The 57,671-nt window shown below is 55.6% G+C and carries 43 protein-coding genes (1 of these 43 running past the window's edge); 18 read left to right on the plus strand and 25 right to left on the minus strand.

Annotated elements, in window-relative coordinates; all coding sequences use genetic code 11:
• The 5 genes from ACFE7X_RS04255 to ACFE7X_RS04275 all read right to left on the minus strand — a co-directional run.
• Nucleotides 1-586, minus strand: a 586-nt coding sequence (locus ACFE7X_RS04255; protein ID WP_375434419.1) for a hypothetical protein, incomplete at its 3' end; no start/stop codon positions are given.
• 172 nt (nt 587-758) lie between these two features.
• Complete coding sequence (lpxB, locus tag ACFE7X_RS04260; protein WP_375434420.1) at nt 759-1,868, minus strand: lipid-A-disaccharide synthase; 1,110 nt, start codon at nt 1,866-1,868, stop codon at nt 759-761.
• Nucleotides 1,869-1,969: 101 nt separating this feature from the next.
• Nucleotides 1,970-2,386, minus strand: coding sequence for a 6-pyruvoyl tetrahydropterin synthase family protein (locus ACFE7X_RS04265; protein WP_375434421.1), 417 nt, complete (start codon nt 2,384-2,386; stop codon nt 1,970-1,972).
• A 166-nt stretch (nt 2,387-2,552) separates the two neighbouring features.
• The gene (locus ACFE7X_RS04270; protein ID WP_375434422.1) at nt 2,553-3,551 is read right to left on the minus strand and encodes a FecCD family ABC transporter permease; all 999 of its coding nucleotides are present in this window, start codon (nt 3,549-3,551) and stop codon (nt 2,553-2,555) included.
• 53 nt (nt 3,552-3,604) lie between these two features.
• Nucleotides 3,605-4,537 carry an ABC transporter substrate-binding protein gene (locus tag ACFE7X_RS04275; protein WP_375434423.1) on the minus strand — a complete coding sequence of 311 codons (933 nt, stop codon included), beginning with the start codon at nt 4,535-4,537 and terminating at the stop codon, nt 3,605-3,607.
• A 184-nt stretch (nt 4,538-4,721) separates the two neighbouring features.
• Between ACFE7X_RS04275 and rfaD the strand changes: the two genes are divergently transcribed.
• Both rfaD and ACFE7X_RS04285 read left to right on the plus strand, forming a co-directional pair.
• Nucleotides 4,722-5,690, plus strand: a complete 969-nt coding sequence (gene rfaD / locus ACFE7X_RS04280; protein ID WP_375434424.1) for an ADP-glyceromanno-heptose 6-epimerase — start codon at nt 4,722-4,724, stop codon at nt 5,688-5,690.
• Between the two features lie 232 nt (nt 5,691-5,922).
• Entirely contained in the window at nt 5,923-7,311 is a 1,389-nt protein-coding gene (locus ACFE7X_RS04285; protein WP_375434425.1) for an FAD/NAD(P)-binding protein, read from the plus strand.
• A 101-nt stretch (nt 7,312-7,412) separates the two neighbouring features.
• On the opposite strand, the gene ACFE7X_RS04290 is transcribed toward ACFE7X_RS04285, so the two are convergent.
• The 5 genes from ACFE7X_RS04290 to ACFE7X_RS04310 form a co-directional block, all read right to left on the minus strand.
• Complete coding sequence (locus ACFE7X_RS04290; RefSeq protein ID WP_375434426.1) at nt 7,413-7,694, minus strand: hypothetical protein; 282 nt, start codon at nt 7,692-7,694, stop codon at nt 7,413-7,415.
• A gap of 121 nt (nt 7,695-7,815) precedes the next feature.
• Entirely contained in the window at nt 7,816-8,820 is a 1,005-nt protein-coding gene (locus ACFE7X_RS04295) for a zinc-binding dehydrogenase (protein WP_375434427.1), read from the minus strand.
• A gap of 51 nt (nt 8,821-8,871) precedes the next feature.
• Nucleotides 8,872-9,276: a thiol-disulfide oxidoreductase DCC family protein gene (locus tag ACFE7X_RS04300; RefSeq protein ID WP_375434428.1), complete on the minus strand. Its 405-nt coding sequence runs from the start codon at nt 9,274-9,276 to the stop codon at nt 8,872-8,874.
• A gap of 333 nt (nt 9,277-9,609) precedes the next feature.
• Nucleotides 9,610-10,035, minus strand: coding sequence for a hypothetical protein (locus tag ACFE7X_RS04305; RefSeq protein ID WP_375434429.1), 426 nt, complete (start codon nt 10,033-10,035; stop codon nt 9,610-9,612).
• The gene (locus tag ACFE7X_RS04310) at nt 10,020-10,268 is read right to left on the minus strand and encodes a hypothetical protein (RefSeq protein ID WP_375434430.1); all 249 of its coding nucleotides are present in this window, start codon (nt 10,266-10,268) and stop codon (nt 10,020-10,022) included. The genes ACFE7X_RS04305 and ACFE7X_RS04310 overlap by 16 nt, the downstream gene beginning before the upstream one ends.
• 226 nt (nt 10,269-10,494) lie before the next feature.
• Here ACFE7X_RS04310 and ACFE7X_RS04315 point away from each other — a divergent pair, with 226 nt between their 5' ends.
• Nucleotides 10,495-10,917 (plus strand): hypothetical protein, encoded by a 423-nt coding sequence (locus tag ACFE7X_RS04315; RefSeq protein WP_375434431.1) that lies wholly within the window; start codon nt 10,495-10,497, stop codon nt 10,915-10,917.
• Nucleotides 10,918-11,229: 312 nt separating this feature from the next.
• Here ACFE7X_RS04315 and ACFE7X_RS04320 read toward each other — a convergent pair whose 3' ends face one another.
• Nucleotides 11,230-11,856: a hypothetical protein gene (locus ACFE7X_RS04320; protein WP_375434432.1), complete on the minus strand. Its 627-nt coding sequence runs from the start codon at nt 11,854-11,856 to the stop codon at nt 11,230-11,232.
• Between the two features lie 131 nt (nt 11,857-11,987).
• Between ACFE7X_RS04320 and ACFE7X_RS04325 the strand changes: the two genes are divergently transcribed.
• Together ACFE7X_RS04325 and ACFE7X_RS04330 are read left to right on the plus strand one after the other, a co-directional pair.
• Nucleotides 11,988-13,550 carry an HTTM domain-containing protein gene (locus tag ACFE7X_RS04325; protein WP_375434433.1) on the plus strand — a complete coding sequence of 521 codons (1,563 nt, stop codon included), beginning with the start codon at nt 11,988-11,990 and terminating at the stop codon, nt 13,548-13,550.
• 106 nt (nt 13,551-13,656) lie between these two features.
• The gene (locus tag ACFE7X_RS04330) at nt 13,657-14,691 is read left to right on the plus strand and encodes an MBL fold metallo-hydrolase (RefSeq protein WP_375434434.1); all 1,035 of its coding nucleotides are present in this window, start codon (nt 13,657-13,659) and stop codon (nt 14,689-14,691) included.
• Between the two features lie 94 nt (nt 14,692-14,785).
• Here the strand turns inward: ACFE7X_RS04330 and ACFE7X_RS04335 are convergent, their stop codons facing one another.
• A complete protein-coding gene (locus tag ACFE7X_RS04335; RefSeq protein WP_375434435.1) occupies nt 14,786-15,523 on the minus strand; it encodes a diphthine--ammonia ligase in 738 nt (245 codons plus the stop codon).
• Between the two features lie 151 nt (nt 15,524-15,674).
• Here ACFE7X_RS04335 and ACFE7X_RS04340 point away from each other — a divergent pair, with 151 nt between their 5' ends.
• Nucleotides 15,675-15,995 carry a hypothetical protein gene (locus tag ACFE7X_RS04340; protein WP_375434436.1) on the plus strand — a complete coding sequence of 107 codons (321 nt, stop codon included), beginning with the start codon at nt 15,675-15,677 and terminating at the stop codon, nt 15,993-15,995.
• A 75-nt stretch (nt 15,996-16,070) separates the two neighbouring features.
• Here ACFE7X_RS04340 and ACFE7X_RS04345 read toward each other — a convergent pair whose 3' ends face one another.
• The gene (locus ACFE7X_RS04345) at nt 16,071-16,574 is read right to left on the minus strand and encodes a DUF4126 family protein (protein WP_375434437.1); all 504 of its coding nucleotides are present in this window, start codon (nt 16,572-16,574) and stop codon (nt 16,071-16,073) included.
• A gap of 400 nt (nt 16,575-16,974) precedes the next feature.
• On the opposite strand from ACFE7X_RS04345, the gene ACFE7X_RS04350 reads away from it, so the two are divergent.
• The 3 genes from ACFE7X_RS04350 (at nt 16,975) to ACFE7X_RS04360 (ending at nt 22,705) form a co-directional block, all read left to right on the plus strand.
• A complete protein-coding gene (locus ACFE7X_RS04350) occupies nt 16,975-20,184 on the plus strand; it encodes a carboxypeptidase regulatory-like domain-containing protein (RefSeq protein WP_375434438.1) in 3,210 nt (1,069 codons plus the stop codon).
• Nucleotides 20,185-20,717: 533 nt separating this feature from the next.
• On the plus strand, nt 20,718-22,172 hold the full coding sequence (locus ACFE7X_RS04355) for a hypothetical protein (protein ID WP_375434439.1): 1,455 nt from the start codon (nt 20,718-20,720) through the stop codon (nt 22,170-22,172).
• Nucleotides 22,173-22,186: 14 nt separating this feature from the next.
• Nucleotides 22,187-22,705 (plus strand): hypothetical protein, encoded by a 519-nt coding sequence (locus ACFE7X_RS04360; protein ID WP_375434440.1) that lies wholly within the window; start codon nt 22,187-22,189, stop codon nt 22,703-22,705.
• 22 nt (nt 22,706-22,727) lie between these two features.
• On the opposite strand, the gene ACFE7X_RS04365 is transcribed toward ACFE7X_RS04360, so the two are convergent.
• Nucleotides 22,728-23,372 (minus strand): flavin reductase family protein, encoded by a 645-nt coding sequence (locus ACFE7X_RS04365; protein ID WP_375434441.1) that lies wholly within the window; start codon nt 23,370-23,372, stop codon nt 22,728-22,730.
• A gap of 271 nt (nt 23,373-23,643) precedes the next feature.
• Between ACFE7X_RS04365 and ACFE7X_RS04370 the strand changes: the two genes are divergently transcribed.
• The gene (locus ACFE7X_RS04370) at nt 23,644-24,510 is read left to right on the plus strand and encodes an aldo/keto reductase (RefSeq protein ID WP_375434442.1); all 867 of its coding nucleotides are present in this window, start codon (nt 23,644-23,646) and stop codon (nt 24,508-24,510) included.
• Nucleotides 24,511-24,708: 198 nt separating this feature from the next.
• On the opposite strand, the gene ACFE7X_RS04375 is transcribed toward ACFE7X_RS04370, so the two are convergent.
• Nucleotides 24,709-26,559 (minus strand): DUF885 family protein, encoded by a 1,851-nt coding sequence (locus ACFE7X_RS04375; RefSeq protein ID WP_375434443.1) that lies wholly within the window; start codon nt 26,557-26,559, stop codon nt 24,709-24,711.
• Nucleotides 26,560-26,728: 169 nt separating this feature from the next.
• Complete coding sequence (locus ACFE7X_RS04380) at nt 26,729-27,958, minus strand: hypothetical protein (RefSeq protein WP_375434444.1); 1,230 nt, start codon at nt 27,956-27,958, stop codon at nt 26,729-26,731.
• 537 nt (nt 27,959-28,495) lie between these two features.
• Here ACFE7X_RS04380 and ACFE7X_RS04385 point away from each other — a divergent pair.
• A complete protein-coding gene (locus ACFE7X_RS04385) occupies nt 28,496-29,212 on the plus strand; it encodes a 3-ketoacyl-ACP reductase (protein ID WP_375434445.1) in 717 nt (238 codons plus the stop codon).
• A 79-nt stretch (nt 29,213-29,291) separates the two neighbouring features.
• On the opposite strand, the gene ACFE7X_RS04390 is transcribed toward ACFE7X_RS04385, so the two are convergent.
• The gene (locus tag ACFE7X_RS04390) at nt 29,292-30,584 is read right to left on the minus strand and encodes a carboxypeptidase-like regulatory domain-containing protein (protein ID WP_375434446.1); all 1,293 of its coding nucleotides are present in this window, start codon (nt 30,582-30,584) and stop codon (nt 29,292-29,294) included.
• 272 nt (nt 30,585-30,856) lie between these two features.
• On the opposite strand from ACFE7X_RS04390, the gene ACFE7X_RS04395 reads away from it, so the two are divergent.
• On the plus strand, nt 30,857-31,603 hold the full coding sequence (locus ACFE7X_RS04395; protein ID WP_375434447.1) for a superoxide dismutase: 747 nt from the start codon (nt 30,857-30,859) through the stop codon (nt 31,601-31,603).
• Nucleotides 31,604-32,028: 425 nt separating this feature from the next.
• Nucleotides 32,029-33,042, plus strand: a complete 1,014-nt coding sequence (locus tag ACFE7X_RS04400; protein ID WP_375434448.1) for an alkaline phosphatase D family protein — start codon at nt 32,029-32,031, stop codon at nt 33,040-33,042.
• A gap of 145 nt (nt 33,043-33,187) precedes the next feature.
• On the opposite strand, the gene ACFE7X_RS04405 is transcribed toward ACFE7X_RS04400, so the two are convergent.
• Both ACFE7X_RS04405 and ACFE7X_RS04410 read right to left on the minus strand, forming a co-directional pair.
• A complete protein-coding gene (locus ACFE7X_RS04405) occupies nt 33,188-34,906 on the minus strand; it encodes a cellulase family glycosylhydrolase (protein ID WP_375434449.1) in 1,719 nt (572 codons plus the stop codon).
• 778 nt (nt 34,907-35,684) lie between these two features.
• Nucleotides 35,685-36,620: a hypothetical protein gene (locus tag ACFE7X_RS04410; protein WP_375434450.1), complete on the minus strand. Its 936-nt coding sequence runs from the start codon at nt 36,618-36,620 to the stop codon at nt 35,685-35,687.
• A 286-nt stretch (nt 36,621-36,906) separates the two neighbouring features.
• On the opposite strand from ACFE7X_RS04410, the gene ACFE7X_RS04415 reads away from it, so the two are divergent.
• Nucleotides 36,907-40,092 (plus strand): glycoside hydrolase family 3 N-terminal domain-containing protein, encoded by a 3,186-nt coding sequence (locus ACFE7X_RS04415; RefSeq protein WP_375434451.1) that lies wholly within the window; start codon nt 36,907-36,909, stop codon nt 40,090-40,092.
• Nucleotides 40,093-40,198: 106 nt separating this feature from the next.
• On the opposite strand, the gene ACFE7X_RS04420 is transcribed toward ACFE7X_RS04415, so the two are convergent.
• A complete protein-coding gene (locus tag ACFE7X_RS04420) occupies nt 40,199-40,639 on the minus strand; it encodes a hypothetical protein (protein WP_375434452.1) in 441 nt (146 codons plus the stop codon).
• Nucleotides 40,640-40,972: 333 nt separating this feature from the next.
• Here ACFE7X_RS04420 and ACFE7X_RS04425 point away from each other — a divergent pair, with 333 nt between their 5' ends.
• Nucleotides 40,973-42,598 carry a 3-(methylthio)propionyl-CoA ligase gene (locus tag ACFE7X_RS04425; protein WP_375434453.1) on the plus strand — a complete coding sequence of 542 codons (1,626 nt, stop codon included), beginning with the start codon at nt 40,973-40,975 and terminating at the stop codon, nt 42,596-42,598.
• Nucleotides 42,599-42,704: 106 nt separating this feature from the next.
• Here ACFE7X_RS04425 and ACFE7X_RS04430 read toward each other — a convergent pair whose 3' ends face one another.
• The 5 genes from ACFE7X_RS04430 to nagB form a co-directional block, all read right to left on the minus strand.
• Complete coding sequence (locus tag ACFE7X_RS04430) at nt 42,705-43,250, minus strand: DUF2059 domain-containing protein (protein WP_375434454.1); 546 nt, start codon at nt 43,248-43,250, stop codon at nt 42,705-42,707.
• A gap of 54 nt (nt 43,251-43,304) precedes the next feature.
• The gene (locus tag ACFE7X_RS04435; protein ID WP_375434455.1) at nt 43,305-44,474 is read right to left on the minus strand and encodes an acyltransferase family protein; all 1,170 of its coding nucleotides are present in this window, start codon (nt 44,472-44,474) and stop codon (nt 43,305-43,307) included.
• A 148-nt stretch (nt 44,475-44,622) separates the two neighbouring features.
• Nucleotides 44,623-45,951 (minus strand): RagB/SusD family nutrient uptake outer membrane protein, encoded by a 1,329-nt coding sequence (locus tag ACFE7X_RS04440; protein ID WP_375434456.1) that lies wholly within the window; start codon nt 45,949-45,951, stop codon nt 44,623-44,625.
• Between the two features lie 33 nt (nt 45,952-45,984).
• Nucleotides 45,985-49,212, minus strand: coding sequence for a SusC/RagA family TonB-linked outer membrane protein (locus ACFE7X_RS04445; RefSeq protein WP_375434457.1), 3,228 nt, complete (start codon nt 49,210-49,212; stop codon nt 45,985-45,987).
• Nucleotides 49,213-49,617: 405 nt separating this feature from the next.
• The gene (gene nagB, locus ACFE7X_RS04450; RefSeq protein ID WP_375434458.1) at nt 49,618-51,531 is read right to left on the minus strand and encodes a glucosamine-6-phosphate deaminase; all 1,914 of its coding nucleotides are present in this window, start codon (nt 51,529-51,531) and stop codon (nt 49,618-49,620) included.
• A 354-nt stretch (nt 51,532-51,885) separates the two neighbouring features.
• On the opposite strand from nagB, the gene ACFE7X_RS04455 reads away from it, so the two are divergent.
• From ACFE7X_RS04455 to ACFE7X_RS04465, 3 genes are all read left to right on the plus strand, one after another.
• The gene (locus tag ACFE7X_RS04455) at nt 51,886-55,029 is read left to right on the plus strand and encodes a SusC/RagA family TonB-linked outer membrane protein (protein WP_375434459.1); all 3,144 of its coding nucleotides are present in this window, start codon (nt 51,886-51,888) and stop codon (nt 55,027-55,029) included.
• Between the two features lie 148 nt (nt 55,030-55,177).
• Nucleotides 55,178-56,770, plus strand: a complete 1,593-nt coding sequence (locus ACFE7X_RS04460) for a SusD/RagB family nutrient-binding outer membrane lipoprotein (protein WP_375434460.1) — start codon at nt 55,178-55,180, stop codon at nt 56,768-56,770.
• Nucleotides 56,771-56,816: 46 nt separating this feature from the next.
• A protein-coding gene (locus ACFE7X_RS04465; protein ID WP_375434461.1) for a hypothetical protein crosses the window boundary here: on the plus strand, nt 56,817-57,671 show its 5' portion. 405 nt of this gene lie beyond the right edge of the window; 855 of the gene's 1,260 nt are visible here — the first part of the coding sequence; it begins with the start codon at nt 56,817-56,819; its stop codon lies beyond the right edge, outside the window.

The following is a 57,671-nucleotide window of genomic DNA, read 5'->3' on the forward strand; positions in this document are numbered from 1 at the left end:
ACAGTTGCTCAAATCTGGAATGAAAGATTAAATTTTGAAAATGAAGGAATTTCTTTTCACGGCTCATCTTGATATTCAGTGGCGGTGCATAGCCACAGAAGCCTATGACGGGCTTAATGCTTTTTTTGCGAAGTCTTGGTTTGCCATCATTATACTTTTCTAGAAAATCCTCGAAAAAATGCGGCCATGAATGAATGTTCTTGGCTTGGGTTGATTTACTTATCGCGCTGTTAAATAGGATAGCGTTTTTGGCTGGTATATTGATGTGAAGCACATCATGCCCAACAAAAATTAATATTTTCTTGTTTTGGCTTTCTACCTTCTGAATAAATGGAGCTATTTTCTTTTCAAATCCTGCCTGATCAAATAAAACGTCGTAGAAAATTGGCAGCAAGCAGGCATCACACTCCTCTATACTTGTCAATTCAATAAGGTCTTTACCGACTCGCTGATACTCATCAAATCGGCCTTGACGAACCGCTCCAGATTCATCTTCTTTATTAAAAGTCCCGACAAAGGGAATAAGCAATTCAATTGGATGCCCTTTGTCTAAAAGACTTAAATCTGTGTGGAGCTTAAGTTTCATATTTACCTTTTCAGAGGTTTTGATTTCAGGTCTTAAATTTCAGGCTATACTAGGCTAATGCCTAAAGAGAATACCAGTTAGCCACAGCATTTGGATACATTATAAGCATATATATCTTATACTTATTCATATAAAGTGCAGAGCATTCTTCTTATTCACGCGGGAGCTTTACTTATTTCTGTAAATAGCCAATCATCAACTTCGCCGCTTTTTCGGCTGCTCGTTGTTGGCCCAGCTTCTCTCGGATTTCAGCATAATCCGCCTTTTGCTGGGTTATAAACTCTTCGTCGGTCAGAATTTTACGAAGTTCCTTCACGAGGTTGCGTGAGTTAAATTCGCTCTGGATGAGTTCTTTTACCACTTCTCTATCGGCTATCAAATTGACCAGCGAGATATAAGGTACCTTAATAACTGCCTTACCAATGGCGTAGGAAACGGCGCTGGTACGGTAGCAAACCACTTGGGGCACGCCGAACAGGGCCGTTTCGAGGGTGGCAGTGCCACTAGTGACGAGAGCAGCGGTGGCGTGGGCTAGCAGGTCGTAGGTTTCGTTGAAGAGGATGCGGACGTTGTTGCGCTCGAAGTGGGCGTAGTAGTTGCGGTCGAGGTTGTCGACGCCGGCCACGATGAACTGGTAGTCGAGGAAAGGCGGTAGGATAGCCACCATTTCGTAGAGCATCTCCTCTATCTCTTGCTTGCGCGAACCAGGCAACACGGCCACGATCTTGCGATTCGGATCGAGATGGTTGCGTTGGTAGAAGTCGTTGCTTTTTTGGTGTTCGGCTACGGCATCAGCAGTGGGGTTACCGATATAGTCGACGTCGTAGCCGAAGCGCTGGTAGAATTCCTGCTCGAAGGGCAGGATGACAAACATCCGATCAACGATTTTTTTGACGGTGTGAACCCGACCTTGATTCCAAGCCCAAATTTTAGGCGAGATATAATAAAACACCTTGATGCCGTGCTCCTTGGCAAACTGCGCCACTCGCAAATTGAAACCGGCGTAATCAATCAGAATTAGAACATCAGGCTGATAGTCTACCAGGTCGCGCTGACATTCTTTCAGGTAACCACGAAACTTAAGGATGCTGGTGGCCGCTTCCCAGAAGCCCATAATGGCCATTTCCTGGTAGTGGTGCACGAGCGTGCCTCCTTCGGCCTTCATCATGTCGCCTCCCCAACCCCGAAATGCTGCCTCGGGGTCTTGCTGGCGTAAATTTCGCATTAGGTTGGCGGCGTGGAAGTCGCCGGACCGTTCGCCAGCTATCAGGTAATACTTCATTAGTTAATTCTGAATTATGAACTATGAATTCAGAATTATGGCTTGAGCTGAGCCGATAACGCAGAACAATTCATAATTCAGAATTCATAATTCAGAATTGGTTATTCGCCTAAGTATTCCACGAAGTTGCGGGGGGTTTCGTAGAGTTTGATGCTGTGCAGGCGAGCGGTGGACATTCGCTCGATTTCGGGTTGTAGTATCTTCCAGAATGCAATGGCCAAGTTTTCGGTGCTGGCCATTTGGTCTTGCATAAAGGGCACGTCGAGGTTGAGGTTTTTGTGGTCAACCTGGTCGATAATGTGGGTCCGAATGAGCGTGCTGAGTTGTTTGAGGTCGATAACGAAGCCGGTGTCCGGGTCGGGTTTCCCCTTCACGGTCACGATAAGATCGAAATTATGGCCGTGCCAATTGGTGTTGGCACAGGGGCCGAACACCTCACGGTTCCGCTCCTCGCTCCACTTCGGATTGTAGAGCTTGTGGGCCGCATTGAAGTGTTCTTGCCGACTGATGTAAATCATTTCTTGGTGTGCTGATTTTTGGTGTGTTGATACGCTGATCAAGCAACTGATCCGCCTTTATTACCTGTCCGGTCAGTGCGAAGGAGTATGAACTGATCAGCTTAGCTGGCATAACCGATGACGAGGCCGTACTGATCAGCACCTCCACACATCAGAAATTAGCCTATCAACCCTTATTTCGCAGCAAATATACGAAGAACGGTACGCCGAACAGGGCCGTGACCAACCCTACAGGTAAGCCCGCCGGCGGATAAAGCAGCCGGGCCAATAGGTCGCAGGCCAGTAGGAAGTTGCCGCCGAGCAGCACGCAGAACAGCGGATTGACTGGCCCGGTGACGCCCAACAGCCACCGGGTGAGGTGCGGCACAACCAGCCCCACAAAGCCTACTGGTCCGCACAGGGCAACTACGCAGCCAGTCAGAACGGAAGCTGTAAGCAGTAGCAGCCAGCGGGTGCGGGTCACATTAACGCCAAGCCCCTGAGCCCTCTCCTCCCCTAGCAGCAAGATATTGAGGTCTTTTTGTAGGAAGACAAACAGCCCCAAGGCTGCCACCAAAGCTATGGCTGGATAAGGCAATACGCTCCAACCGGCCCGCTCGAAGCTACCCGCGGCCCAAAACGTAATGCTGCGTAGCTTCTCCTGCGTGGCCGACAAAAACGTGAATACCCCGCCAATAGCGGTTGTGAGTGATCCTATGGCCACCCCTGCCAGTAGCAACTGAGCTGGAATAATTTGTCCGCGCCGTGTGCCGACAGCCACTACTACCAACGTAGTGCCCAGCGCGCCGCCAAGGGCAAATAAGGGTGGCAAGTAGAAACCGCCCAGGGTAAGGTTTGGCAAGAAAGAAAAACAAAAAATGGCTCCCAACGAAGCTCCCGAAGCCGTTCCGAGCAGGTAAGGATCGGCCAACGGGTTGTTGACCATAGCCTGCATAAGGTACCCACTAAACGCCAAGCCACCCCCAGCCAGCAACGCTAGCAGGATGCGAGGCAGCCGAAGTTCTACGAGCACCAAATGGCTGGGGTCTTGTGCGTTGTAGTGCGTGAGGGCGCGGCCAATGAGTGCGTAATCGGTATCGTAGCTACCTACGCGCATGCCCAGAACGACCAGCACAAGCATCAGGAGCAGGCTGGCTAGAATCCAGGGCAAGGCAGGTCTATTCATTGAAAAATAATAGCTGATTTCGTAATGGACTGGTTTGCAGCGGCAAACGAAAATTAGTGGCTGGTTACAATTCGCTGTAGTTCGCGGACTGACTCCACCACTCGAGGACCAGGACGTTCCATTAAGTTGCCAGTGATACCATAGACGCGGCGCGTTTTATAGGCATTGATGCGCTTTAATTCGGGGTAGTTTTTGAAGAAGGTGCTGTCCAACTTACCAAAGCTCCCGCCGATGAGTACATCGGGGTTCAGCTTTAAAATGTACTCCCGAGTGAGAGCCGGATAAGGCTGCGCAAACTTTTCGGTTACCGCATTCTGGCCGCCGGCAATTCGCAGTTTGTCGGTAAACAGGGTGTTCTGGCCGTACACATAGATGGGGTCTTGCCACGTAATGGCAAGTACACGCGGGCGTTGCTGGTTAGCGGGCGCTGCTTGAGTTACGGCCGTTAGTGCTGCTTGCAGCGAATCGGTAAGACGGCGGGCTTGGGGCTGCCGGTGCAGGATGCGGCCTAGGTCGCGCATGCCGCGGAACACGTCGGGAAGGGTCTGGAAGCGCTGGTAGTAAACCGGGATACCGAAGGTGGCAAGCCGGGCCGCATCGTCGAGCGAGGTGATACCTTCCACGGTAAATACGATGTCGGGGTGCAGGGCCACTAGCTTTTCCATGTCCAGCGGGTAGCTATTAACGACGGGTTTGCGCAAGACGGCCGCTGGATAATCGCAGCTCTGGGTGCGGGCAATGATAGTGGCCGTGTCGGCTACGGCGTACAACATTTCGGTGGCGGAGGGGGCCAAGGCCATAATGCGGCGCGGACGAGCCAGTACGGTAAGTTGGCGGCCTAAATCGTCGCGGAGTTGCTGCGTTTGTGGCTGGGTGGTAGCTGCCTCTGAGGCGGTAGTGGAACTGGAACGGTCGGGCTGACAGGCCAGCGGCAGCAAAAGCAACGGCAGCAACTTCAGAAGTTGACGCAAAGAAAAGTGAAGCATGGCCGCAAAGGTAAGAGCCAGACAATGCCGCAACAGGAAGTTGTTGCCGCCAGAATGCGTAGCATAGTGCAATACCTTCTTGCCTAGGTAAAGGTCCTAATACCGAGCGTATTCTGCTGGTCGAAGCGTTGCTTGGGGAGGCAGTCAATAAAATTGATGATACTTTTGATGAAAACTCTGCCCTATGATAGTTGTCACCGGAGCGGCTGGCTTCATTGCTAGCTGCCTTGTCACTCGCCTCAACGCCGCCAACTTCAACGACATCGTGGTGGTCGACAATTTTGCTGTCGAGCAGAAGCTCGCCAACCTCAAAGGCAAGCATTTGCGCGAATACGTGGACCGCACCGAGTTCTTCGATTGGCTGGATACCAACCACGAGCAGGTGGAGTTTATCTTCCACCTCGGCGCCCGCACCGATACCACCGAGCAAGACCGCGCCGTGCTGGACTTGCTAAACCTGAATTACTCCAAGCAGATGTGGCAGGCGTGTTGCCGCTACCAGTTGCCGCTGGTATATGCTTCATCAGCGGCCACTTACGGCTCGGGCACCCTCGGCTACTCCGACCAAGACGACGCGCTACTGCCTCTCTACCGCCCCCTCAACCCGTACGGCGACTCTAAAAACGAGTTTGACAACTGGGCGGTCAACCAGCCAGAAAAGCCTTTCTTCTGGGCCGGGCTGAAGTTTTTCAACGTCTATGGCCCTAATGAGTACCATAAGGGCCGGATGGCGTCGGTGATTATGCACGCCTTCCAACAAATCCAGAAGAATGGCTCGATGATACTCTTTCGGTCGCACAACCCCGCCTATACCGACGGCGGCCAGATGCGCGACTTCGTGTATGTGAAAGACGTGGTGGAAGTATGCTACTTTTTGATGCACCACCGCCAACAGTCGGGCATCTACAACCTGGGCACCGGCGAAGCGCGCACCTTCATGGATCTGGCACTAAATACCTTCGCCGCTTTGGGCCGTACTGCTGACATTCAGTTCCGCGACACTCCCGAGGATATTCGCGACAAGTATCAGTACTTCACCCAGGCCGATATGAGCAAGCTGCGCAACATTGGCTACGACCGGTCCTTCACCTCGCTCGAAGACGGTATTCAAGACTACGTGCGCAATTATTTAGTGCCGGGTGTTTACCTCTAAGCCGAGCGGCAGTTGCGGAAGTTGAGCTTACCTGATGAGTCGCGCAAACTCCCGGCCGGGCTGCTGGTTTCCTGTAGACTCTACAGCTCTTGAAGGCTTTCGTATACTTGCTGAGTGCTTGTCTGCTATGTTCACAGCAATAGAGGCAACCTAGCAATTCTTCTTTGTGGGTCGATAGGAAGGAGTACCTGATAGATCCTCGCACCCTTTCCGCACTCCTAATTACTTTGTCTTGCAGCAACGCACCATTACAATTTTAGGCGGCGGGTTCTCGGGCTCGATGGTAGCAATACAACTGGCACACTTAAGTCAACCGTTAGCCGGTACCGTTCATGTGGTGGAACCGCGCCCAGTACTAGGGCCGGGGTTGGCTTACTTGGACCGCCGCCCCGAACATCTACTTAACGTCCGGGCTCCCAACATAAGCGCCTTCCCCGACCAACCCAGCCATTTTGTTGATTGGCTGCATGCAACAAGAAGGCCTGTTTGTGAAAACAACTTCTGCCCCCGCCAGACATATGGGCGCTATCTACAGGATTTAACAGCAAGTATACTAGCTCGCCCCGCCGCCAACGGTCTTCGGTTTGTGTGGCACCAGCAGGCCGCGGTTGGGGTGGAGGTAGCGCCCAACCAACGAGCGGCTACAGTACGCCTTGCGGATGGCACCGAAATTCAAAGCGACATAGTAGTGCTGGCCCTCGGCAATTTTCCGCCGCCGGCAGTAGCAGGCTCCAGTTCTTGCATTTCCCACCCTGGCTTTCACAACAATCCGTGGGCTGAAGGCGCTCTGCGCACTATCAAGCCCGACGACGAGGTAGTACTTATCGGCTCGGGGCTGACGGCGGTAGACGTGGTACTAGGGCTGCGCGCCGATGGGCACCGGGCTCCGATTACGGCAGTATCGCGCAACAAGCGTTGGCCTGTTAGCAACGAATGGTATGGGGTGCCTTATCCTAGCTTCTACGAAACCAAGCTTCGAGGCCTGTACACGGTGGGGGAAGTGGTAGCAGCGGTCCGCCAACAGGTTCGGCAAGCTGCCGAGCAGGGCATTCCCTGGCGGCCGGTTTTCGACTCGCTGCGGCCTCACTTGGGCGCTATCTGGGCGGCTTGGCCGCTGGTGGAGCAGGCTCGTTTCATGCGGCATCTGGCTTCGTTGTGGTCGGTATTGCGGCACCGCAGCCCACCCCAGAATGATGCCGCACTGCATGCGCTAATGGCTGGCGGCCAACTGCGCATGCAAAGCGGACGAGTGCGGGGCATTGAACTGGCAGATGACACACTACGCGTCCAGATCGAACGCCAAGGTGCTAGCACTTACCTCACAGCTCAGCACGTAATCAATTGCACGGGGCCCCTGCTAGACTATACCCGTATCCCAGACCCAGTGGTTGTTAAGCTGCGGGAAGCCGGACATTTGCAGCCAGACCCGCTGCGGCTGGGCATCCTGACTGATAGCCATGGCGCATTACTAAACGCCACCGGAGAGGCATCAGCTTTGCTTTTCACCTTGGGCCCGAGTCGCCGCCCAGCCTATTTCGAGTCGACGGCGGTGCCAGAGCTGCGCCAACAGGCAGTGGCGTTGGCACAGGAGCTAGGCTGCCGCTGGAATATCAGTCAATAAGTGGTTAGGCACTTTCTTGTTGGTAGATATAAAAACAAAAAGACCGGTCTCATGAGCCCGGTCTTTTTGTTTTTAAGACTAGTTGTAAAACGAAGCTGAAACTAAGCGGCCAGTTCGTCATCCTCAGGATAGAGCGGGAAGACCGGTGTTTCGGGCACGGCGGGTAGCGTAGGTATAAGCGAAGGCGCAACGGTGTGCGTTGCGTTGTTGCGGCGCAGGGCGCGCATCAAAAGGTATCTGTATTTCTCTGCATCAGCGAGGGCCGCTTCTACGGCGCGAAGTGCGTCGTTGTAAGCTACTACAGGTACCAATTCAGCGGATTCGCCCGTGGGATACGTCAGGTCAAAAACCGGGCATTGCAGGTATTCAGCAGGCGTTTTCATAAGGGCAAGTTACTTGAAGGCGGGAGTGAAATTCTATATGGTTACAACAGATTGAGTGTTGTTTTCATTCCTTTAGCAGTCACTATTTTGCTGTTTAAATCTGTTGTTTATATGTTGATAATCAACCTGTTATATTCAAAACTATTTTACCGAATTGTAGACTTTCTTCCATGCGGCGCAGGGCCGCTTCCCCCTCAGCTAGCGGCAAGGTTTGGTCTATTACCGGCACTAGTTGGTGGTGCTCGAAAAACTGAACCATGTCGGTGAAATCTTGCTCGGTGCCCATGGTTGAGCCGAGCAAGGAAAGCTGCTTCCAGAACACTTTACGCACGGCCAGAGCCGGTACATCACCGTTGGTAGCGCCATAGAATACAATACGGGCCCCAGGAACAGCGGCATCGAGCAGGTCGCCGAAGCCGGGGCCGCCGGCGCTGTCCACCAGCACATCGAAGCCGCCGCCAGCTTGCTTGCTGAGGATGGCGGGCCACTTCTCGGTTTTGTAGTTGATACCTCCTTTGGCACCCAGCGCTACCGCTTTTTCAATTTTCTCTTCCGAACCCGAAGTCACCCAAACCTCGGCGCCGGCCGCCACTGCCATTTGCAGCGCCAGCAGCGCCACGCCCCCTCCTATTCCATTGACAAGCACCCGTTCGCCGGCCTGCAACGCCGCCCGCGTAAACACCGCCCGATAGGCCGTAACGCCCCCTAACGGCAGTGCGGCCGCTTGCTCGAAAGACAAGTGCGCGGGCTTAGGCTGCACGTAGCGGGCAGGTACGCACACGTATTCGGCAAAGGTGCCATCCTGCGGCAGCCCTAGGATAGCAAAATCACGGCCTTGCGCGGCCGGATTCTCGCCCCAGTTGTGGCCAGGATTAATGAGCACGGCTTGATTGCGCAAACTCTGATCAACCCCCTCGCCCAGTTCCGTCACGGTACCCGCCCCATCAGCCCCCAGAGTAATAGGAAACTTGAGGCCAGCGTACTGCCCTTTCTGAATCCAGACGTCGCGGTGGTTGAGGGCGGCGGCGTGCAGTTTCACTTGGACCTGGCCGGGGCCTGGTTGGGGCGTGGGCACTTCGCGCAATTGAACTGCTTGATTGATACCATCGAGGACGAGAGCTTGCATGAATTAAAAACTGAATGAGGGATTTGCTGCTGTGGTGTCAGAAAACTACGACTATAAAAAGCGCTGCTTGAGAGCCGGCGTCGGCAACATACAGGCGTCGCGGTGGCCGAACCATTGGTAGCGGTGCCGAGCTACAAAACGATAAACCCAATCGCGCATCGGGCGGGGCACAACGATGGCAGCATATAGCCACGACCACAGCCCGCTTAGCTGCCGCAAGATGCGCAACGCCGCTGTAGAGTGGGTATATACTTGGCCTTTCTCGATAAGTATCACGGTTTCGGGCTCCACTACCGGGGGCAGGCCATGTGTGGCCAGCAATTTTCGCCCGGCCTCCGATTGCAAGGACGTGAAGTGGAAACGCCCCGCGGGGTCGTGGTTGATAACGAACTGCACAAAACCGTTGCAGAGGTTGCAAACGCCGTCGAATAGGATAACGGCAGAATGAGAAGCCATAGAAGTGAAATGTATTGTAGGCGAAAAGCTCACCGAAAGCTAACACTAGCTGCTAGCAACAATACGTATACTACAACAAGCTGTTCGACTTCTATAAACCCCAAACAAAGCAGGCAATTTCAATAGTATAAGCAGGTCATCATATAGTAAAATACTTATATAATTTAAACCATTATTTTATACAAATAATTGACAAATAGGCCTATTACGTGTTTTTTTCGGATAACTATAATATGAAAAATCGGTATTAATACACCTCGAAAACTGCTATTGATTTTGTGCCTGTTCGTATAGCAGAAGAAAGTTTTCCTGCCACCTTAACATTTTTCTGCGCTACGAAAAAAACTGGTTACTGGCCATTCCGGCCGCCATCTTGAGCTTATCGTTGAGTATCACCTCCTGCGATGACGACGACGGAACAACAACTCCTTCCACCACCTCAGGAACTACTTCTGGTACCACTTCCGGCACTACCTCGGGTACTACTTCAGGCACCACCACTTCGGGTGCTACTACATCAGGCACCTTCCGGCACAACGGCCGGTACCACTGCACGACTACAAGTGGTACTACGACCGGCACCACTACGTCGGGTACTACTACCGGCACCACAACGAGCGGCACTATTACAAGTGGCACAACCGCTTCGGGCACTACGGCCGGCTCAACTACCGGAACTACTTCTGGAACCACTAGCGGTACTACCACTTCGAGCACTACAGGCGGCTCAACGACCGATGGTACTACAACCGGCGGCACGACAAGAGCGGCACAACGACTGGTGGTTCTACCACTAGCGGCACTACAGCAGGCTCAACTACCGGAACTACCTCGGGCACTACGGCTGGGTCAACTACAGGTACTACTAGCGGAACTACCACTTCTGGCACTACCTCGGGTACTACTAGCGGCACAACGACTAGCACTACCTCGGGTTCAACTGGGGGCTCGACTACCAGTACTACTTCAGGCACGACCTCCGGTTCGACCACTGGCGGGACTACTTCAGGTTCTACTAGCGGTTCAACAACTGGGGGCACCACCTCAGGAACCACTTCAGGTTCAACAACCAGCTCAACAACTGGGGGCACTACCTCGGGTGGGAGCACCACCTAACGGATCGGTCTTCGGCCGCAAAGATGGTTCTTAATTGGACCTTCTTTGCGGCCGATTCGTAGAAGGGTGCTGTTCACATCTTTCCACCTTCTTTTTTACGTTATGCATAGACCACGCTTCAACTTTCTGGCCGCAGCCCTCTTCGGCGCGGCCCTTACTTTCAGCTCTTGCGGCGGCAATGGTAGTGCTTCCGAATCAAGCACCGGCTCGGGTGACGTAGCCACCGATTCCGATGCCAACGGCAGTTCCGATATCAATGGCACCTCCAATACGGCAATGGACTCGATGAGCACGGGCGACGTGTCTAAGGGCAATGACGCAGCCGCTGGTGGCGAGGCAGCCGGGGCCGGTAGTGGCGGCTCGACCTCCGGTACAACGGGCAGCACCACCAACGGCGGCACCATGAGCAACGGCCCCGTTTCGACGGGCACAGGTGCAGGCAGTACCAGTGGCACAACAGGAGCGGCGGGCGGATCAGGCGGCACTACCTCGGGTACCAGTGGTAGTTCAACGACTGGTCAGTAGCTCAAAGCGGAAATCTGGGGCACTGTAAGCACGCTAACACAACTCTATCCGTATAAACCCGTAGACAGGAGAGCAAAGCTGTAGCTCAGCAGGTATTTATCCCGGTTTTCGTCTACAAGAAAATTCAGTATTAATTCAAGCTGCATTTTTTGACCCCGACGAGTCGAATAGCCGTAGAACAGCCCATTGCCACCCCTCACCCGTTTGATTCCACATCCACCTTGTTTTTTTCACTATGAAAAAGTCTTCATTTTTCCTTTCCGCCGCCTTCGTTGCCGCATTAGTAGCTTCTTCCAGCGTATCTGCATTAGCTCAAACCACTACTAGCGGCAGCACTTCGGGCTCTACCACTAGCTCAACTTCCGGAACAACCGCCGGCCGGACCACCACCGGTTCTACCACAACTGGCACCACTTCCGGCTCGATGACAGCCGGTAGCACTAGTGGCTCCATGACGTCAGGTACTACATCAGGCACCACTAGCGGCTCATCGACCATGGGCACGACTGCCGGTACCACTTCGGGCTCGATGACGTCGGGCACTACTTCGGGTTCGATGACGACGTCGGGCACCACGGCTGGCACCACTACCACGGGCACAACCTCCGGTACCACTACGGGCACTACGGCTGGCAGCACTTCCGGCTCCATGACTTCAGGCAGCACGTCGGGCTCGATGACGTCGGGCACTACTTCCGGTTCGGGCTCAATGACGTCGGGCACTACTTCCGGTTCGGGCTCGATGACCTCGGGTACTACTTCCGGCCGCAGCACCAGCGGTGCAACTACTTCGGGTCGTAGCACCAGTGGTTCATCTACTTCGGGCCGTACCACCAACGGCACCAGATCCGGCAGCAAAAATACGGGTCGTAGCACCAGCGGCAGCACGTCGGGTTCTACCACGGGAGGCACTACTTCAGGCTCTACCAGCGGCAGCACTACCCGCTAAGGGAAATGCCGGCTTGTCTTTTTTAGTCGGCCAAAAAGGCGGAAAGGCTGATCATCCGAAATGGTGGTTGCCTTTCCGCCTTTTTTTGCCTGTTCGTTTCTGAGTTGCGTTGTGTTACCCTATGCTTCAACTGCTTACTGTTCTTCGTCGTCCTTTCGTTTTCGATTTACGAGCTTTGGCTTTGTTGCGGGTAGCCGTAGCGGCCGTGCTCTTGCTTGACTTAGGCATTCGGAGTACAGATTTGGAGGCACTCTACTCCAATATGGGAGTGCTTCCGCTGCAAGTGCTGTTCGAGCACAACTGGAATCCTTATGAATTTTCGCTGCACAGTAGCAGCGGCTTATGGCAGATACAAGCCATTCTGTTTCTGCTAGGGGCCGTTGCTGCCGCCGCTATGCTGCTCGGCTACAAAACCCGGTTGGCTACGGCCGTATCGTGGGTGTTGCTGGTGTCGTTGCAAAACCGTAACCCTCTTATCTCGCAGGGTGGCGACGATTTGCTGCGGATGCTGTTGTTTTGGGGCTTTTTTTTACCCTGGGGCCGTGTCTACTCGCTGGATGCGCGCAAGCGGCCCGCCCCCACTCAGCTAACCTACTTCAGCGCTGCCACTATTGCTTACGTAGTGCAACTGGCGCTGGTGTACTGGTGCACGGCCCTGCTTAAAACGGGTGCCGAATGGAGCCGTGAGGGTACCGCCATCTACTACGCTCTCAGTCTCGACCAAGTGTTGATGCCGGGCGGAAAGCTCATATACCCGTATCCAGACTTGCTGAAGGCTCTGACTTTCAGCACGTATTACCTGGAAAAGTTTCTACCGTTCGTACTGTTTCTGCCGTTCTGGGTGCCGTTCTGGCGCATACTATTTGTGGTGGTAATGTTCGGATTCCACATCGGCATCAGTCTGACGCTGTTTGTGGGTCTGTTTTTCCTGATCAACATGGCCTCGGTGCTTGGCTTGCTGCCGTCTGTAGCCATGGCGTGGCTGGAACGCCGCTTGGTGCCGGCCACTCAACAACTGGGGCCGCGCGTAGCGGCACGGCTGGCGCCTTTGCAAAGCCGCTTGGCTATCTGGCGCCCCATCAGAGTGCAAGTTGCGTCTTCATTGGAGCTTTCGGAGGGCTTGCGCCGCTTGCTGCGCGCCATGCGCAATGGCCTCGTAACCGGTATTCTGGTGTATGTGTGCTGGTGGAACTTCGACAACATTGTGGACCCGCGCTGGACCATGAGCGAAGGGTTTCGGTGGCTGGGCTACCTCGTGCGCGTCGATCAGCATTGGGGCATGTTTGCGCCTACCGTGTTCAAGGACGACGGGTGGTACATACTGGATGCGACTACCACGGATGGCCGGCATCTGGACCTGAACCGCAAGGGCGCCCCAACTACGTATGCCAAGCCGGAATCAGTGATGCGACTTTTCAAAAACGACCGGTGGCGCAAATACTCGGAAAACTACCTGTTCGTCTCGAACACGTATATGCGCCCCTACTACTGCAACTACCTGCTGCGAATCTGGAGCGAAAACCCATCTAACCCGCCCCTACGTCACCTCGACGTTATCTATATGAAGGAAGTATCGTTGCCCGACTACAAGGTGGCTACGCCCAAACGCGAAGTGCTCTGCGGCTGCGACGCCGAAGTAGCGCCGCCCGCAGCGCCGAACACCGCAGCGGTAAGTCCGGACTAGACAACCGGTTTGGCTTCGGCCGACGAGCAGGATACGTTACACTAGATGCCGCTAGCCCGTATAGTCTTTTCTCTGCTGCTTATTTTCCAACCTTACCTAAAAAGCTATGTCCAACAAAGCCAACCGCGCCAACACCCCCGCGCTGCAACACGTTACAGCGGGCCTGTGGGGCCTGCGCGACGTATTCGCGAACCTGTACTTTGTGCGCGACTCCGATCTTCCCACCGACTCGTGGGTGCTTATTGATGCTGGGCTTCCGGGTTCGGGCGAAAAGATACAGCGCTCCGCCGAGGCTCTCTTCGGGCAAAACAACCCACCAGCTGCTATTTTACTTACGCATGGCCATTTCGACCACATAGGCGCCCTGGGGCATCTGCTTGCGGTTTGGCCTAATGCACCGGTGTATGCGCACCCATTGGAATTGCCTTACCTCACGGGCCGCTCCTCCTATCCGCCACCCGACCCAACGGTAGGGGGCGGGGCCATGTCGGCCATGTCGTTTTTGTATCCCAAAAAGCCTATCGACTTAGGTGCCCGCGTGCAGGCACTGCCCCTCGACGGCACGATTCCTCAGCTGCCCGGTTGGCGCTGGCTGCATACACCTGGCCATTCGCCTGGGCACGTCTCGTTTTTCCGGTCGCATGACCACGTTTTGGTGGCCGGCGATGCCTTCGTGACAGTGGCAGCCGAGTCGGGCCTTGCCACCTGGACGCAACGGCAGGAAGTAAACGGTCCGCCCGCCTACTTCACCCCCGATTGGCAGCATGCCCGCCACTCCGTGGCTTTGCTCGCTGGCTTGGCGCCTTCCTTGGCCGCCACCGGCCACGGCATTCCGATAGAGGGCGAAGAACTGCGCCAGCAGCTAGCCGACTTGGTCGAACATTTCGACGAGAAAGCCGTGCCGGCCCGCGGCCGGTACGTGGGTCATCCGGCCCTGGCCAACGAGGACGGGGTGGTATCGGTGCCACCGCCTGCTCCCACCAACTTGCCGGTGTGGCTGGTTGGTGCGGGTTTAGCCGTGGCCGGCGGTATCTGGTTGTCGCGCAACAGCCACAAGATTTCCGGCTACAAGTCTCGCTCCAAAAAAGAAGAAGCCCACTCGTCATCCACTGTTTACCGAGGCTATAGCAGTAACTACTAAGCACTGTGCCCCGTTCTTTCCACTCGGAGGGAACGGGGCACAGTCTTTTTTACAGATAGCGCAAGCAAGTAGGCCGTTGGTTGCCTGACGGCCCTTAAACAGCTAGCAGGTCGCAGTACCAGAAGCCAGCGGCGTAAGGGTCAGGCGCGGTGGAATCGGGCTGATGGCAGTTGGTTTGGTCGGCGGCGGGAGACTGGTAGGTGCGCCGTACTTTTTCGCCGTACGCAAAGGATATAGGCGTCGCGAAGTAAGGGGCGTTGAAGACAAAGCTGTGGTACTCGCCGTTTTCGCCGCAGGCGTCTACTCCCGGCGGCAGGTCGCGCAGGAAATCCGCATCCAGCAAGCGCCCGCAGAAGCTTTCATCGAGAAATTTATCGTTGACGCACACAATTACCGCCTGGAAACCGAGGTCGAGGTATTCGCGCAGCAAGTCGGCGCTGGAGCGTTGCCAGAGCGGAAATACCGCCTGCATTCCTACGCGGGCCAACTGCTGCTCGCGGTACTGACGCAGGTCTTCAAGGAAAATATCACCGAAAATAGCGTGTTGAATACCTTGCTGGCGCAGCGGCTCCAGCGTGGTTTGCATGATGCGCTCGTAGTCTTCTATGCCCGGCATTTCGGGCAGTTCCAGCTTGGTAAGCGGCAGGCCGATGCGCTGCGCCTGTTGCGCCAGCAGCTCCAGACGCACGCCGTGCATGGAAACTCGTTGGTAATGCGCGTTTACGCTGGTAAGCAAATCGGTGACGCGCAGTTGCGGGTCGCTGAGGGCATGGTAGAGGGCGAGGGCTGAATCTTTGCCCCCGCTCCAGTTCATTACGGCTGGGGCAGGCATGCGGTAAAGGTAGAACCGCCGGGGCATTACGCCAACCACACCGCAACCGCAGCGCCGTGTGGTACGTTGGCTGAAGCAGCGGGCCCTGCTCCGGCAGTTATTTCTTGCGCGCGTACTTCCCTGTTTTCTTTACCATCCAACCCAGTATACAATGACACGACTTCCCCACCTACTAGCATTTCTGGCGATAGCAGCACTTTCGGCCTGCGACGCACAAAACTCGCCGGGCAAAGACCCAGCCCGCGAACAAGACTTCAGCACAATGCCGCCGGCCACTGCCAACGAAACCGACCGCGACAGTATTTCTTCGCAAGAGCGGGTCGAGAAACCTATTGGCAAAGGCTCAGCGGCTGATCAAGCGGCTTCCGGTTCGGGCAGCATGCAGCAAGCCCCCGGCGACCGGAGTTCCCCCACGAGCACCATTCCTACGTCGTCGGAAGAACAAAAAGGCAACGCCCGGAAAGCCGAATAACCGTAGCTCAACGCAAAAAGCCCCACTGATTTCATATCAGCGGGGCTTTTTGCGTTGAAGTGCCAAGGGCACAGGCTACAAAGCCCGGCCGCTGGGCGAACCTAGCGCAGTACCTTTCGAGAGGGCTAGCCCCGCACCAATTACCAGTATATCCTCGAACCCACCTACCACGGAAACCGGCAACCCGGATTTGGCAGCAGATTTTTTGCGCAGGAAAAGGCTGCCGTACGTAGCAGCTATTGCCACCGTGCCCCCTAGCAGAGCGCCCTTGACTACGCTGCCGTGGTTTACTTTGTAGAGCGTGGCGCCTACCAGCGCCCCCGATAGCGCCCGGCCGGCCAATACGGGCGGGGAGGTACGGTCGGGAGCTGCGGGCAATTTATCCCCTACCATTTCGCCGGCCGCCATAAACCGGAGGGCAGAGGCAATCCATGGTTTTTGCAGCAAACCCAAGGGCGACTTAGCCAGGGCCCGCGGATGAAACTTACTTAAGTTGTTGCTTAGCAGTGCCGGGGCCGTTATGCTCCGAAAACCGGCTAGCGTGCCCAAGCCAACCGTTTGCCAAAAGTGCTTCTGCATGATAGTAAAGAAGTCAGTGGAAGAAAAGCTCTTCCTTAAACGGCAAACCAGCAGCAGCGACCAGACAACGCTGTATTTCTTTTCCACTTGAAAATGGAATTCGGGCAGCTCCAAGCATTCCGCCACCTGGACTTGGCATTAGGCTGTGTTATCTTAAAGTAGGTAGACGTAGTCGCCCACGAAGCTCGGCCCTATCAAGTATGCAGTGTGCTACTAAGGCATTTTCTTGACTTAAAGATTTAATTATCATTATACTAGCATTAAATATGCAACTATTTCGATGTTTCCAAATCATTACCAAAATGTTATGCAAGCATCATTAATAACTCGGCAATATACTTTTACAGCCAGACTCAGGAGAGACGCTTCTGAAAACAACAAGCTCTTTTACCACCACACTATGAAAAACATTCTACACTTGTTTCTGCTGCTAAGCTTTGTGCTTTTCGCTGGCAGCTATGTTGGGCGGGCGCAAGGCGTAACCACCTCTGCCATGAAGGGCTTAGTGCTCGACAGCAAGGGCCAGCCGCTGCCAGGGGCCACCGTGGTGGCTACGCACCTGCCCACGGGCACCAAATACGGCACCGCCACCCGCGACAACGGCCAGTACGACCTACTCAACATGCGCGTCGGGGGGCCTTACGAGTTGGTGGTTTCGTTTATTGGGTCCCAGACGTACACCGACACGGGCATTCAGTTGGCACTAGGCAAAACGTTTGAAACCAAGGTTACGCTAACGGAGGGCACCCAAACCCTCGACGAAGTGGTGGTGAAAGGCAACCGCGACGGCCAGATCAACAAGGACCGCACCGGGGCATCCACCAATATCAGCAGCGCCGCCATCCGGACGCTGCCCACTATCAGCCGCTCGCAGGAAGACTTTACGCGCCTCACGCCCCAAAGCAGCGGCCTGAGTTTCGGCGGGCGCAACACGCTCTACAACAATTTCTCGCTCGACGGCTCCATTTTCAACAACTCGTTTGGGTTGGACGCGCCCACGCCGGGCGGACAAACCAACTCGCAGCCTGTGTCCTTGGATGCCATTGAGCAGTTGGAAGTTAGCTTGGCGCCCTACGATGTGCGCCAAGGCGGTTTCACGGGGGCGGGCGTAAATGCGGTAACCAAGAGCGGCACCAACGACTTCAAGGGCACCGTATACACTTATCTGCGTAACGAGAGCCTGATTGGCGAGAAGGTAGGCGACGTGAGAATTTCAAATCCCAACCTGAAGTTCAATCAAACGGGGTTTGCGCTGGGTGGCCCGATCCTTAAAAACAAGCTGTTCTTTTTCACCAACGCTGAAATCACGCGGCGCGACGACCCCGCCCTCAGCTTCCGCCCCGCTTCCAGCACCACGGAAGCCCAAGCTGCTCTCAACGGTTCGGCCAACGGCATAAGCCGGGTACTGGAAAGCGACCTGATTGCCATTCGGCAGCGCCTGATCGACACGTACGGCTATGACCCGGGCCGCTACCAAGACTACACCTACCGCACCTCCAGCGACAAGTTTTTGGTGAAGTTTGATTGGAACATCGACGCCAAAAACACCTTCTCGCTGCGCTACAACTATCTAAAGAGCTACCGCGAGCAAGGACCGCACCCCATTGCCATTGCGCCTTCCAGCAGGGTGCAGGGCGTGAACACGCTGCAATACGAAAACTCCGGCTACACCATCAACAACGACTTGAACTCGGTGGTAGGCGAATTAAATTCGCGCTTCGGCGAGAAGTTCAGCAACAAGGCCCAGCTCAGTTTCTCCGCCTTCCGCGACTACCGCGAACTACCGAATGCGCCGTTGTTTCCAATGATTGACATCACCCGCAACGGTACCACCTACGTAACGGTGGGCACCGAGCAGTTTTCGGCCGAGAACCGGCTGGATCAGAACATCACGCAGTTTACGGACAACCTAAGCTACTTTGCCGGGGCCCACGTGCTAACGGCCGGCGTGACGTACGAGCAGTTCAATTTCGTGAACGACTTCAATCTAGCCCGCTACGGCTACCCATTTTTCGGGGGGCTGGATGTGGACCGCTTCTTCCAGGTAACGGACCGCACCAACCCGGCTTTTGTGGACCTGAACGCTGTGGCGGCCGCTGGTGGCCGAAACCGAGTGAAGTCGGTGGACGTGAAGGTGGCGCAACTCGGCCTCTACGCTCAAGACGAGTGGAACGTAACGCCAGCCTTCAAGCTGACACTCGGGGTGCGCGCCGATATGCCCATCTACAACACCGACGTAGCGCAGAACGAACAAATACGAAATGCTCCGCTGCGCAATTCGGAAGGACAGCTCACGCAGGTTGACGTAACGGAATTTCCGAAGAACACGCCGTTGTTTTCGCCGCGGCTTGGGTTCAACTATGCCATTGAGGGCGACCTTACCACCCAGCTTCGGGGCGGCACGGGCATCTTCACGGGGCGTATTCCATTCGTCTGGATCAGCAACCAAGCTTCCAACTCACAGTTCGACCCCGGCTACACGTTCCAAATCAACGGCACGGCCCGCGACTTCCGGTTTCCGCAGGTGTGGCGTTCCAATCTGGCTGTCGATCAGCAGCTACCCGGCGGCATTGTAGCCACGTTGGAAGCCATTTATTCCAAAGACCGGAACGCCGCCATTCCCCGCAACTACAACTTCGTGACGCCCACCGAGCAGCTTACCGGAGCCGACGACCGTGAGATTTATCCGGCCGCTGGTCCGCGCATTGCGCCGGGCTTTACGGGGCCGGATGGGCAGTTCAGCTTTCTTGATGCGGGCGTAATTGTGCTGGAAAACACCAATAAGGGCTACCAGTACAACCTCACGGGCCAATTGAAAAAGGATTTCGCCAACGGCCTTTACGTGCAAGCGGCCTATACCTATTCGCGGGCCAAGGACGTGACATCGAACCCCGGCGAAATTGCGGGCGACGCGTTTCAGCGCAACCCCGTTATTGGCAACGCTAACACGCCGCAACTGGCTTTCAGCGACTTTGGCTTGCAGCACCGCGTGATTGGGGCGGCCGGCAAGCGCTTCGCCTACGCCAACAACCGGCTGGCTACCACGCTCAGCTTCTTTTTCGAGGCCGCGCAGGGCAACCGCTTTTCCTACACCTACGCCGGCGACCTGAACCGCGACGGTATTCCCGGCAACGACCTCCTGTTCGTGCCTGCCACCCGCGACCAAATCAACCTAACGGATATCCGCGACGCGCAAGGCAACGTGCTGACGACGGCCGCCCAGCAGTGGGAGCAGCTGAATGCCTACATCAGCCAAGACGATTACCTCTCCGACCGCCGGGGCCAGTACACGGCGCGCAACGGGGCCATCAGCCCGTGGTATACGCAGCTGGATGCCAAGTTGCTCCAGGACTTCTCGGTGGAAGCGGGCGGCCGGAAACACACCTTCCAACTTAGCTTTGATATTCAGAATTTAGGCAACCTGATCAGCTCCGACTGGGGCGTGCGGCGCGTGTACGCCAACAACCGCTTTATTGAAGTAAGCTACCCAACCGCCACCACGAATACGCCAACCTATCAATTTCGGGGCGGCAACCAAACCTTCATCAACAACACCGACCTGAATAGCCGCTGGCGTGGCCAAATAGGCTTGCGCTACATTTTCGACTAAAGGTTGCCGATTCCTTCAACAGTCAGCCCCCGGAGCAGAGTGCTTCGGGGGCTTTTTGGTGATTGCAAAGCTCACTTAATGAAAGTACCACTCGATAGGTATGCGTGCTTCGGTTACCAGCGAGCAAAAAAGCTGGCATGCGGATGCCTCACGGCAAGCTGAATTATTTAATAATGCCGAGTCTACTGCTCAACGCGAAGTACAATTCACTCAAGCGAGATAAATGACAACCCTGGTATGGAATCGGTGGTGGTTTACCGATGCCAAAACGGGTTCAAGTTCTAAATAGAGGTTTTAGCTGCACTACGCTTGTCTGCTTTCCAACCTAGGGCTCACAGAGAATAGGTGTTGGATATGAACAATATAAAAAAACATGCAATCCTTTCTATATTCTATTGATTATCAATGTATTAAAATATTTTAATGGTACAAGATTATGTTTAGCGTGCCAATAAATTGATTTAATAGTTCAAGCTTGCCCTCCAGCTCCGTCCTACTAAATCTCTTATTCTCAACAAATTCCCCAAATACGCATGCATAAACTTAAACTCGTTTCAACTGCTATACTAAGCGAGCCAGTGCGCCGCTACATCGGTTTGGCTTTGGTGGTCAGCCTGGGGCTGACTGGCCTATTTTCCTGCGCCAAACTAGATGACGAGCCCATTGCGCCCAGCGCCGTAGGCACCGCCGACTCAGGCGTAGAGGAAGAAGGCTTCAGCCCAGTTCAACGAAATCGTCCGATACTGCCGGCCTCGGCTCCCGCTGAAGAAGCTACTTTCATCGACCCAACTGTCATTATCACGAATGCCCGAGCTATTTCACTCGGCAAACAAATTTACATCGGTCCATTTGCCAGCCTGATAGCCAGCGACTATCACAACGATGACCGTAGCGCGGGCACTCCCGTCACGCCGGTTGGTTTGCGTGGCAACGACGAGGAGGACATCAAAATTCGAATCGGCAAGGAAACCAACTTGCAAGACAACGTTACCGTCATTGCTGAAGCCGAGCACTCCAGTGCTGAGCACGCTAAAATAGCCCTGCTGGGAATTGAAGGGGTAGAGATTGGGGAACGGGTTATTTTGGCGCACGGCTCAACAGTGAAAGGACCCGCTCAAATCGGTATTCAAGGCACTGATATTCCGTCGGACCCCGACGACGACCAAGAGGTGTTTCTTAGCTTCGGCTGCGAAATTGACGGTGCCATTCTCGAGACGAACACGGGTGTATCGGCCTTGGCTCGGGTAGGTCCGGGTGTGCGCCTTCGGAGCGGCTTTATCGTACTGCCCGGCAAAAATGTAACCACCCAGGCCGAAGCCGATGATCCGGCGCTGGGCAAGGTACGCCTGATTGTGGAGGCCGATGTGCTCTTCAACGAAGGGGTGCTCGAAGTCAATATTGCGCTTGCCCGCGAGTACACCCGCTTGGCTCGCGAGAGGGCTTCTAATGTGTATGGCATCAACGTCGACCCCGGCAATACCCCGTTCAACCCAACCCGTGATGTGCCCGAAATAGGTGGGCGCGCCATTCGGTTGCCCGTTTTTCATAATCGCATCATTGGGGAAGTTAAGCTTGAAAACACGCTTCCCGAGCTGATCCGGGTGATAGGCTACCGGAATTCCATCCGCGCTGATGAAGGTGACCCCTTCACCATCGGGCGGATTGCCCGCATGGAAAACAACGTTATTTTTCATGCTCTCGAAGAAACACCTATCCAGGCCGGCGACAACATTCGCTACGGCGAGCGGGCTATTGTGCACGGCGGCGGCCGGCGCCCCCTACTTGGCGGCGGCGACAATGAGCCTACTATCCTGGAAGACAACGTGCAACTAAAAAGCCAAGCGGTGGTGTTTCGCTCGCTTATTGGCCGGGGAAGCATTATCGGCCGCAAATCGGCTGTTGTTAATACCGATGTTGCCCCCAACACCGTTATTCCCGACCGAGTAATTTACGTCAACAATGCGCTGTTTGGCCCCGTTGAATGGTAAGTGGTACTAGCGGAATGCCTGTTTGGCAGCATGCCTCTCGAACTCTGAAAGTCTGGCTCCGCGCGCGGAGCCAGACTTTTTTTGGGGCGCTACTGGGCGCGAGCTTGCTGGTGAGCTGCCACGACAACGAAACTACTGCAAGAGTAGTCACTCCTCGCCCGCCAGTTACGGGCTTACACACCACTTTACTTGACACTATAACGAACCTGCCAACCGGGCAGATTGCGTGGTCCACTTACTGGCAATTGTGCTGGGTTCCCTCTCCTGGTGCCCAAGCCTATGAGTTGCAGACCTCTACCGCCGAGGGAACCTCCCTGAAACTACGCCGCCTGACAAAGCCTTGCTACCGCCTGCAACTCGCGGCTGGCCGAAATGCCAGAAGCCAGGGACTACTGAACCGCAAGCAGTTACTCGACCTGCAAGCCGGCCAACTCTCGTTTAGAGTGCGGGCTGTGTTTGGCCCGGCATCGTTTAGCGAGTGGTCGGCACCAACCTTGCTGCAAGCTGATACGGATCCTGCCGCAAGCCAGTAAGCAGTGTTTTTTGATCTCGCTCTCAGCTCTTGAGTGGCGGCTTCATCTGCGGCCCTTGTCCGGGCCGGGCATAGGCAAATGCCCCCACCGTCGAAGCCCGATAGTAGGTATCGAGCCCGGACACGCACACGTCGTCGACGGCGGGCAAATCGAGAGTGCCGTCGGGGAGCAGCACGTTCTCGGGGAGGTAAATGTGCTCGACGGTACCCACCATCAGCACCGTACCGTTATGAATCGGTAGTTCTTCCTTTAGTTGCAGACCGATACTAATTTTGCTTTCGGCCACGTAGGGCGCGGGAAAGTCGTCGCGGAATTCGGGCGTGAAGTGGCATTGGTCGAATTCCGACTGGTCGGCGGGAAAGTCGGCGGAGGTATAGTGGGCCTGCGCTACGAAGCCGGCGTGTACGTGGTTGATGGTGAAGCAGCCGGTGGTTTTCAGGTTCTGGTAGGTGTGGCGCGGCACCGTAGTAGGCCGCGTGACAATGCCAAGCACTGCCGGCGCCGACCCTAAGTGAATAACTGAACTGAAAATAGCTAAGTTGGTGAAGCCCTCCGCATCGGCGGTACCAATCAGGTTGGTAGGCTTGTAGCCGGGCAGGGCGTTGATAAGATTAAGGCGATACACCTTCTCGAAAGCTTGAAGGTCGGCGGGGGTGATGTGGCGCATACGGAAGATGGAATAATAAGCCGGTGCAAGGCTGAAAGTACCAAACGCTACTTGCTAACACGCAAAACGCCACCGGCTACGAGTGGTGTCCTATCTTATACAACAAACTGAACCGGCAGTTGCTGCCGGCCACAAAAGCAAACTCGAAATAGAACGACTATACAAGCCCACCAACCGGTCCAGGTCGACGGATTTCGCGCTTTATCGTCACCCAATGGTTGGAAACTGCGTTAGTAGATCTTACGCATTTCACTCAACCTCGACCTTAAAAATGGCTAACGCAACTAAAACTTCTTTTGAAGCCACGTACACTTTAGGCGGCGACCTAACAGTGAACCGCATGGGCTACGGCGCCATGCGCATTACCGGCGACGGTATCTGGGGGCCGCCCCAGGATCATGACGAATCTATTCGGGTGCTGCAACGGGCCGTGGAACTGGGCGTCAACTTCATTGATACGGCCGACAGCTACGGTCCTAATGTATCGGAGGAGCTGATTGCGGAAGCCTTACATCCTTACCCGGCCGGCCTGCTGATTGCAACCAAAGGCGGCTTGCTGCGCACCGGACCCAACCAGTGGCCCATCGATGCTAGTCCCAGCCACCTGCGCGAAGCGCTGGAAGGCAGCTTGAAACGGCTGAAGCTCGACCAAATCGACTTGTATCAGTTGCATCGCATCGATCCGGAGGTGCCGTTCGAGCAGACGCTGGAATTCTTGCAGCAAGTGCAGGAAGAAGGTTTGGTGAAGCACATTGGGTTGTCGGAAGTTACTGTCGAACAAATTCAAAAGGCCCAGGAGTACGTGCCAATCGTGTCGGTGCAGAACATGTACAGCGTTGATAACCGCAAGTGGGAAACCGAGCTAGATTACACCGAGCAGAATGGTATTGCCTTCATTCCGTGGTACCCGCTCAGCGGCGGCAATGCCCAAGCGCTGGACAAGCTCACCCAGATCGGCCAGAAATACAACGCCACCAAACAGCAAGTGGCACTGAGCTGGCTGTTGCACCGCGCGCCCAACATTCTGCTCATTCCTGGCACCTCGAAGGTGAAGCACCTGGAAGAGAACATGCAAGCTGCCTCTATCTCGCTTTCCCCGGAAGACATGGCGGAATTGGAATCGCTCAACCCGGCGTAAGCTTGCTGTCATTCGACGAAAGCAAGGAAACTGGCGTTTCGGTTACCGTTAATTTTCGGATTCCTCGCTTTGCTCGGAATGACAATTAAGCCTTACTCGATTTGCCAAACCCAATTTGGGTAAGAAGCTCTCACGGAAACGGGGACACTTGCTTGGCTAGCCAAGCAAGTGTCCCCGTTTCCGTAAACCTGCCGTTTATTACTTCTGCCCGAATGCCCAGGTATCCATCTTGCGCTCCAGCACGGAAAGCGGCATCACGCCATCCTTCAGCAGTTCATCGTGAAAGTCGGAAAGACGGAAGTGCTCTTTGTTTTGGCCGGCATACTGTTCCCGCAGCACATTCTTCTTAACACCTAGTTGCTTCTGATATTTTTCGCGCAGTTCCCGAATTTTCAGAGCCCCAATCTTGTAGCTCAGCGCCTGGCCCGGAATGGCCATGTACCGCTCTATTTCGGCGGTAGCGCCTTCCTCACTGATGGCCTCGTTGTCCATCATGTAGGCAATGGCCTGCTCGCGGGTCATGTTCTTGGTGTGCATAGCCACATCAACCACCAGGCGTACGGCGCGGTGCATTTCGTCGCCGAGGGCGCCCATGTACTGGTAAGGATCGGTGTAGAGGCCAAGTTCTTTGCCGAGGCTTTCGGTATAGAGCGCCCAGCCTTCGCCCATGGCTCCGTACCAGGCAAAGCGCCGGAACTTGGGCAGGTTCTCGTTTTCCTGTTGCAGCGAAATCTGGTAGTGGTGGCCCGGAATAGCCTCGTGCAAGAACAGCGACTCCATACCCGACGTGGTGTTGAACGTTTTGGCATCAACAATTGGGATGTAGAAGATGCCCGGCCGCGAGCCGTCGGGGCTGCCCTGGTTGTACTCGGCCGAAGCTGAGGCCGCACGGAACGCTTCCGTCTGCCGGATTTCAAACGGCGTTTTGGGCGTGCGCCCAAACATTTTGGGCAGGTTGGGCGTGATTTTGGCCTGAATAGCCCGGAAAGCGTTCAGCACGTCTTCCGGCGTCTGGTAAGGCATCAGCTTAGGATCAGTTTTCAGCGAGGCGAAGAAGGCTTTTAGGTCGCCTTTAAAGTTGACTTGCGCTTTCACCTTCTCCATTTCGGTGCGGATGCGCTTCACTTCGGCCAAGCCCGTTTGGTAGATTTCCTCTGGCGTTTTGTCGGTGGTGGTCCAACTCTTCACGTAGTAGCGGTAGATTTCCGGCCCGCCGGGCACGGCCGAAATGCCGGTCGTAGGCCGGGCTTTCGGCAGATACTCTTTCTCAAGGAAATCACCAAGCTTTTGGTAAGTCGGCACCAGTTCCTCCATAATAGCCTTCTTGTACTCGGCCGTGATGCGCTGCCGGTCTTCCAGTGCTACTTCCTTCGGAAACCGATTGACGGGGCCGTAGAACAGGCTTTTGGCAGGGTCCGTCACCACCAAGTCGCGCATCTGCGGAATCATCTTCTGCACCAGCGTTTTGGGTAGTACTACCCCGGCCTTCAGGCCCTGCCGGAAATTAGCAATGGCCGAATCGCCCCACACCGAGAACCCGCGTACGCGGCCCAGCCAGTTGTCGTAGTCTTTGGCGGTTTTGAAGGGCTGCACGCCCTCGCCCGAGCCGTATTGGCCCATGGTAATCGGCAGGCCCCAAAACTGCTGAAACGGCAGCATCCACAAGTTCAGCTTCAGGCCTTGGAGCTTGGTTTCCAAGTCGTACTGAAAGATGTCGTAGCTGATTTTATCGTTTTCGGACAGCTTCTCCCGGTCGAATTTCTTGAGGGCGTCGAGGTACTTCTGGTAGAACGTCTGGATCTGCTGCCGAAAGGCGCGGGTCTGGTCGTTGGGCAGTTGGTCGTTGTAGCGGTTGTCGCCTTGCGTGGTAGCGTCGAGCGGAAACAGGCGAGCCTGCTCTTCCCAATAGCCGGCAAAAAGATCGGGCAAGTTCTTGATGTTGGCCACGTCGGTTTCAATGGCTGTGCTGCCATCGGCAGCAGGTTTTTGCTGATTGCAGGCGCTTAGCAGGGTCATAGCCAGCAGGCCGGTAAAGGCAAACTTCTTCATGTATAAGTTACAACAAGGTTTCGTGGCCAAAAGGTAAGGGGTTTGCGCGGTTCACAGAAGGCCTCAACATTCATGTTGCCTTATTCATCGTGCGGAAACCACAAAAAGCCCATGAGGAACATCCTCATGGGCTTTTTGTGGTTTAGCTTTTACAGAAGATGTCGGCTGCTTAATAGACCGTCATGAATTTTTTGTTCACTACACCCTGCGACGTCACAGCCTGTACCATATACACGCGGTTCTCGGCGCCTCCCGCCATGGGTATTGTACGCGTTACGAGTCCGGTAGCCCCCTCGGACAAGGTTTCGGTGTAAAGCACCCGGCCCATAGAATCGAGCACCCGCAGTTGCTGCAACGTACCGGGCATTTGCAACACAATGTTGAGGTTGCCTTGGCTGCTATACGCTTCCAGTTGCTGGGCAACTTCTCCAACTTGTACCGGTAGCACTTGTGAGTAGGCAAAAGTACCGTCTAAATCTGTTTGTTTTAAGCGGTAGTAGTTTAACCCACTGCGCATACCACGGTCAATTGCTTGGTATTCGCGGCGGGTGGCGGAAGTACCAGCGGCCGGCACCACGGCAACCGCGCTGAAGTTTTGGCCATCAAAAGAACGCTCAATCGAAAAGTTGGCAGCGTCTTTCTCGCTAGCCGTAGTCCAGCGCAGTTGCACCGAGTTGTTCTCGAACACCGCCGCAAAGCGGGTCAGCTCTACCGGAAGCGGAACAGCCTGACACTCGATTGTAGTTCCGACTATGGTTACGCTGGTATTGAAGTTTCTGATTGAATTATTGTTGCCGTCTAGTTGGCCTGCAACAATGAGCGAACCTGCTGTTACCGTTCGATTATTTATGCTGCTGTTGCCTGTCAAAACCACTAAGTTGCCACTAATGAAGACAGAGGACGTAAGCGTTAGATCAGTATTATTGCCAAACGTTATGCAGGAGTTAAGTATAATCGGAGCATTGAGGCTTCCTAATGCCTTATGAAATTGAAGTTGGTAGAGGTTTAAGGCGACCGTGTTTTGCGACGCTAATACGATGCGCGGCTGAGGGTTCCTTACCGGTGGGGCATTTCTGTCACCAATATCGAGAACAAAGCGCGACGTATTGTGTGAAAGCGAACCGCCGGCATTGACGGTTAGCAACCCATTATCACCAACTACATTGTAGTTTATGTTGAGAAAAATCGGGTTGTTGACCACTACAATATTGTTGGCATCCGGCAAGGGAAAGGGGTTGGGAGCCGGGTTGACGCCGGGGCGCAAATCAGTGACTCTCCAGATGGAGGTGTTCCAGTTGCCCGGAAGTGTGGACTCGTACCGAATCTGGGCTTTTGCTTGCGGCAAAGCTCCCAGCACGCATAGCAAGCTCAAGGCTAAAGAGAGTAAAGAGGTTTTCATAGTAGGGTAGGTTACAAGCAACAGCTTTATCGATGCACAAATTTACGTTTATAATAATTTTACGATGCGCAATTCGCAGACATACAGGTATATACATAAAAATCCTTTTATCGAATTCATTTTTTATATATTAAATTATTCTAAGTTATTTATTCATTTAAACGCTTAATGTGCCATTTATTTATAATATTTATTATATTAAAACTTTAAATGAAGCATACTATTATTCTGCTATTGCTTAATTTTTTCATTTTAAAGTACAATGCTAAGACCAAGGCAAGAAGCCAAGCCTATATGTTTGTTTTTAAAGTTTAATCTCGACAATTCATCTTATGCTGTTGCCAAAGCTCTGCTAGCAACTTCCTTTGCTCTATTGAGTAAGTATTGAAATAAACTAGGGTAAGCTTTGCAGTTGCTACATTCTGATCTACAACGCTTTATAGCCTCCTGATCAGGAGTGAACTGCAAAGCGCAATAACTGTTTCAAAGTAGCTTGGTTATAAAGGCTTTTCTTACTTACCTCTCAAGCCGTATTTCATGGAATCAATTACCGGGAAGAACGCCCTCGTAACAGGCGCTGGCAAGGGCATTGGCCGGGCCGTAGCTATTGCCTTGGCGCAAGAAGGCGTGAACGTGGCGCTGCTCGCTCGCACGGAAACCCAGCTACAGCAAGTAGCGCGGGAAGTGGAAGCACTAGGCGTGAAAGCCACCATCGTAGCAGCCGACATTGCCGACCGCGCTGCCGTGGAAGCTGCCGTAACCCAAGTGGAAACCGCGCTAGGCACCATCGATATCCTAATCAATAATGCCGGCATCGGCACCTTCGCCAAACTCGTTGACATGGACCCGGCCGAGTGGGAGCAGATTGTGCAGGTGAACCTCTTTGGCACGTACTACGCCACCCGCGCCGTGCTGCCCGGCATGATAGCGCGCGAAACCGGCGACATCATCAATATTTCCTCTACGGCTGGCTTGCGGGGTGCGGCTACTACCAGCGCCTACAGCGCCTCCAAGTTTGCGGTTATGGGCCTCACCGAGTCGTTGATGCAGGAAGTGCGCAAGCACAACATCCGCGTTTCGGCCCTTACGCCGAGTACCGTAGCCACCGAATTGGCTGTTAGCAACAAGCTCACCGACGGCAACCCCGACAAGGTGATGCAGCCCGAAGACCTCGCCGAATTCATCGTATCGCAGCTCAAACTCAACCGCCGCATCTTCATCAAAGAGGCTGGCATGTGGAGCACCAACCCGTAGCTCTCTTTCAGCGCTAAGCAATAAAAAGGCCACCCTGTGAGCAGGGCGGCCTTTTTTAATAAACAGTAGCTAGTAGCGCCTACTCTATTTTTCCGTCCCGGATTCGGATATCGGCTTTGGGTTCGGCCTTCTTGACCATGGTACCAAAGGCGCCTTTCTTCTCGAAGGAAGCTACCACTTCGTCCTCGACGGGGGTGCGCTGCACTACGGGGTTGTTGGCCCAGAACTCGGGGTCGTATTTGGTGGCTTTGATGATTTCCAGGTCCCGGTCGTCGAGGCTGGCGCGGGCGTAGGGGATGCTGGTGGGCGTGGTGGACGTATCGTAGAAGTAGGTGAACGACGTTACGCTCAGGGGTACGGTGCCGGATTTGGTGCCGGTTGCTAAATCAGCCGTTAAGTCCACCTGCATGTGGTCGAGGGGAGAAACGGGCGCATCCGTGGGCTGAAACACCATATCGACGGACAGCTTGGGGTTCTTGAATTTCTGATTGGGGTTGCTGGACGTGGCCGTGAAACTAGGCTGCGTCATCTTGTAGCGCACAATCTTGTTGGTTTCAATATTGATCCAAATGGTACCGGAAGACTGGTACTTTATTTCGGGCCGGGTCTCGAAGGATATTTCGGCAATGGTGCTGCTGTCTTGGTCGAGCAAACCTTTCAGTTCCAGCAGGTAGTTTTTCACGGTGTTCGGGCTGAGCAGCGCCAACGACTTGGTGCTGTCCATGCCGGCATCGTAGAGGCCGTAGCGGCGGGTGTAGATAGAGAAGTTGCTGAAGGCTGTGGCCGCTTGCTTGGCGGCGTAGCGACCCTGCGCAATGGTTGTGCCTTCGATGCGCGCCGGGTTGGATTTCACGTTCCATACCACTTCTTGGAGCTCGGTGGGCTCGTTGCTGATGCGCGTGAGCTGGCGGTAGTACGCCTTGCCGTAAAACTTCTTGGAGTAGTTGCTTTGCAATTGCCGGAAAGCCTTTTCCACTAATTGAAAAGGATAGCTGTTCACTTTCACTTCGGGCAGCGCCACCGAAGCCGGCGCCAACGCCACTTGTAGCGGCGTAGCGTAGGTGGCCTGCGTTACGCGCACAGTGTCGCGCAAGTGGCCCAGCTCCGAGAAAATAAGAGTGCGCGGTACGTCCTTGAGCACGAGCGTAAACTCGCCGTTGGCGTTGCTGGCCGTGCCGTTGGTGGTCCCCGCCACCGAGATGCTCACAAAGGGCAGCACCTCCTTGGTTTCTTTGTCGGTGATAGTGCCCCGCACCGTGTACTGCGCCACGGCGGCAACGTTCAGGCCGAGAAAGGCCACCAGGAAAAATCCGCTCGTCAGCAGCAAGCGCAACGACGACCAACGGAACGCAGAAAAAACAAGTGAGAACAAGGCGAGGCAGATTAAATGAATACGAAAGGAGAAAACCGTAAAACGGAGTTTAATGCCTGAACTATATACCGACACCGCAAAGGTAGATTCAAGCACGGTTTCCGAAACGGAAAAAGTGAAGACTTCTCCCCTCAATACAAATACGATACCGATAAGCGCAGTACCCTGCAGTTGAGCACGATACATTTTTCTTCATCCGCGTAAACCCAGCGGGCCCTATCTTGGTCCTACTAAACACTACTTTTCCTTTCCTCACTCCTACTTTCGACGTCATGCTGAAGCGAGATTTTTTGAAAAACGGTCTTATGACCATGGTTGGTGCCCTGGTAAGTCCGGCTTTGCTAGCCCGCGCCCACGACGAAAAGCTGCTCCGCGAAGCCCGTGCCACCCCTATTGCCGACGGCCCGTTCACGCTGCCGGCCTTGCCCTACGCCTTCAATGCTTTGGAGCCGCACATCGATGCGCGCACCATGGAGGTGCACCACGATGCGCACCACAAAACCTACGTCACGAAGCTGAACGAGGCAGTAGTTGGCAAACCCCAGGAAAAAATGCCGTTGGCCGACTTGCTCGCTTCAGCCAGCAAGCAACCCGATGCGGTGCGCAACAACGCCGGCGGCCACTTCAACCACTCTATGTTCTGGCAGTTGCTGTCGGCCAAAGGGGGCGGGCAGCCTACGGGCACGCTGGCTACGGCCATTACCAGCACCTTCGGCTCGTTCGACAAGTTCAAGGAGCAGTTTGCCACTGCCGCTACCAGCCGCTTTGGTTCGGGTTGGGCTTGGCTGAGCGCCGATAACACGGGTAAGCTCTTTATTTCCTCGACTCCCAACCAGGATAATCCGCTGATGGACGTTGCGGGCATTCAGCACGGTACGCCCGTACTCGGCCTCGATGTGTGGGAGCACGCCTACTATTTGAAGTATCAAAACAAGCGCCCCGAGTACGTGGCCGCCTTCTGGAACGTGGTGAACTGGTCGGAAGCCAACCGCCGCTTCGAAGCCGTGAAAAAAGGCTAATACAGCTGTGCTGGGCTTTCCACCAGAAAAAACAATCTGTAATTCTTAATAGTAAGACAAAAGCCCACCGGATAATGCGGTGGGCTTTTTTATGAAGCTATTTAGGAAGTTGCAGACGGTCATATTGAGCTTGGCGAAGCATCTCTCCCGCTTCGTAGAACGGCTGTAGAGACGCGACACTTCGCGTCTCCTCGTTGCTGAGGTTATTTGAACCGCGTGGATCAGGTCGTTCAACGCCGAGACGCGAAGTGTCGCGTCTCTACATCGTTCACCATCAGCAACGAAGCGGGCAAGATACTTCGCTAAGCTCAGCATGGCCGTCTGGCGACTTCCTAAGCAGCCTCTACCTCAACCCACGGCTGCTGTAACACCTTCTTTATCGTGTTGCGGTGCAGCAGCAAAGCGCAACATGTCATCTTTGTAGCATGAAGAAATATCTGTTATTCCTGCTAGCAGTTGGTTTGCTCCTGAACGAATCTACTACGCAGGCGCAAAGCAAAAAAGAGCTGACAGTGGCTTTCGGCTCTTGCAACCGCATCGACTTGCCGCAGCCGCTCTGGCCCGTTATTGCCAAAGACACACCCGACATCTGGATCTGGCTCGGCGACAACATCTACGGCGACACCGACGACATGGCAGTACTCAAGCAGAAGTACGACACGCAGTTCAACCTGCCGGGTTACAGCCAGTTTCGGGCGCAAGTGCCCACCATCATCGGCACCTGGGACGACCACGACTACGGCCGCAACGACGGCAACAAAACCTACCCTTTCAAAAAGCAAAGTCAGCAAGTAGCCCTCGACTTTCTGCAAGAACCCGCCAATAGTCCGCGCCGCCGCCAGGAAGGCATCTACACAGCCTATGAGTATAAGGTGGGCAAGAAAAAGGTGAAAGTAATTCTGCTCGACGACCGGTATTTCCAGGATTCGCTCTACCGGGATGCGCAGCAGGTTTATCAGCCCAACCTCACCGGCGACCTTCTAGGCGAAACGCAGTGGCAGTGGCTACAACAGCAACTCACCAACAGCACGGCCGACGCCCACATTATTGCGTCGGGTATTCAATTTTTGCCTCAGCAGCACCGCTTCGAGAAGTGGGCCAACTTCCCCGTAGCCCATCAGCGCCTGCTCGCCCTGCTGGCGAGCTCCCACGCGAAGGGCGTGCTGCTAGTTAGCGGCGACCGGCACATTGGGGAAATATCGAAAACAACCATACCCGGTGTCACCTACCCGGTGTACGAGGTAACCTCAAGCGGCCTTACGCACCCAGCGGCTCACAACAACGGGGAGCCCAACGACCTGCGCGTGGGTCCGCTGGTCAATCAGAAGCATTACGGCCTGTTCCATTTCCGCCAGCAAGGCAAGAAACTGCTCGTAACCGCCGCGCTAAAAGATGAGGCCGGCAAGGTGATTTACGCGGAGAATATCGAACTGAAGTAGGGAGTCGAAGCGGGGTATATGCCATCTACTACGTCAACTGAAGGAAGCCGAAAATTGCTTGGGCAGGTTCTTCCCTGGATTCAATAACCAAGAAAAGGTCCGACGAACCATGCCCGTCGGACCTTTCCGATAAGTAGTATTCCGGCTACTGTTTCACGAAACGATGCGTCGTGACGCTGCCATTGCTGATTACCTGCACCGAGTAAACGCCAGGCTCCAACGTGGCCACGGTCAGCTGCACGTTCTGGCTGGCACTGGCACTACTTACGTTACGGGCAAGCACCTCACGGCCCTGCGCATTAAGCACCGTGATACGCGCGCCATTGGTAGTCTCGGGCACAGCTACCGTCAGCTGACTCTGGGTTGGATTTGGGTATAAGGCTACGGCCGTTTGGGGGGCGGCAACCCGGCTGCCGGTGGTGGCTTTGGTGAAGCTCCACCAATTGAGATTGTAGCCGCCAGTTGCCACTCCAATGGCAATATCCTGCCGCCCCGCCGCCAGCGTTACCGTGTGCGAAATAGTGGTCCAGGTTTGCCAGCCGCCGGTGGCAGGCACGGCTAAAGTACCCCGGATAGTAGTACCCGCATTTTGCTCCAGACTGATGCGCCCGCCGCCGTTGAGGCTAGCTACCCGGTACTGAATTAAATAGCTGCCCGCCGTAGGCACGTCAATGGTATACGCCATCCAGTCGCCGTTGTCTAGATAACCCACGTTCAAGCCGCCCCCGGTGTCGGAGGTGGTTTCCGTCTGCACGCCCGCCATGGCATGGTAACTTTCCGCTTGCACCGTGGTGCCACCCGTCGTAGGCGGCGTGGGGGGCGTAGTAGGCCCTCCGCCGGTAGTGGTGCCGTTCCAGTTTTGAATATAGCCTTTCACCAAAGTCCCCGACTGCGTTAGGTAGCTATCGGACCAGGCACTAGTGGGGCTGGTGCCGAGTTTGAGAACTGAGGCGGATTCTGCTTTGTCGTTGACCGACCAGTTCAGGTGGCTGATACCGTTTTGCTTCATGAAATTCATCCATTCCTGAGTGGAGGCGGCATCTACGTAGCCATTGCCAGAAGCTTCCGTGGTACCGTATTCCGTCACAAACAACGCCACGCCTTTGCTGAGTGCCGTTTGAGCCTTGGCCCGTAAACTTGCCTTGTGCGTGGCCGCGTAGAAGTGTAGGGTATACGCAATGTTGGTGTAGCGCGTAATAGGGCTGCTGGCTGCCACATCCACATCCTGCGACCAAGTGGGCGTACCGACAATAATCAGATTGTCGGGGTCGATGGCACGAATGGCGCCCGCCACAGCTTCGGCGTACGGCTTCACTACCCCGCTCCACGACACCTGCAAGGGTTCGTTGTATACCTCGTACATAACGTTGGGCGAATTACCATAAGTGGTAGCCATTTCTTTGAAGAAGGCAATGGCTTGCTGCTGTTGCTGCTCGGCCTGGTGCGAATGCCAGTCGATGATAACGTACAGCCCGGCAGCCAGACAGGCATCCACCACGGTTTTCACTTTTTGCTTTTCGCGGGCCGGGTTGCTTAAGTAGCCGCCACTCTCGTTGATACCCATGGCCACGCGCACAATCTTGGCTTGCCAGTTGTTCTTGAGCCAGCCCACTACGTTGGCATTGTAGTATTTTTCGCCGCCCCATCCATCGTTGCTCCAGAACAAGCTGTTGCCAGCTAAACTAATGGGCTGGTTGTTCTTGTCAACAATCTTACTACCAACCACTTTCAATTGGCCGTACTGCTGCACCGGAGTAAGTGTCTGCGCCGCTGCCTCGAAACTTAGCAGGCCGGCTGCTATCAACAGGATGCTGCTAGCCCAGGAGCGCAGGGCGTATTTTCTGCTTTTGATGGATTTTTTCATGAGGATAACAAGATGAGGTGGGAAGAATGGATGAGAAGCAAAGCTTATAACCAGCAGAAGCGCCGACAGTAAAGAGCATAGCAGTTCGAGCGCCGCAACGACGCAGTGAGCGGAGTAGCAATAGATTAGGCAGCGGTAGGCAGGCTTGCCAGCACCTAAACCGCCTCGGCAGGTAAGCCGAGCGGCAAGTCAGGCAATCGGGACGGCGGCTAGGATGGCGTATATCCTAACCCGAAGTGTATGGTGGCCTGAGGCAGGTGCGGCCGAGGCCAACTACGACTGCTTAAAGCAGTCAATAGTGGAGTAACGAGCAATACAAAGCACCAAAATAAGTTGAAGCGCCGGTAAAAATTCAGCTCTTCAAGATAATGCCATAATCCTTTGGTTGGCAGGCACTAATCCGGCAAGTTCGCTCTCGGCTCTTAGCTCCACGCTAGAAAATGCAGCATGCTACTAGCAAGCGCGGCGCCGCGTGCAAAAGTTTGCTTGGGCAACTCGTTAGCAATAGTGAAAATGAATAATGACTGCCCATCTGGCTCTGAACGCAAAACGCCCCGCAACCTAGCTACGAGGACGTTTCCAAGCGAGTGAATTACCGCTCGTGCTGATAGTTTTTACTTGTCGGCTGTCTAAATCCGCACCGAGTAGATACCCAACTTGAATTGCGCATATTAACTTCCACTCCTAGCCTTCTGTTCCGTAATAGAAAACCCCGATAAGTGCTAGCGCCTATCGGGGTTTTCTATTACGGAAATGATAAAGTAGAATAAGCGTAAAATCAACTATATTCTTGTTCGTACATTCTATTCGCTACAGCTTTAGCTTCATACTCCATCCATTTCTTTTGTTTAGGCAAAGTTGCTGCGAAATCTTTCACGGTATAACTAATTCCATTTATCTCATGAATCACTAAAGCAATTTCTTTACAGCATAATTCTGGCCATCTAAGCACTTGTTCTTCCGTGAATCTTATTACAGCCCATCTATTATCGATAAAAAAATTATTCCTATCATCATCTTTTCCAACGCAATGCATAGGCTTGCCGTTTTTTTCATCATACGGCTCGTCTATTTCGATATCGATATAGAGGCCTGTTTTGTCTTGGTACACGAAATCAGGATAATAGCTGATATTATACTTATACCCATCTAACACGTCTAGTTTCTTGTTTATCTGGATGTTGCTACCGAAACATTCCACTAAATACTTATAAAACATAGCTTCCGATTTACCTTTCCTGAAATGGCGCTCATCATCAAGCGTTATATTTTTAGGTTTCTTAGCACCACCAAAGAATTGCTTTAATAAAGTCAATCTATATTCCCACAGCTTATCTGCCGGGAATGTTTGTTTCAACTGTCTGTCGTATTCTGCTACCCGCACTGCGTAGGCAGCAGCATAGGCTCGGGCTGCATGGTATTTATCGAGTGCGAATCGGAAACGCACTCTAATTAGTAATAAAGAAATCACTGAAATAATAAGAGCCCAAGCTATTAAATACACGTTTTGCAATAATAAATAGAGAGCAAAACATATACCTGCAACCCATGAATATATCGATAATAAGTTGGGATTGTAGGGATAAACGGGAGGTTCGGGCGGTGCCGGAACAATGAGGTTGTTGGGGGGCAGTTCTTGTAGGATGCCATAGACATCGGCGTTTACAAGGATTTCCGGATAATAATACTTCTTGGATACTCTTTGAGGTAACATTATGGGTATGAATAGGTGTGGTGAGAGGAGCGGGTGCAACCTTACTGTGTACCTAGCAAGTCCTAGGGGCCTTATCCCAGTACCACAACACTTGTCGTAAGCTAGGTCAACAGTAAGAGTCACTATTTAATGTTCCAAAAATACAACATTATTAGCTGAGTTACATATAGTTTTATGAATAAATAATCAGGAAATTTTATTAGAAATTTTTGGCTGACTGTGGCCATGAGCACGCTAAAGACCTGCAATGCTCTAAATTCGCCTTTCAACCCCTTACCCTCTCGTTTTGTCCACTCGCTATAGTCTTTCGTTTCTGTGGCTGCTACTGCTCTTGGCGCCCGATATCTTCGCCCAGCGCCAGCAGCAACCCACTCCGAAGAAGAGCCACATTCAAGCCGCAACTCGCCGTAAGCCGGCCGTCTCGAAGGCTACTTCCACCGTCAAGGGTCGAGCGAAGAAGGCGGCACCGGTGGCAAAAAAGCTTAATCAACCGGTGCCGTTTGCCCGGCAGCTAAGCGGCTCGCGCTGGGTTGATTCGGTGATGAAGACCCTCACGCCCGATCAGCGGGTAGCGCAGCTATTTATGGTAGCGGCCTATTCCAACCGCAAGCGCATTGATGAAGACTCGATTACCACCCTGATTCAGCAGTATGGCATCGGGGGACTGGTTGTTTTTCAGGGTGGTCCGGTGCGGCAGAGCCGGCTGCTGAACCGCTACCAAAGTGAAAGCAAAGTCCCCCTGCTGGTGGCCATGGACGCCGAATGGGGCGTGGGCATGCGCCTAGACAGCGTGCAGCGCTTTCCCTACCAGATGAGCATGGGCGGCATCCGCGACAATCAGCTTGTTTATGAGATGGGCACCGAAGTGGCGGCGCAGTTCAAGCGGCTGGGTATGCACGTCAATTTTGCGCCGGTCGTGGACGTCAACAACAACGCTGCCAACCCGGTCATTGGCTTCCGTAGCTGGGGCGAGGACCGCCAGAGCGTAACCGAGAAAAGCTACCTCTACATGAAGGGCATGCAGGATGCCAACATTCTGGCCGTAGCCAAGCACTTCCCCGGTCACGGCGACACCGACACCGACTCGCACCTGGCTTTGCCCTTGCTGCGCATCGACCGGAAGCGGATTGATACGCTGGAGCTGTTTCCGTTCCGGGATTTGATGCGGCGCGGCCTCGGCGGCATGATGGTGGCCCACCTCAACATTCCGGCCCTGGACACCACGGGCCTACCTTCTACCCTTTCCCAACCCATTACCACGGGCCTGCTCAAAGAGAAAATGGGGTTTGAGGGCGTCATTTTCACTGATGCCATGAACATGAAGGGCGTCATCAGCAAGTACCCGCCCGGCGACGCCGATGTGCGCGCCTTGATAGCCGGCAACGACGTGCTGGAATTCTCGAAGAACGTGCCGCTGGCCCTGCAAATGGTGCGCGCCGCCGTCGATAGTGGCCTCATTTCGCAGGCCGATCTTGATGCGCGTTGCCGCAAGGTATTGGCCCTGAAAGAGTGGGCGGGCCTCAACAAGTACAAGCCCATTCCACTGCAAAACCTTGTTGCCGACCTGAACACGCCGCACGCCCAGTACCTAAGCCAGCGCCTCACGGAACTAAGCGTAACGGTGCTGCGCAACCAGAAAAACCTGCTGCCCCTCCAACGCCTCGATACGCTGCGGCTAGCTACGCTCACCATCGGCACCAAGGACACCACCGATTTTCAGCGCATGGTGGCCGATTACGCGCCGGCGCGCCATTACTGGATGTCGGCTACCCCGACGCTGGACGAGCTAACCAAGATGCGCGAGACACTGAAATCTTACAACGTGCTGCTGGTGGGTTTGAACAACCTTGGCCGCCTGCCGGCCACCAACTTCGGCGTGTCAGCCGAGGCCAACGTGCTGCTGCGCGAGCTAGGCCGGCCGGGCCAGAAGCTGGTGGTGTCGGTTTTCGGTTCCGCCTATGCGGTAGCCAAAATCCGGGACTTGGACCGCGCCGATGCGGTGGTGCTGGCGTACCAGGAAAGTAAAAACGCACAAGATGTAACGGCCGAAGTGATTTTCGGCGGCATTTCGGCTACGGGTAAGCTGCCCGTAACCGTATCGGACCGGTACAGCTACGGCGCGGGACTTGCCACGCAGGGCGGCACGCGTCTACGCTACAGCTTCCCCGAGGCCGTGGGCATGAACAACAACCTCGAAGCCCGCGTGGATTCCATCATGAACGGGGCGCTGGCGGCCCGGGCCTTCCCCGGCGCCGAAGTGTTGATTGCGCGGCGCGGTACAGTGGTGCTGCGCAAAAGCTACGGCACGCACACCTTCCCCAACGCACCTTCGCAGGGTGGCCGGCCCAGCCGCGCCGTCCGCAACACCGACCTCTACGATTTGGCGTCCCTAACCAAAGTATCGGCGGCGCTGCCGGCCCTGATGAGGCTGCAAGACCAAAGCAAGTTCAACCCCGACATGACCCTGGGCCAGCTCTTTCCCGAGTTTGTAGGCACCAACAAGCAAGACCTGAAGCTGCGCGACGTGCTGACGCACCAAGCCCGCCTGAAGGCCTGGATACCGTTCTGGAAAGACTACACCAAGCCGCGCGGCATCTTCAATGCGCTGTTCGGCAACCGCCTGGACGCCAAAGATGTGTCGCTCACCAAGCCCTCGGAGCTAAGCCGGCGCTTCTTCCGCCCCGACTCCTCGGCCCGCTTTCCGCTGCGCGCCGCCACCGGGTTGTGGGCCCGCAAGGACTTTCCGGAGCGCATCACCAAGGCCATTGGCGAGTCGCCGCTGAACGAGAAGCCGGGCTACGTGTACTCGGATTTGTCGTTCATTATGTACCCGCGGTTTGTGCAGTCGGCCTCGGGCAAGCCGCTGGCGCAGTTTATCAACGACGAGCTGTACCGGCCGCTGGGCGCTACCACTCTGGGCTACAACCCCACACGCCGCTTCCCACTCGGCCGCATCACCCCCACCGAATACGACTCCCTGTTCCGCCACCAGCTACTGCAAGGCACCGTTGATGATGAAGGGGCGGCGTTGCTCGGTGGTTTCTCGGGCCACGCTGGCCTCTTCGGCAACGCCAACGACTTGGCCAAGATCGTGCAGCTATACGCCTGGAACGGCAAGTACGGCGGGCAGCAGTTGCTGAAGGCCGAAACGCTGGCCGAATACACCAAGTGCCAGTTCTGCCCCGACAACCGCCGTGCCCTCGGCTTCGACAGGCCCGCGGCCAATCCGTCCGTCAACTCGGCTAAGAGTGCTTCGCCGCTGAGTTATGGCCATACGGGCTTTACAGGTACCTACTTTTGGGTTGATCCGAAAGAGGAAATCGTCTGTGTTGTGCTCACCAACCGCGTGAACCCGACGCGCCGCAACAACAAGATTTCCAGCCTGAACGTCCGCACCAACGTGTTGCAGGTGGCACTGGAGAGCGTACGGCCGGTGCAAAAGCTAAAGGTGGAAACGTCAGTAGATCAGTAGCTTATACTCTACGTCGTGGCTTAGAGACGGTATTCCACCGAGTTACGTAGCGGCGTCAGGTTGTAGTTTATAATTCGGAAGAATTCAATAGCAATTCCAAAAGCGTTTATCTGGCGGCAGGCAACTTAGCAGTCTGCTGCTGCAAAAGCCAATTCAGACATTCGCCTTCCGTGGTGTACAAACTTAGGCGAAATGGCTTGTCAGTGTCGGAAGCAGGTTCCAAGAATGCACCGTCCACTTCGAAGTCCTTGCGCAAGTCCGGCGACATAAAGTAGACCGCGCACACGAGCGACTCTAGCTCAGCGGCCAGTTTAGGATAATAACGATCCTTGAGCCAGTGCAGCGTTTCGGGGGTACTAGCGTGGCACCGCCGCACATCAATCAGCCAGTAAGTTGCTTTCTGCTGACGAGCAACTAGTAGTAGCTCGTCGTAGCCCCGGCGCGATTCAACTGGGGTTACGGGCCGCAGCCACCGACTCACTAGTATCTGTGTGTCGCAGTTGTAGCTAATGGCCAGGAAATCAGATGCAGTATAATCGAGATACATACGCTAAAAGAAGCAGGTATTTCTTCTGCTTCCTCCCCTTACGAAACAAGCTGAACTGTGTTCATAATTTACTTTCTATAATCATACTTACATTGATAAGTCTAGATTATTTACAACCCCGAGAGGAGGCAGTAGATGGTCTAAAATCAGAACATTCCGACTTTTTTTTCCTTAGCAAGCTTTCTTCTGCAGCTTTCTGTAGCGCACGGTACTGGCTACCTCATTATTGCCAATAAACTTTCCTTCTTCTAGGCAGACGCGGCGTATCGCCGCGTAAGCGCCGATTTTTTGGTAGCTTGTTCGGCATCTGTCCCACCATTCCCACGCCGCTCTATGTTAGGTCTGATGATGAACGAGCCCCTACGCATTGCGGGGCTGCTGGAGTACGCCGCCAAGTGGCACGCCGATACCGAAGTGGTGTCGCGCATGCCGGAAGGCCTGATTCACCGCTACACCTACGCCGACTTGGGGCGCCGCAGCCGGCAGGTAGCCAACGTCTTGCTGGAGCTTGGGGTCCGCCGGAGCAGCCGGGTGGGCACTTTGGCTTGGAACACGCACCGCCACTTAGAGCTGTATTACGGTATTTCGGGCATGGGAGCGGTTTGCCACACCATCAACCCCCGGCTGTTCTTCGAGCAACTGGTGTACATCATCAACCACGCCGAAGACCAGCTACTGTTTTTCGACCTCACTTTTTTGCCGCTGGCCGAGAAGCTGGTGCCCCATTGCCCTACGGTGGAAAGCTGGGTGCTGATGACCGACCGGGCCCACATGCCCGACACGGTGTTTCCGGGTGGCTTGCGCTGCTACGAAGACCTAGTGGCCGCCCAGCCCGCCGACTACGAGTGGCCGGTATTCGACGAAAATACCGCTTCTTCGCTCTGCTATACCTCCGGCACCACCGACCAGCCCAAGGGCGTGCTCTACTCCCATCGTTCTACGCTGCTGCACTCCTACGCCGCTTCCCTCCCCGACTGCTTCAACTGCTCGGCCCGCGACGTGGTATTGCCGGTGGTTCCCATGTTTCACGTCAATGCCTGGGGCATTCCGTATGCCGCGCCGCTCAACGGCTGCAAACTGGTGATGCCCGGCCCCGGCCTGGATGCGGCTAGTCTCTATGAATTGTACGAGCAGGAAGGCGTCACCTTCACGGCGGGCGTACCTACTATTTGGTTTGGGTTGCTGACGTTTATGCGCGAGAAAAAACTACAGTTCAGCACTCTCAAGCGCATGATTGTGGGGGGCGCTTCCTGTCCACCAGCATTGCTTAAGGCATTTGACGAAGAGCTGGGCGTGGAAATCCGGCACGCCTGGGGCATGAGCGAAACCTCGCCCTTGGGTACCGTCTGCACCCTCAAAACCAAACATTTGTCGCTCAGCGAAGACGAGCAGTTCGCCATCCAAACCAAGCAGGGCCGTTCAGTTTTTGGCATCGACATGAAGATAGTGGACGACGAAGGCAAAGAGCTGCCCACCGACGGCGTGGCCTTCGGCGACTTGCTGGTGCGCGGGCCGTTCGTAGTGGCCGAGTATTTCCGGGCCAACCACCCCGGCGAGCTAACCAAATCAGGCTGGTTCCGCACCGGCGACGTAGCCACCATCGACCCCGACGGCTTCATGCAAATCACCGACCGCTCGAAAGACGTTATCAAGTCGGGCGGGGAATGGATTTCCAGCATCGAGCTAGAGAACCTGGCCGTTGCTCACCCCCAAGTAGCCGAGGCGGCCGTCATCGGGGTACCCCACCCCAAATGGAGCGAGCGGCCTTTATTGGTCGTGGTTCGCAAACCTGATGCTACTGTGAGCAAAGAAGAACTGCTAAATTTCTACGACGGCAAAGTAGCCACTTGGTGGAAGCCCGACGCCGTGGAATTCGTGAATGAGTTGCCGCACACAGCCACTGGTAAGCTACTGAAAACCAAGCTTCGGCAGGACTTTGCGGGCTACACGTTCAAGTGAGACAGCAAAAATCGCATACACGAAAAGGCCGCCAGATTGAGTTGAACTCAATTTGACGGCCTTTTGCTAAGTGGTTGGGTGTGTTAAGCAGAGAAGTGTAAACGCACTATGGCTTCACGGGTGGTTGTCCTACGGGTGGTTGAGTTGCAGGCGGTTGAGTGGCAGGCTGCTGCGACTTCATTTTCTCGCCAATTACCTGCTGCAATTCAGGCAAGTGTTCTTGTACGCGCTTCTGCCCTACTTCTACGCCCGCCATCATAAGTTGCGGCATTTTCTCGATGGTTTTACGGCCCGTGGGTGTTTGATAGAACTTGGTTAGCTCTTTCAGCTCCTTTTCCGTGAATTCCTTGGTATAGAGCGTCGTTATGTCGTCTTTGATAGCCGGCCAACCCATGTACTTCGTGATGAAGGCGCGCATTTCGGGTTCCACCGCCTTCATCTCGGGGCGCTGGGCTATTTGCGCCTCCAGCATCTGGTTCATCATGGAGGTGGTATTCTTCTCACTTCCCGTTACAACGAGCAGTTCTTCAGCGGCTTTGCGGTGGCTAGCCGAAACCGGCGCAGCCGAGGCAGTAGCAGCAGTTGTTGATTGGGCACTCACGATTGGGGCCGCCAGCAAAAGACTGGCCGCCAGTATCCACAGTTTTTTCATAGTGGAAGTACGGAAATTCCTACGTCTTGGTAGAAGTAAGCACCAATTTCCGCCTCAGACTTTGATGATAATCCGCTTCTTATACATCACCCACAAGATGCCCAGCCAGATCAAAACGCACACAATCGCGCCGGCCAACGACGCATTGACCGGACTGAAATACGGCGTGAAAAAGGTGGTGTAGAGCCAGGTTTTGAGGGGCACATCAGCCTCCATTACCTTGATAATGTTAAGCGACTTAGCCACAATAGCCGACAGAAAGAACACCGTAATGGCATTAACGCCATAGATCAGCGCGGGCGTAGTAAAGCGGCGGTAGCCTTGCACATCCGTTAGCCAGTAGAGGCCCGCCAACGTAGCCATGGCCAGTCCGCCGGCGTAGAGCACGAACGAGCTGGTCCAGAGGGCCTTGTTGATGGGAAACCACCCGTTCCAGATCAATCCTAGAATAACCACTGCGCCACCTGCCACAAACAGCCACGCCACCCGAGTAGCCGGGTCCACGTCTTTACGACGCAGCCATTGCCCGGTGAGCATGCCCAGTAGGCCGGTACCCACGGCCGGCAACGTGCCTAGCAGCCCTTCCGGGTCCCAGGTGCGGCTGCTGGCCCACAAGTGCTTCTCGGTGAACACCAGCCGATCCAGCCACGCGCCGAGGTTGGTGCTGGCTTCCAAGTTGGCCGGCCCAAAACCGGGTACAGGCACCACTTGCATCAGCACGTTGTAGAACATCAAGCAGAAAGCCAGCAAACCAATTTGCTGCCGACGAGTGGTTTTCAGAAACAGTATCCCGCAGATCAAAAACACCCACGAAATACGCGCCAGCACCCCTGGAACCCGTACCGTCTCGAACTCAAACCTCGGAAACAGTGCCGAAAGCAACCCTAGCCCAAACAGGATAGCCGAGCGCTTCAGAATGCGCACCATCGTGCGCCCATGCGTTTCGGGTTGCCGCCGCGCCCCATCCAGCGCATACACAATACTCACTCCCACAATGAAGAGAAAGAACGGAAAGATCAGGTCGGTGGGCGTGCAGCCGTGCCAGTGCGCGTGTTCTAGCGGCGCATAGATGTGCCCCCAGTCACCCGGATTGTTCACCAGAATCATGGCCGCCACCGTAAGGCCGCGAAACACATCAAGCGAGATAAGTCGCGCCGGCTGCGACGCCTCGACTAGTGGCTGGGCATGCGTGGTTTCAATGGCGGCTTGGGTGGTAGTTTGCATGGGCAGGATAAATGAACGGGCTACATAGAGGCCAGTAACTTACATCGATTAAGCATGAAGCCTGGTCCCGTTAACAAAGAAGCTAGTTGCTGTTATAGCTCCCCTCCTTTTCCGAGAGGGAAGCTAAAAGCTGGGTTTCAACTATCAGTTAGATAGCCGGGTCTTCTGGGGTGACAGGATTATCTTCACGCTCTACCCGCGGATAGGGATAAAAATTACGGTTCCGCTCCGAACCGGCGGCTCCCGGTCCCGGCCGCCCGAACCGGCGGCTATCTTCCAGGCGAAATCCTTGAAAGGCCAGTTCCACTTGGCGGTTACGGTAGATGTCTAGCAGAACTGCGTCTTGGGTGAGCGGGCCGGCATACGGCGGCAAACCCGCCCCGGGAGGTGCCGTAGGGTAAGAGGCGGTGCCAACTACTATAGTAGTAGCAAAAGCGGTACTGGTCCGTACCCGGTTCAACTCCGTCACGGCGTTGACCAAATCATTTTTGCGGGCGTAGGCCTCGGCCCGAATTAGCGGCATCTCGCCGGGCACGTACACCGGAACGGGCGCAACGCTGGCCGTATAGAAGCCCGTGCCACGGTTCTGCGTTGAGGTAGGATTGGCGCGGGTGTAAAAGGGAATTCGCCGGTCGTTGGCTTCCGGAGCCAGAGCCCCTGTTAATCCTAGACTCACATCCGTCGGCTCAAAAACGTTGCGGTTACCGAAAGCTACCTCCGATACCGCATTGCGCGCCAGATCATCGAAAGTGAAGTACGACCGGCTGTTCAGGTCCACACGACCGGCGGCGGCAATGGCTTTGTCGTAGTCGCCGGCCAGCAGGCTATAGCGGGCAATAAGGGCCTGCAGCGTATTCGGCAAGTTGATGCCCCCAATAATCTTGCTGTTGAAATCGGCCGAAGCTGGCGTCGCAGTTAGTTGCGCAGCTGCAATTTCCAGTTGCGCTACCGCGGATTGTAGTGCCGTCACCCGGTCCACAAACGGCGCGTTTACCTGCGTAGTAATGGGCAACTGTTGGAAGTACTGCGCCAACGTACCAATGGCCAAGGCTCTGAAAATACTGGCATAGGCGACGATGCCGCTGCGAGTATTGGGGTCGCCGGCGTTGTCGGCATTGGCCAGCACCAAGTCGGCGTTGCTGCGCACTATCTGTGCCTGCGTCCAGAGGTTGCGCACCACCGCGTTGAGGTTGGTGACGTTGCCGGCACCCAAACTGATATTGAATTCTTCGTTGTTGCCGACGTTAATCACCGTCAGCTCGCGGGTGCTAAGGCCCCCGGCGGCCACAGTGTTGTAGAGCGGGCTTAGCGCCCCTCCGGTAGTTAAGCGCACCTGCATGCCGTTGCACACGGTAATTAGGCCGTCGGAATTGGTTATCACCTGCTCTTCACTGGCGGCGCTGGGGTTCAGGTATTCTTTGTTGCAGCTGCCCATCGTGAGCGACAGAACGGCCAACAGTACTAGTATCTTTTTCATGGGAAAACAGAATAATAGGAAGCCAGAACCTGGCTAGAAAGTGGCCGACAAGCGAAGCTGGTAAGTGCGCGGAATAGGCACGTTGCCGAAATCAATGGCTCGTAGCAAATCAGAGGAACCACCCGCACTGGTTTCGGGGTCAAAGCCCTTGTAATCGTCCCACGAGTAAAGGTTGCGGCCTATCAGTGAAACATCGAGGTTGCTAATAAACTTGCTGAGGGTAGGCAGGGTGTAGGTAAGCGCCGTTTCGCGCAGCTTCACGAAGGAGCCGTCATCAACGCGGAACTCCTGCGTGTTGTACACCGAGAAGATATAGCCGCGCGGCAGTTCGCCACGCAGCTCTTGCTCGGCCAAGTCTCCCAAGCCTACGCCCTGACGAGTACGGTAGTCGGCATTGAACACGTCTACGCCCTGCACCGCATCAAACAGCACCCGCAACGAGAGCTTCTTGTACGTGAAATTGGTGCTGAACGAGCCGGTCCAATCCGGGTTCGGGTTGCCGATAACGACGTTGGCAATGCTGGTTCCCTGGGCATAGCTGGGCTGGCCGCTGGCTTCGCGGGCCGGCGTGAAATTTATATCTCCCGTCGACTGACCGGTGGCGCGCTCGTCCTGCGGAAAGCCCTGGGGCGTGAGCAGCAACGAACCGTTGGGGTTGCGAGCATAGGCCGAGCCGTAAAACACGCCCGCCGGCTGCCCATTAAGCAGATACACGGGCGCGCCCGTTACGTTATCAATGGGTATGGCTGATGTGCCTACTAGGTCCACAATTTTGTTGCGGTTGCGGCTAAAAATGACCGTAAAGTCCCAATTGAAATCCGCGGTTTTCACTGGAGCGGCACTTAGTTGCAGTTCCACGCCCTTGTTGTTGAGCCGGGCCACATTCTCCACAATGGTCGAACCGCCTCGCGTCGGGGCAATCAGCCGGTTTACCACCAAATCTTTGGTTTTTTGATTGTAAACCGTGACGCCTAACCCAATCCGGTCGTTGAGGAAGCCCAAATCAGCCCCAACTTCCAGCTCCGCCACTCGCTCCGGCCGTACGCGTGGGTTGGCTAGTTGGGCATTGGGCAAAAAAGTAGCGCGGCCCTGGAAAGCCACGGGTAAATATTGATAGAATCGGTCGTAGGAGTTGATAGCCGTGAGCCCGCCGGCTTCCCCGTAGCTGGCTCGTAGCTTCAACGAGTTGAAGGCCTTGCTGTATCCGGCGTTCTGCCAGAAACCCAGGTCGGAAACGACCACCGAGCCACTCACCTTGGGGTAGTATTGATTGGTTTCGGAAGGCGAAAACTTCGACGACCGGTCGCGGCGGATAGCCCCGGTCAGGAACGCCAGGTTGCGGAAGCCGAAGGTGGCCTGCCCAAAAATGCCACTCAAGTCGAATTGGTCTAGATCATACGCCGAACCCACGGTGGTGCTGGACGAGCCGCTGACTGTTGTAATGAACGGGGTTTGGCCTTGCCCTTGCGTCCGCACCAGTTCCCCGCGAAAGTATTGATAGCTATAGCCGGCCAACAACGTCAGCTTGAAATCCTCGGTCAGTTGCCGGTCATAGCCCAGGTTTATGTCGGAGTTGAGTTGCAGCACGTTGTTGTTGGCATTGGCCGCGTAGCCCAGTGGGTAGCGCGCTAACGGCAAACCCGCCGTGGCTTGGTAGGGATAAGGCCGGATGTAGTTTTGACCGGCCTGCGAGTAGGTATCCACCCCCAGAATATAATCCGCCGAAAAGCCCTTGAACGGGGTCAGGTTCACCTGTAGGTCGCTGATGGTGCGGTTGATGCGTTGCGTAAACCGCATGTCCTCGATGGTGGACAACGGGTTGACGCGGGTGGGCTCTACGGCCAGCAAGTTGCCTTCGGCATCGCGCTGGTTGATGTCGTAGATGTTGTTGGTGATGTTGATGGAGTTGATAGGGCTGTAAAAGACGTTACCGTTGGCCCGCTCATTGGAAAAGCTGTTGTTGTAAGCTACGCCCACGGAGGCGCGGGCCCAGTTGGTGAGGCGCTGGTCTATCCGCGCCCGCACATTGTAGCGCTTGAAATCGGTGCCCTTAATGATACCCTCGTTTTTCAGGTATCCCACCGACATCAGATACTGGGTCCGCTCAGCTCCCCCCGAAATAGAAGCCCCGTTGTCGGTGCCGTAACCAGTCTGAAATATCTCGTCGAAATAGTTGTAGCGCGTTACATCCACCAGGTTATTAGCCAGTTGCGTAGTAGCACCGGCGCGCGATACGCCAACCGTTGTTACGCCGGGCTGCCCGGCCAAGGTGCCCACAGGGCTGATGGTGTATAGTCGAAAGGTGTTGGTAACCGGGCCAGTGGGGCTTTGCGTGATGTACGTGTTGGCGCCAAACTGCTTGCCGTAGGTGTTCACCGGCACCGATTTGCGCAGCTCGTTGACGTTGAAGCTACTGTACACCGATACTCGTGCCTGCCCGGCCTGCCCGCGTTTGGTGGTGATGAGCACCACCCCATTGGATGCCCGCGAACCATATTGCGCCGCCGCCGCCGCCCCGTTGATGACGTTGATGCTAGCTATGTCGTTGGGGTTAAGGTCGGCCAAACGGTTCTGCCCCGCGTTGGCCGCTCCGATATCCAGGCTCGTTGCCAACTGCGACACGTTGGTGCTGTTGTTGCTCACAATCACCCCATCGATAACATAGAGGGGGTCGGAGGAACCACGTAAGGAGTGAATACCCCGCAGCCGCACCGACAACGAACCCGAAGGGTCGCCGGAGTTCTGCACAATCTGAGCACCGGGCAGCTTGCCCTGCAAGGCATTGAGCGCGCCGCCCGTGCCGGTTTGCACCAAGTCGCGGGCCGTTACGGTAGTAATGGCGTTGCCTAGCTCGCGCTTATTTACGCTGATGGTGGAGCCAATCACCACTACATCGTCTAAGCTCTGGCGGGCTTCTGCCAGCGATACATCGGTGCTGACAGCCGGGCTACTCCCCAGCGTGAGGGGCCGGGATTTGGCTGCGTAGCCGATAGTGGAAAAGGTGAGCGTGTAGGCGCCCGGCTTCACTCGCACGGGTAGGGTGTAGTTGCCTTCAGCATCGGTGGCTGTCCCGAGTGTCGTGCCCCCAAGAAGGACCGTGGTGCCGGGCAGCCCTTGGCCCCGCTCATCAGTGACCCGACCTTGCAGGGTGTAGGCTTGGGTGCCGTCGGTTTGCGCCAGGGCCGATGTGCTTAGCAGCACGCCGGTAAAGGGCCAGGCCAACGTCAGTGCCAGCCTGGCAAGTGAATAGGTGTTTCGCATAGCTCGGAAGAGAAAAAGTGGTGTGGGAATTTGGGAAAGTCTTGTTAATATATGCTTTATATGATACTCTCACAGCAGCGCATAGCACCCGGAAAGCGACATTGCGCAAGGAAGAGCAGTATTTCCAGCGCGCCTTACTGCCCGGTTACAAACTAAGCGTGTTCCTTATCAAGAGCGAGGATCTATAGTCAACCTAGCTGAACAGCCAGCAATTCACCGCAAAAGGAATGAAAAGCGCGAACCGGCTTACCTAGCTTGCTGGCCAACATAAAAGCGTTGCGGTCCGCAAAACAGGCGATAAAACAGTTGGACGCATTCCGTATTTCGTGCAACTACTCGTAGAGCTACAGGAAAGTAAGGCTGATAAAAATTAGCGAAATCAAGTTAACCCCTGCTAATGCAAGCTCAGAATTTCCACCGCACAAAGGCTTCAATACCCTCGTACTCAGGCAAACCAAGCTGGTCGTAGATGCGGGCGGTGGTGCGGTTGCGTTCTTCGGCACGTTGCCAGAACTCGCGCTGGTCGGCGCCGGGGAACAGGGGCCGGTCTTTCTGGGACTGGTGCTTGAAAATGGCGCGGCGCTTCCGGGTGAGTTCCTCGGGGGAAAGCGGCACGGCCATTTCAATCCGGTCGATGTCCCACTCCTGCCAAGCCCCGCGGTAGAGCCACACCCAGCAATCCTGCAACCACTCCGCCCCCTCCTCTTTTAGGCGCTGGATGGCTTGCATGATGGCCGCCAAACAGACGCGGTGCGTGCCGTGCGGGTCGCTCAAGTCGCCGGCCGCATAAATCTGCTGAGGCTGAATTTGGTTGAGCAGTTCCACAGTGAGACGGATATCCTCGTCGCCGAGCGGCTTTTTGCGCACCCGACCGGTTTCGTAGAAGGGCAGTTCCTGAAAGTGGGCCCGCTCCTGCGGCACGCCCACGTAGCGGCAGGCGCTTTTGGCCTCTCCGCGCCGGATAAGGCCTTTTATCTGCTGCACTTCGGTGGAATCTACCTGGCCGGGCTCCTTGTTTTCCAGGAAATTGACAACGCGCTGGTACAGCGTTTCGGCCGGCTGGTCGTCGAAGCGGAACGCCTCGTCGTAATCGGCTACGAAGTCGGCAAAGCGGATGGCTTCGTCGTCGAACACGGCAATGTTGCCGGAGGTTTGGTAGGCCACGTGCACCTCGTGGCCCTGATCGACCAGCCGAATGAGGGTGCCGCCCATGGATATAACGTCGTCGTCGGGGTGCGGGCTAAAGACGAGCACGCGCTTGGGGAAGGGCGCGGCGCGCTCGGGGCGGTAGGTGTCGTCGGCGTGGGGCTTGCCGCCGGGCCAGCCGGTGATGGTGTGCTGCAACTCGTTGAAGACCCGAATGTTGATGCTGTAGGCCGGGCCCGATTCGGCGAGCAGGCCCGAGAGGCCGTTTTCGTTGTAGTCTTCGTCGGTGAGCTTGAGAATGGGTTTTTCCGTGCGCCGGGCCAGCCACGTCAGGGCTTTGCGCACCAGGGCTTCGTCTTGCCAGTTGCAGGACACGTTGGCCAGCCAGGGCGTTTTTTGGGGGCTCAGTTCGGCCGCCGCGGCTTCATCGAGCACGGCTTGCACGGCGGGGTGATGCTGCAAGTAGGTGGCCGGCACGGTGTCGGTCGGCTCGCCTTCCACCATGCGCTTTATTACGGCGGCCTTGCCTTCGCCCCAGGCCAGCAGCACAATGTTGCGGGCTTCGAGAATGGTGCCTACGCCCATGGTAATGGCCCGCCGCGGCACGTTTTCCTCGCCGTAGAAATCGGAGGCCGCATCGGTGCGGGTGATGTGGTCGAGGGTGATGAGGCGGGTGCGCGAGTCGGAGCCGGAGCCGGGCTCGTTGAAGCCGATGTGGCCGGTCCGCCCGATGCCAAGCAACTGCCAGTCGATGCCGCCCGCGTCTTGGATCTGCTGCTCGTAGCGGCGGCAGTAGTCGGCTACTTGCTCGGCGGGCACCGTGCCGTCGGGGATGTGCACGTTTTCAGGCTTGATGTCGATGTGGTCGAAGAGGTACTCGCGCATGAAGCGCACGTAGCTCTGCAAGGAGTCGGGCGCCATCGGGTAGTACTCGTCGAGGTTGAAGCTCACCACATTCTGAAAGCTCAACCCTTCCTCGCGGTGCAAACGCACCAATTCTTCATACACCCGCGTCGGCGACGAGCCAGTAGCGAGGCCTAGTACGGCCGTGCGGCCTTCAGCGGCCCGCTGCCGGATGAAGCTCGCCAGTTCGCCGGCCACTCTGGCGGAAGCCAATTCGGAATCTAGAAATACTCGGACCGGGACGCGGGTGGTAGCGGCTACGTGGACCATAGGAGCAAGCAGATGAAGTGGACGGGAAAGCTGAAGCTTTTCGGAGAGGATTCAAAATCAAAAAATTACTAAATTAAATGCCATATATAGTTGGTTGCACATGACGAGCTTCCTAGTTTAGGCTTTGTTTAAGATGCCTAACTAGGTTCAGAACCTTGCATTTAACTCGCTAGCGGTCTGAAAGCAGCCAATTACTCCAGCTTTTCCCTGATGCTCGTCACTTGGTTTTGTTGTCTACTCTCCACCACAGAACCGATACTGTTCCGGCCGGAATTCGCCTGCGCATAGCAGTTGAACTCCGGCCGGTCGCTTTTCACGCCTTCACTTTTTCACATTCATCCTCTCTTCTCTCCTATGAAAAGACTTTACTTGCTGCCTGCTTCCTTGTGCGTGCTCGTGGCGCCGCCCGGTTTTGCTCAGGCGCAGCGCACGATCAGCGGCGTCGTTACGGCCGCTTCCGACCGGAGTCCCTTACCGGGCGTAACGGTTCTGGTGAAGGGCACTACCATCGGCACCAGCACCGGCCCCGACGGCCGCTATTCGCTACAGGCCGCGCCGGGTAGCACGCTCACCTTCAGCTTTATCGGCTATACCACGCTGGAACGCGCCGTCGGCGACGAAGCCACTATTGATATCGGCCTGAAAGAGAATACCACGGAGCTGAAAGACGTGGTGGTAACGGGCTACAACATTGCGCAGGAACGGCGCGACATCGTGACGGCGGTGCAGGAAGTGAAGTCCAAGGATATCATCGACTCGCGCCAAACCAACGTCGTGAATGCCTTGCAGGGCAAAGTGGCCGGCGTGAACATCACGTCGTCGGGCGGGTCGCCGGGCGAGGGCACGGCCATCGTGATTCGCGGGGGCACTTCGCTCGACGGCGACAACCAGCCGCTGTTTATCATCGACGGTATCATCATGGATAACTCGTCGTTTCAGGAAAGCACTGCGCCGGGCGCCGGGTCGCAGTTCAACGGCCAACTGGGCCGCTCGGTGGGCACGCCCAACCGCGCCGGCGACATCAACCCCGAAGATATTGCCAGCATCACGGTGCTGAAAGGACCCGCCGCCGCCGCGCTTTACGGGTTGAGGGCCGCCAACGGGGCCGTGGTTATCACCACCAAAAAAGGCGTTGCGGGCCGCACGTCGCTTAGCTACCGCACCCAGTTTTCGGTGGATGAAGTGAACCGGCTGCCCAAGCTCCAGCGCGAGTATGGGCAAGGCATCGAAGGTGTGTTCGACGCCACCACGCGCAACTCGTGGGGCGCCCGTTTCCAGCCAGATCAACCGGTTTACGATAACCTGGGCGACTTTTTCCAGAAAGGGTATTCGTTTCAGAACTTCCTGAACATGTCGGGCGGCACGGAGAAGGCGACGTTCTTCGTATCGGCGTCGCGACTCGACCAGACGGGCGTAACGCCCGAAAACGACTACGACAAAACGACCGTCCGCCTTTCGGGCACGGCCCAGATTTCGCCGAAGATAAGCGTGACGGCCTCGGCCCAATACCTGAACTCGGGCGGGCGGCGCACCCTGCAAGGGCCCGGTATTCTGACCACCGCCGGCGGTTCGTCGGGAGGGTTTTTGCTGAGCTTGTTGAACTGGCCCCAGAACGACGACGCCCGCAACTACCTGAACGCGGACGGCACGCGCCGCCGCTTGCTGGCGCCCAACAACGGCATTGACGCCGACGCCGATAACCCGTACTGGACGGCCCGCTTCAACCCCCAAACCGACCGTACCAACCGCTTCATCGGGAACACGCAGCTAAGCTATCAGCCCTTCAAGTTCCTGACTTTGAGCCACAACATTGGCACCGACCTGGCTAGCTCCCACTCCACTTCGGTGCGAGCCGTGGGCACTTCGCAGGCCAGCAACCAGAACGGTGGTATTGCCGAAACCGTGGATTTGAACCGTTTGCTGACGGCTACCACGTTGGCTTCCTTCAACCACACCATCAACGAGAACTTCCGCGGCACGCTGATCCTGGGCAACACCATCGAGCAGAGCCGCGACGAGGCGGTGGATTATGTGGGCCTGATTTTCCAGAACCCGACGTTTACCAGCATCAACAACACGGTAAACCGCAGTGCCTTGCAGCGTTTGTCGGTGCGCCGGCTGATTGGCAACTTCTCCCGCCTGAGCGTATCGCTGTATGAGCAGGTGACGGTGGAATTGCAGGGCCGCTACGACAAGTCGTCGACCCTGCCCCGCCCCGACGAAGGCAAAATCTTCGGCAAGGGGTTCGGGTACGGCTCGGCGGCGCTCGGCTACGAGTTTACGCGCACCCTGGGTTTGGAGCAGAACAAGATTCTCAACTACGGCAAGCTGCGGGCGTCGGTGGCAGAAGTGGGCCGCGACACGGGGCCGTACCGCGTAGAGTCGCCGCTGACCACCAATACCTACATCGGGGGCGGCTTCCGCAACGACTTCTTCGGCTCGAACCCGATTCTGAAGCCCGAGCGCACTCGCTCCTACGAAGCGGGCATCAACCTGCAATTCCTACAAAACCGCCTCGGCCTCGACTTCAACTACTACTTCTCGCGCACCAAAGACCAGTTGATTGCGCCCCGCGTGAGCCAGGCCACCGGCTTCATTCTGCAATACATCAACGGCGGCGTGGTAACCAATGAAGGCCAGGAAGTGACCTTGAACGGTACTCCTATCAAGGATGCCGGCGGTTTCACCTGGGATATTCTGGCCAACTTCTACCACAACACCAACCGCACCGAGTCGCTGCCTTCGCCCCTAACGGTGGTGTTCCAGTCCGACGCCTTTATCACCAACGTGCACCAGGGCGGCGCTTTCGTGGGCCGGCCCATTACGGGCATCGGGGCCTATGATTTCCAGCGGGTAAACAACCCCAACAGTCCAGACAATGGCAAGCTCTTGATTAACCCTACCACGGGTTATCCTATTCCGGGCACCACGTTCGTTTATGCCGGCAACCGGGCGCCCCGCTTTACCACCCAGCTCACCAATACGTTCACGTACAAAGATTTGTCGTTGAGCTTCCTGCTGGATTTCCGGGTGGGTGGCCAGGTCATCAACGGCAACGACTTGTACTCGACTGGCACGGGCACCAGCGCCCGCACCGCCAACCGTGGCAGTCAGGTGGTGTTTGACGGCGTGACAGCCAATGCCGACGGCACGTACGCGCCCAACACGCGAACCGTTGAACTAACTCAGAATTATTATCGAAACATTCTGGGTTTAGTGGGCACGCCTTTCATCGAAGATGCCTCCTGGTCGCGGCTGCGCTACGTGACGCTCAGCTACGCCCTGCCTACCTCGCTGCTCAGCAAAACCACGTTTTTGAAGGCCATTGAGTTGAACGTGACCGGCCGCAACCTGGTGCTACTCACCAACTACAGCGGGGCCGACCCCGAAACGGCGGCGGCGGGTTCCGGGGTGCGCGGCGGCGGTTCCAACGGCTTCGATTACGGCAACGTGCCCGCCACGCGCGGCGTGGACATGGGTTTGCGGGTGACATTTTAAACTGATTACTCTCCTACTTATTTGGTTTTCAGAACGGTGTAGAGATGCATACTTGCGTCTTGTCATTGAACGATAGCCAGCTGAGAGACGCAAACGATAAGACGCAAGTACGCGCCTTTACACCGTTTTAAAATCACGATAACTTCCAATGAAAAAATACCTTGTTTTTCTGGGGCTGCTGCTGGGTGGAGGCGCTTTCACGTCGTGCGAGAGCTACCTCGACGTGAACGATAACCCCAACAACCCCTCTAGCACGACTCCCAACTTTTTGCTGCCTAGCATTATCAGCAATGGCATCCAGACTCAGATGTTTACGGCGCTACGAACGCCTTACATCGAGCAGTACGTGGTGAGCCGCACCGCCAACAGCGGCGGCAACGACCAGTTCCGCTTCATCAATGGCCAGAGCACCAACACGTTCAATTACTCCTACTTCCAGTCGGGCGGCAACATCCCGCCGATGATAGCAACGGCGCAGGCCGAAGGCTCGGCGTATTACGTGGGGGCGGGCAAGATCATGCAGGCCCTCATTCTGGCTCACCTCACCGACATGATGGGCGACGTGCCCTACTCGGAGGCGTACCAGGGCGGGGCCAACTTCAAACCCAAGTATGATTCGCAAGAGCAGATTTACGCCACGGTAAACCAATTGCTCGACGAGGGTATCGTGGAGATGAGCAAGGATGCCAGCCAAAACTCGCGGCCGTTCTACAGCACCGCCCCCAGCGAAAGTGGCGACATTCTGTATAAAGGCGACGTGAAAAAGTGGATCAGGTTAGCTAACTCGCTGAAAGCTCGTCAGCTTCAGCACCTCACCAAGAAAGCTAGCTACGACCCGGCCGCGGTGCTAGCCTTGGTAGAGAAGGGCTTCCTGAACAGCGACGACGACGCCCAGATTCAGTTCCAGACGGCGGTGGCTCCGTTGGCCAATACCACCAACATTTTCGGGACGACCCGCGCCAACTTCGGCACGGCTACGTTCTCCACCAACTTTATCCGGTATCTGAACGGCTCCACCTTTTCTGGTGTCGCAGACCCGCGCTTCGGCGTTATGACCCCGACTTATAGCGCGGGCGTGGCGCCCGGCGTAGGCACCACCGCCACGGTTAACGTCATACCCGGTACCACCCCCGCCGTCACCGACTTTTACGCCAGCTGGTACGCCCGCGACTTGGGCTACTTCGAGGTTATTACCTACCACGAACTGAAGTTCATCGAAGCCGAAGCCGCCTTTAAGGCGGGTAACAAGGCGCGTGCGCTGACGGCGTACAAGGAGGGCATCCGGGCTCATATGGCCAAAATCGGGGGCGGGGGCACGTTCTCGGCACCTGCGGTTACCTTCCCGATCATCACTGCCTCTCAGATTGCGGCTTACCTGAGCAGCCCTGCCGTAGCCCAGACCGAAGCCCAACTCGCCTCGCCTAACAACCCGAACGTGCCGCGGGCCATTATGGAACAGAAGTATATCGCCATGTTTTTGAACCCGGAATCGTGGTCGGATATGCGCCGTTACGACTTCAGCTCCGACGTGTACGTGAACTTGCAGTACCCAACGGGCACCGCTGTGAATGCTCCCCTGGCTGCTGCCACCGACCCCGCCATGCGCTGGCCGCGCCGAATGCTGCCCGGCGCCACCGAAACCCTCTACAACCCCGATGAGGTAGCGCGGATGTTCTCTGAAGCCGGCGCTACTACCAACGACGACTATATCGCCAAACCCCTGTGGTGGGACCGGCCCTAGGTTGTGGCCGCGTCATAGTTTTTTCTCTTGAAGCTTATTCTAAGCCATGCATAAACTCTATTTACTCCGTCTGTTCCCGGCTTTGCTGCTGACGGCTACAGTTCTTACCACGAGCTGCGATAAGGAGTTGGAACAGCCCTACTCGGGAATCAATGACGACAACGCCCAAGTCACGTTGACCAGCTTTATTCCGGTGGTAACCAAGTACGCGCCTGGTGAGCTGGTGCGCATAGAAGTGGCCGCCGCCGAACCCGATCAGGTGCAGGATATCCAACTGGTGCAAGTCGTCAGCAAAACCGATTCCACGGTGGTAGCTACCCTGGCCCCGAACTTCACTTACAACGAGGCGAACCGCACCACGTCGCAGCTTGTGACCTATACGGTACCCTCGACGCTACCCAACAAGCAGGCGGTGCGCTTGGATGTGGTCGTGAACTTCAAGAACGGTGGTTCCCGTACCCGCCCCGTACCGTTCAACGTGGCCCGCGCCCCGGAAATCAAGTTCAGCGCCACGCCGGCCACGTTTCGCAACGGCCTAACAGCCACCCAGCAGTCCGAGGACGACATCATCACTTACTCCGTCATCCTCAACGAAACGGGTATTACCACCTTGCCAGCGAGCTTCGTGGTGGGGTCGAACCCGCCGCTTTTCAAGACGCTCGACAGCCTCTCTTATTTCTACACAATTGGGAGTGGCGCAGAACGGCGCATTGGGTCTGTGCGCCTGAGTAGCGGGGCCGCTGCTACCCGCGCCGTAGATGTGACGGTACCGCGTGGGGCGGTGGGCCAGCAGGTCACGTTCCGGTTTGTTGCGTATTCGTTGCAACAAATGGCCGCCGTGAGCAGCACCGTAACCGCAGTAGCGCCGGCAGCATTGTCGCAGCAGCGTACAGGTCGGCTG

It is taken from the genome of uncultured Hymenobacter sp. (assembly GCF_964242765.1).
Lineage (GTDB): Bacteria > Bacteroidota > Bacteroidia > Cytophagales > Hymenobacteraceae > Hymenobacter.

What these genes read in the sequence shown, in the direction of transcription:
- lpxB (WP_375434420.1), bottom strand. Translation starts at nt 1,868, where the DNA reads ATGAAGTATTACCTGATAGCTGGCGAACGGTCCGGCGACTTCCACGCC.
- ACFE7X_RS04265 (WP_375434421.1), bottom strand. Translation starts at nt 2,386, where the DNA reads ATGATTTACATCAGTCGGCAAGAACACTTCAATGCGGCCCACAAGCTC.
- ACFE7X_RS04270 (WP_375434422.1), bottom strand. Translation starts at nt 3,551, where the DNA reads ATGAATAGACCTGCCTTGCCCTGGATTCTAGCCAGCCTGCTCCTGATG.
- ACFE7X_RS04275 (WP_375434423.1), bottom strand. Translation starts at nt 4,537, where the DNA reads ATGCTTCACTTTTCTTTGCGTCAACTTCTGAAGTTGCTGCCGTTGCTT.
- rfaD (WP_375434424.1), top strand. Translation starts at nt 4,722, where the DNA reads ATGATAGTTGTCACCGGAGCGGCTGGCTTCATTGCTAGCTGCCTTGTC.
- ACFE7X_RS04290 (WP_375434426.1), bottom strand. Translation starts at nt 7,694, where the DNA reads ATGAAAACGCCTGCTGAATACCTGCAATGCCCGGTTTTTGACCTGACG.
- ACFE7X_RS04295 (WP_375434427.1), bottom strand. Translation starts at nt 8,820, where the DNA reads ATGCAAGCTCTCGTCCTCGATGGTATCAATCAAGCAGTTCAATTGCGC.
- ACFE7X_RS04300 (WP_375434428.1), bottom strand. Translation starts at nt 9,276, where the DNA reads ATGGCTTCTCATTCTGCCGTTATCCTATTCGACGGCGTTTGCAACCTC.
- ACFE7X_RS04315 (WP_375434431.1), top strand. Translation starts at nt 10,495, where the DNA reads ATGCATAGACCACGCTTCAACTTTCTGGCCGCAGCCCTCTTCGGCGCG.
- ACFE7X_RS04325 (WP_375434433.1), top strand. Translation starts at nt 11,988, where the DNA reads ATGCTTCAACTGCTTACTGTTCTTCGTCGTCCTTTCGTTTTCGATTTA.
- ACFE7X_RS04330 (WP_375434434.1), top strand. Translation starts at nt 13,657, where the DNA reads ATGTCCAACAAAGCCAACCGCGCCAACACCCCCGCGCTGCAACACGTT.
- ACFE7X_RS04335 (WP_375434435.1), bottom strand. Translation starts at nt 15,523, where the DNA reads ATGCCTGCCCCAGCCGTAATGAACTGGAGCGGGGGCAAAGATTCAGCC.
- ACFE7X_RS04340 (WP_375434436.1), top strand. Translation starts at nt 15,675, where the DNA reads ATGACACGACTTCCCCACCTACTAGCATTTCTGGCGATAGCAGCACTT.
- ACFE7X_RS04345 (WP_375434437.1), bottom strand. Translation starts at nt 16,574, where the DNA reads ATGCAGAAGCACTTTTGGCAAACGGTTGGCTTGGGCACGCTAGCCGGT.
- ACFE7X_RS04350 (WP_375434438.1), top strand. Translation starts at nt 16,975, where the DNA reads ATGAAAAACATTCTACACTTGTTTCTGCTGCTAAGCTTTGTGCTTTTC.
- ACFE7X_RS04355 (WP_375434439.1), top strand. Translation starts at nt 20,718, where the DNA reads ATGCATAAACTTAAACTCGTTTCAACTGCTATACTAAGCGAGCCAGTG.
- ACFE7X_RS04360 (WP_375434440.1), top strand. Translation starts at nt 22,187, where the DNA reads ATGCCTGTTTGGCAGCATGCCTCTCGAACTCTGAAAGTCTGGCTCCGC.
- ACFE7X_RS04365 (WP_375434441.1), bottom strand. Translation starts at nt 23,372, where the DNA reads ATGCGCCACATCACCCCCGCCGACCTTCAAGCTTTCGAGAAGGTGTAT.
- ACFE7X_RS04370 (WP_375434442.1), top strand. Translation starts at nt 23,644, where the DNA reads ATGGCTAACGCAACTAAAACTTCTTTTGAAGCCACGTACACTTTAGGC.
- ACFE7X_RS04375 (WP_375434443.1), bottom strand. Translation starts at nt 26,559, where the DNA reads ATGAAGAAGTTTGCCTTTACCGGCCTGCTGGCTATGACCCTGCTAAGC.
- ACFE7X_RS04380 (WP_375434444.1), bottom strand. Translation starts at nt 27,958, where the DNA reads ATGAAAACCTCTTTACTCTCTTTAGCCTTGAGCTTGCTATGCGTGCTG.
- ACFE7X_RS04385 (WP_375434445.1), top strand. Translation starts at nt 28,496, where the DNA reads ATGGAATCAATTACCGGGAAGAACGCCCTCGTAACAGGCGCTGGCAAG.
- ACFE7X_RS04395 (WP_375434447.1), top strand. Translation starts at nt 30,857, where the DNA reads ATGCTGAAGCGAGATTTTTTGAAAAACGGTCTTATGACCATGGTTGGT.
- ACFE7X_RS04400 (WP_375434448.1), top strand. Translation starts at nt 32,029, where the DNA reads ATGAAGAAATATCTGTTATTCCTGCTAGCAGTTGGTTTGCTCCTGAAC.
- ACFE7X_RS04405 (WP_375434449.1), bottom strand. Translation starts at nt 34,906, where the DNA reads ATGAAAAAATCCATCAAAAGCAGAAAATACGCCCTGCGCTCCTGGGCT.
- ACFE7X_RS04410 (WP_375434450.1), bottom strand. Translation starts at nt 36,620, where the DNA reads ATGTTACCTCAAAGAGTATCCAAGAAGTATTATTATCCGGAAATCCTT.
- ACFE7X_RS04420 (WP_375434452.1), bottom strand. Translation starts at nt 40,639, where the DNA reads ATGTATCTCGATTATACTGCATCTGATTTCCTGGCCATTAGCTACAAC.
- ACFE7X_RS04425 (WP_375434453.1), top strand. Translation starts at nt 40,973, where the DNA reads ATGTTAGGTCTGATGATGAACGAGCCCCTACGCATTGCGGGGCTGCTG.
- ACFE7X_RS04430 (WP_375434454.1), bottom strand. Translation starts at nt 43,250, where the DNA reads ATGAAAAAACTGTGGATACTGGCGGCCAGTCTTTTGCTGGCGGCCCCA.
- ACFE7X_RS04435 (WP_375434455.1), bottom strand. Translation starts at nt 44,474, where the DNA reads ATGCAAACTACCACCCAAGCCGCCATTGAAACCACGCATGCCCAGCCA.
- ACFE7X_RS04440 (WP_375434456.1), bottom strand. Translation starts at nt 45,951, where the DNA reads ATGAAAAAGATACTAGTACTGTTGGCCGTTCTGTCGCTCACGATGGGC.
- ACFE7X_RS04445 (WP_375434457.1), bottom strand. Translation starts at nt 49,212, where the DNA reads ATGCGAAACACCTATTCACTTGCCAGGCTGGCACTGACGTTGGCCTGG.
- nagB (WP_375434458.1), bottom strand. Translation starts at nt 51,531, where the DNA reads ATGGTCCACGTAGCCGCTACCACCCGCGTCCCGGTCCGAGTATTTCTA.
- ACFE7X_RS04455 (WP_375434459.1), top strand. Translation starts at nt 51,886, where the DNA reads ATGAAAAGACTTTACTTGCTGCCTGCTTCCTTGTGCGTGCTCGTGGCG.
- ACFE7X_RS04460 (WP_375434460.1), top strand. Translation starts at nt 55,178, where the DNA reads ATGAAAAAATACCTTGTTTTTCTGGGGCTGCTGCTGGGTGGAGGCGCT.